Here is a 50634-nt window from a genome sequence, read left to right as displayed (position 1 = left end):
TACGTAAATACCACATTTTTTATATTTGTCTTTTTGTCAAGTACAATTTATACTAAATTAGATGAGCTTACCCTGATTCATCTAGCCGTTGCCAAACTAAATCTTCCGTTTCGATACAGTGATTCTTTTTCAGTCTTAAACAAAAAGATACACCCTTTTCCCTCAGCCAGTTTGCCAAATCGACAGAACAAAATTCACGGTCTCCTAAAACAATGACTTTATATTCAGAAAATAATGGTAAAATAGGCTGTAAATTGGTTGTTTGTGACTCAAAGTTACTGTTTCCCAATTTTGGCAACAGTGACCAGTATAATGGAATTGCTCTTCGCTCCCAAATCAGGCTAACCATAAAGAGATTAATGCGCCCCCATTGACTGCGGTCGATTGCGATTGATAAAGTTTGACCAACACGACAATAAGTAATCAACCAATAAGTAATTAATGGGAACCAAATTAGTGAAATAGTTAAGTGAGGCAAATCGAGAAACCTTTGTAGTTTTCTACGCCGACTTTCTGTTGTAATTGGATAGGGAAATACCCGGGATAGCCGTTCTAATCTCACTTGTTTTTCTGATTGTATCAAGGGTAGCAAGATTTCAATCAGTTTAAATTGAGCTGAACTTAGTTGTTTTTTTAAATGAATGAGGTAGAATGTTGGTATCATTATTTTTGAGATAGGCAAGCTTGTAACAATTATGCTGCCTATCTTTTTTGAGCAGCGGATTGGCTCAATCCTTACAAAGTATGGGTTTCAGGCTGCTTGTTACCCCCCCAGCATGAATTTATACAGTGCTAACTCACTCAAAGTCGAACTCAACCAAAGAGGCTGCCGCCTGACTCCCCAGCGAGAAACTATTTTGAGTGTCTTTCAAAATCTACCGCAAGGCAATCATTTAAGTGCGGAAGAATTATACAGCATTTTGCAGAATAAAGGGGAACGAATTGGCTTGTCTACGGTCTACCGAACGCTGCATTTATTAGCAAGGATAGGAATTTTGCGTGAACTAGAATTAGCAGAAGGACACAAACATTACGAACTGAATTTTCCCGAATTGCACCACCACCACCATCTGGTTTGCATTCAGTGTCACAAAACCTTTGAATTTAGCGATGAATCCATTTTAAAAATTGGCAAAAAGCAAGTTGAAAAAGCTGGGGTAGAACTGCTGGACTGTCAGTTAACGGTGCGAGCGGTTTGTTTGGAAGCACTACGGGAGGGATGGCCTTCTTTGGTACCCAGCAATTGGTTGTGTCCCAGGTATCATTCGCAAATGAAGGAGGAAATTAGTTGAGTTGAATGAAATAAACTTCGGTAATTGGTAATTGGTGGTAATTGGTAGTTTGTGCTTTTTTATTCGTTATGAGCAGTTAGTTATTAGCACCTAAAAATAACCAATGACAACTGACAACTGACTGCTGACTTCTGAATTTACTTTTGCAATCAAGCAACCTCAGAATCGCAACGTTGGTGTTCCATCCGAAATATGTTAGCGTACAAACTAGCAACAATCTGTTTGCCTTCCTGGGTTAACTGCAAGTAACCGAGAGATTCACTGATGTGAGGATAAATGCCGCTCCAGTAAAACTTTGAGTAGCTTTGCAGCAAGTCGCCCGGATGTCGGTAGCCCAAAAGTTTAGTAGCACCGCTTTCTTCCAACTCGTAAAACAGCGCGCCAATTTTCTGCAAATATTGCGGGTTGCTGAGCTGACCTATCAAGTCAGCACCGCGAACTAAACTAGAGTAATTAACTGCATCCTCGTCAGTGTTACCGTCCAGCACCGAGAAACGAGTCTGTTCTATGTTCTGCTTAATTATCTCCGCATTAATTAGCTTGTGGTTGCCGAAGCGCTCGTCAATGAACAATTTAGCTCTGTCAACTCGGTAAGGAGCTAGGCTAGCCGCCGTTGCACCGGGAGCAAGTGCAATTCTCATGCCATCTTTTCCCGTAGCATACAATCCTTCTGATTCTTGGTCTTGCCGGCAAACTCCTTTGACATATCCGATGTCTTGGCACAGCAAAGAAATGATGAAGTGCAGCCAATCTTCGCAGGAAACTCCGCCCTTGCGAATGTGTTTTCCCCGCAATATTTCTTGACCGACTAAGCTAATGCAAATGGCGTGTTCTACATTGTGATAAAGAGCGTCGCTGTTGGCGATGTTTTCTAACGCCATTGCGCCCACCCAGGCAATAATGTCAGCATAGTCTGATTTGTAGCCTCCGTAAGTGCGGCTGTACCCGTTCTGAAGTTGTTCGATGAAAGCCTCGATCAGCAGTTCTGTAGAATTAAACATACCGTGTCCTTTTACCTTAATATTTCCTTTTAACAGCGGTGCATCTATTGGGGAGTCCTCTAATATTATGGATGAGATTTTAGTTCACAACTCATGCACCCCCTGTGCGTTGTGCTCTGTGGGTGGCAAGTGGGTGGAAATCTGAAAACTCATTGAGGCTGCTACGCCGGGGGAGTCACGAAGCAATCTCGCGCCCTGACTCAAAACTCCCAAGCAACTCAGTCCGTCACTGACACCCATCCCCGCCGTACTGCATACAGCAGCCTGCTGAGAATTTTTCGATCGTCTGAACTTTTTAAACTGTGAGAATTAATTGCGTATTGAATTTGCTGGAACACCGTCCGATCGATCTTACCGGATTTCCAAATGTTCAAGTAAAGTTCGGAAATTTTATATTCAGGAATATAAGCTTTGGTTGTCATCTGCCGTCAACTCAATGTATATTTCTTATTGTCCGGCAATTTTAGATAACTTTATGTGATGTAGATCGGCTATAGACTGTGATGCGATCGCAGGCTGGAGTTAATGCGCCTCTCCTCACAATGGTAATTTGAGCGAAAAAGCGCGATATTGCGATCGTCATAAATTTTGCTGACGGCTGTGAAAATCATCATAGTTGCACCTAAATTATAGGATGTCACATACCATTCTCCCGTTGCGCTCGCCCCCTCCCAACTTGCAGCAAGGAAGGAAGTTCGATCGCGGGTCGCGCAAATTTCTTGCCAAAGAAACTCGCGTCGTGTACAATATAGAGTCTGGTATCCTCACTTACCCATAATTATTTTCATTCATCCCGTCCCCCCAGAGGGGAAGGGACTTTCAGTGCGGATACAGCCAAATCACTATATTCAGCAAAAAGCTAGAAATGCCGTAACTCATGCCCACTATTCAGCAACTCATCCGTTCAGCACGGGAACAAACGCAGAAAAAAACCAAATCGCCAGCTCTCAAGAGTTGCCCCCAGCGCCGCGGAGTTTGCACCAGAGTGTACACGACCACCCCGAAAAAACCCAACTCGGCGCTGCGGAAGGTGGCTCGGGTACGGCTGACCTCTGGTTTTGAAGTCACCGCCTACATCCCAGGGATCGGTCACAACTTGCAAGAACACTCGGTAGTAATGATCCGGGGCGGTCGGGTAAAAGATTTGCCCGGAGTTAGATACCACATCATTCGGGGTACATTAGACACCGCTGGGGTGAAAGACCGCAAGCAGGGTCGTTCCAAATACGGGGCCAAGCGTCCTAAAGAGAAAAAATAACACGGAACTCGCCCGATCGTCGGGGTTGGGAAGAAAAAAAAATCTGATCGCGCCGATCAATTGCACGCTCGATCGTCATAGATCGAGATGTGATCCCAAAACCCCAAACTCAATCATTCAAAATCAAAAATCCCAAATAGAACTATGTCTCGCCGCACAGTTATTCAAAAACGTCCAGTTCCACCAGATCCAACCTACAACAGCCGGTTGGTAAGCATGATGGTGAGACGGATCATGCAGCACGGCAAAAAATCCGTTGCCTCCAGCATCGTCTACGACGCCCTCAAAACCATCCAAGAACGCACAGGGGCTGAACCGTTAGACTTGTTTGAAAAAGCCGTCAAAAACGCGACACCCCTGGTAGAAGTCAAAGCCCGCCGGGTAGGTGGTGCCACCTACCAAGTGCCGATGGAAGTGCGTTCCGATCGCGGTACCACCCTCGCCCTCCGCTGGCTGATCAGATTTGCCCGCGCCCGCACCGGCCGCTCGATGGCAGCCAAGCTAGCCAACGAATTGATGGATGCAGCTAATGAAACAGGGAGTGCTATTCGCAAGCGCGAAGAAACTCACCGCATGGCTGAAGCTAACAAGGCTTTTGCTCACTACCGCTACTAACTGCAACATCGGGCAGGGAGAAGAGCGCGATCATGCGGTATAAAAGCATCGGGTGAGAAATTGGAAAGTGTAAGTTTTGAGTGTTGAGATTGCTTCTCTTGGCGCAGTTGCGATTCGTGAAGCAAACTCAAAACTCCCCAAATCAAAATTCACGCACTCAAAATTCACGCACTCTCTGAATCCTCCATGTCGCATCCTTAATATTTTTGTAAACAAATCTTGCAAAAAATATTAAAATGTAACAATAAGCTCCAGAGACTTTTGTAAGTCGCTGGGGAGTGCAAAATAGGGTTACTGTGTAGTATAATAGTATTATAACAGCAACACAAGATTAAGGAGGTAGCTGTGGCACGTACCGTCCCGCTAGAAAAAACTCGCAACATCGGCATCGCAGCCCACATCGACGCGGGCAAAACAACAACAACTGAAAGAATTCTGTTCTATTCAGGCATGGTTCACAAAATGGGTGAAGTGCACGAGGGAACAGCAGTCACTGACTGGATGGAGCAAGAGCGGGAGCGGGGAATTACGATTACTGCCGCTGCTATCACCACCAGTTGGAAAGATTACAAAATCAACATCATCGACACTCCCGGACACGTAGACTTCACGATCGAAGTCGAACGCTCGATGCGAGTGCTCGACGGAGTGATCGCAGTGTTCTGCTCGGTAGGGGGAGTGCAGCCGCAATCCGAAACAGTGTGGCGACAGGCTGATCGGTACAAAGTACCGAGGATCGTGTTCGTCAATAAAATGGATCGGATGGGCGCAAACTTCTACAAAGTCTACGGCCAAATTCGCGATCGAATGAGAGCGAACGCCGTACCCATCCAAATCCCGATCGGCAGTGAAGAAAACTTCCGGGGAATTGTAGACTTAGTGCAAATGAAAGCCTATATCTACAACAACGACACGGGAACCGACATCGAGGAAGTAGAAATCCCCGATGAAGTAAAGGATCTAGCCGTAGAATACCGCACCAAGCTGATCGAGTCGGTAGCAGAAACCAGCGACGCCCTGACGGAGAAATACCTCGAAGGCGAAGAGTTAACGGAAGACGAAATCCGCTTGGCCCTGCGTCACGGCACTGTCGAAGGTACGATCGTCCCCATGTTGTGCGGTTCGGCATTCAAAAACAAAGGCGTTCAGTTGTTGTTGGATGCAGTCATCGACTATCTGCCCTCGCCCTTGGAAGTTCCTCCAATTCAAGGACTCCTGCCCAACGGCGACACCGCAGAGCGGTTTGCCGACGACAACGCCCCGCTGTCAGCTCTGGCATTCAAAATCATGGCTGACCCCTACGGCCGCCTGACCTTTGTTCGCGTCTACTCCGGTATCCTCAAAAAAGGAACCTACGTCCTGAACTCCACCAAAGACAAAAAAGAGCGGGTTTCTCGCCTAATTGTACTAAAAGCGGACGATCGGATAGAAGTTGAGGAACTGCGTGCCGGAGACTTGGGAGCAGCCTTGGGTTTGAAAGACACCTTCACCGGCGACACCCTCTGCGAAGAAGGAGCGCCCGTGATTCTGGAATCTCTGTTTATTCCAGAGCCAGTCATATCGGTGGCTGTCGAACCCAAAACCAAACAAGACATGGAGAAGCTCTCCAAAGCCCTCCAGTCGCTCTCGGAAGAAGACCCCACCTTCCGAGTCAACGTTGACCCTGAAACCAACCAGACAGTCATCGCCGGTATGGGCGAACTGCACCTGGAAATCCTGGTTGACAGAATGCTGCGGGAATTCAAAGTAGAAGCGAACGTGGGTCAGCCACAAGTAGCCTACCGCGAAACCATTCGCAAATCCGTCCGCGCCGAAGGTAAATTTATCCGCCAAAGCGGCGGTAAAGGTCAGTACGGTCACGTCGTGATCGAACTAGAACCCACCGAAGTCGGAAGTGGCTTTGAATTTGTCTCCAAAATTGTTGGTGGCACTGTACCCAAAGAGTACATCGGCCCAGCAGAACAAGGGATGAAAGAAGCGTGCGAATCAGGTATTGTAGCAGGATATCCCGTGATTGACCTCAAAGCTACTATGGTAGACGGGTCTTTCCACGATGTAGACTCCTCAGAAATGGCATTTAAGATCGCCGGTTCAATGGCGATCAAAGAAGCCGTGATGAAGGCGTCGCCAGTGCTGCTAGAGCCTATGATGAAAGTAGAGGTTGAAGTTCCCGAAGATTACATCGGGAACGTCATCGGAGACCTCAACTCGCGTCGGGGTCAGATCGAAGGTCAAGAGACAGATCAGGGGATAGCCAAAGTTTCTGTAAAAGTTCCACTAGCAGAAATGTTTGGTTACGCCACCGACATCCGCTCGAAAACCCAAGGTCGAGGCATCTTCACAATGGAATTCAGCCATTACGAAGAAGTGCCGCGAAATGTGGCTGAAGCCATTATCGCTAAGAACAAAGGGAACTAATGATTTTGGATTTTAGATTTTGGATTTTGGATTGAATCCAAAATCTAAAATCTAAAATCTCAAGTCTAAAATCGCTAAAAAAAACAAGGAACAGATCGAGAATGGCACGCGCAAAATTTGAACGGAATAAACCCCACGTAAACATCGGTACGATCGGTCACGTTGACCACGGCAAAACAACTTTGACCGCCGCGATTACGATGACTCTCTCTGCACTAGGTCAAGCAAAGGCTAAGAACTACGCCGACATCGACGCTGCGCCAGAAGAAAAAGCACGGGGTATTACGATTAATACTGCTCACGTGGAATACGAAACCACAGGTCGGCACTATGCCCACGTAGATTGCCCCGGACACGCTGACTATGTGAAAAACATGATCACCGGTGCAGCTCAAATGGACGGCGGCATCCTAGTAGTGTCAGCGGCAGACGGCCCCATGCCTCAAACTCGCGAACACATCCTGCTAGCTAAGCAAGTTGGCGTTCCCAGCCTGGTTGTCTTCTTGAACAAAGAAGACATGGTGGATGATGCTGAACTGTTGGAATTGGTAGAACTGGAAGTTCGCGAACTTTTGAGCTCTTACGATTTTCCTGGCGATGACATCCCCATCGTCACAGGTTCGGGATTGAAAGCTCTCGAAGCAATGCTTGCTAATCCCAAGACTGTCAAGGGCGAAAATGAGTGGGTTGACAAAATTTACAAGCTGATGGAAGAAGTAGATGCTTACATCCCCACCCCAGAACGCGAAGTGGATAAGCCATTCTTGATGGCAGTTGAAGACGTATTCTCGATTACTGGTCGGGGTACTGTTGCCACTGGCCGGATCGAACGCGGAACCATCAAAGTCGGCGAAACAGTCGAATTGGTGGGTCTTAAGGACACTCGCAGCACTACGGTGACTGGTGTGGAAATGTTCACCAAGTCTCTAGAGGAAGGCATTGCAGGCGACAACGTGGGTCTACTGCTGCGGGGGATTTTAAAGGCGGATATTGAACGCGGAATGGTGATTGCCAAGCCGAAAAGTATCATGCCTCACACTCAGTTTGAATCTGAAGTTTACATCCTCAAGAAGGAAGAAGGCGGTCGGCACACGCCCTTTTTCTCTGGATATCGCCCTCAATTCTACGTCCGTACCACTGACGTGACCGGCACGATCGCACAGTTCACCGCTGATGACGGTACGGAAGCAGAAATGGTGATGCCCGGTGACCGGATCAAAATGACTGTTGAGTTGATTCACCCGATCGCGATCGAACAAGGAATGCGTTTCGCTATCCGCGAAGGCGGCCGCACCGTCGGCGCCGGCGTTGTTTCCAAAATCCTCAAGTAGGACTCCGATAACATCTTAAATAGCAGAAAAGCCACCAAATTAAATCAGGCTTTTCTGCTATTTAGTGATTAGTTATTACTCATGGTTATGCAGTTAGCAGTTAGCCCCAAAACAACTGCAAACAGACAACAAACAAAAAACTGAACCTAGAAAATTCAAGAAACAAAAATGGCAACAATTCAACAGCAAAAAATTCGCATTCGCCTCAAAGCTTTCGATCGCCGGATTCTAGACGCATCCTGCGAAAAGATTGTAGATACAGCAAATCGGACAGCAGCCACAGCGATAGGCCCGATTCCCCTACCGACAAAACGGCGGATTTACTGCTTGCTGCGATCGCCCCACGTAGACAAAGATTCTCGCGAACACTTTGAAACCCGCACGCACCGCCGGATTATCGACATTCACCAGCCATCGGCCAAAACAATTGACGCTTTGATGAAACTGGATTTGCCAGCCGGCGTAGATATCGAAGTCAAGCTGTAGATTAACTTATCGAAAACTCGGAAAGGAGGAACAAAGATTAAATAAATTGTTCCTTCTTTTTGTTGAAATTTTCTTAGTCAATAGTTAGTAGGTATTAGTTATTAGTTAATAATCAGCAATAATTTCTGCTTCAGCACGAACTTAAATAATTATTCTTAATTAAGGCGCGCTCACTACAAAAACACTCCTTTAGCAGTCGCTATTATCGCCTTCGGGAGCACTTAGTTTAGCAAGAAGGTATATTTAACATTTTGACGAAATAACGCCTTTGTCAAGCTGCCAGCACCGGAGATAGCGAGCCGTCGCTCCCGTTACGAGCGAAAAAGCCCGATCGCTCCTGCCCCGGAATTGCCTTGAATCAGTTAAAGTAAGAAAAATAAGCGCAAGTACCGTCACTTTTGAGCGACAATGGCATCCTCTTCCTCTGTAGCAGTTCGCGAACTCCCCTTATTTCCGTTGCCGGAAGTGGTTCTATTTCCAGGTAGGCCACTCCCACTGCAAATCTTCGAGTTTCGCTATCGAATCATGATGAATACGATTCTGGAGGGCGATCGGCGTTTCGGTGTACTCATGTGGGACCCCAACCAAAACAAAGTCTCTGCCGTTGGCTGTTGCGCCGAAGTGATTCACTGTCAGCGCCTGCCCGACGATCGCATGAAAATTATGACTCTCGGCCAGCAGCGGTTCCGAGTGCTCGACGCAGTTCGGGAAAAACCCTATTTAGTCGGTCTAGTAGAATGGATTGAAGACGAACCGCCGCAAAAAGACCTCAGACCTTTGGGAAAAGATGTCGAACAACTGCTGAGAGATGTAGTTCGCCTCTCCAGTAAATTGATGGATCAGCCGATCGACCTGCCGGAAGACATTCCCAGTTTGCCCACCGAATTGTCCTACTGGGTGGCCAGCTACCTTTACGGCGCAGCGACCGAACAGCAAACTCTTTTAGAATTGCAAGATACTGCTGCGAGATTGGAACGCGAAACCGAAATTTTGACTTCTACTCGCAATCACTTGGCAGCGAGGACTGTACTTAAAGATACCCTCAAGTAGCCAATAGGCCTAGGAAAAAGCACGATCGGTTTGACCTGCATTGAAGAAATAATTACCCACAAATCATTCGATTTTCGATTTTCGATTGGGAATGAGTTATTGAACTAAGGGTTTGGAGATGGCCTACAGTTCCATTCTTTTTTGGAACTGGTATCTGTTTAATTCTTAACTTCAAACAGGTTCGGACAGGTTCCTTATAGCAGTAAATGCTTGTGTTAGACAATCACGACCAACCGAAACCATACGATGCAGTTAGAGGCGGTCAACTGCCACCTCCTGTGGGCGGTGTAGTGCTTGGCGGACTAGCAGGAGTTAAACATCGGCTGTCTAGTTCTGTCAACGAACATCGAATTGCCGCCCTGAGAGAGACATTGAATTACGGCGATGCTGGCTTAAAAATAGTCATCAAGATTTGTCAAAGCGAAACAGGGCCAGTGCAGCGGGCGGCCTGCGATTTGCTTCGACAAAGGCTGAATTCGATCGCGCGCGAAAAATTACAGGCCTTTGTAGCTTCAAGTTCAGATTCAGAAGCTGAGGTAGACAGCACGGAAAAAATATTAAAGCACTCATCGGGTGCAGTCTCAGAAAAAAATTACGATCGGCAAATGTCCGAAGCACAGTTAATATTTGAGACAATTACGCAGCAGATGGAACCAAATTTGTTGCTATTAGAAGCACTGGTAGCCTCTATAGAACGGGAAGAATTTACCAGCGAACTGATGAATCTTTGGGAACTATTAATCTTAGAAATTCAGGAACCTCTCAAAGAACTGCGTCAGGCTGTTGGCACCGCGATTTCCGCCCAACTGCGGATTCAGTGGCTGTACAATCAAGCTGAATCTCAAGCCAACCAGTGGCAGCAGCGAGCTTTGCTAGCTCTTCAGACACAGGATGAAAATTCAGTCCGCCTCGCCGTGGTTCGCAAGCAGGTTCAATTCGATCAGGCAGCAGAACTAAAAATTGACTTAGACTACCAAACTGTGCGAGTAGAAAATCTTAACCGCAATTTGCTGGCTTTGGAAAGTAAGATTGCTCAAGCTAATTCCAAGAAAGAGATCCTCAAGATGCAGCTTCATTTTGCTAAGGTACAGCAGCAAATAGACTTCACTTTCAGCCAAGTCAATAGTATATTTTTTAGTCCTTAGTTGTCGGATTCTGCGGTTATACATTGCCTGATATCAGACTTGTCTGACACAAAACCGTATTGCCCCACTTAAAATTGCCTCATCTAGCTTAGCTCCCTGCAGATTAGCACCGCATAAAAATGCCCCGCTCAAATTAGCACCGCTCAAATTAGCACCGCTCAAGTCGGCCCCCTCAAGGTTACTTTCACACAAAAATGCGCCTGTCAAGTTGGCTTTTCTCAAGCTCGCCCCCCGCAGTTTTACCTCGCTTAGATTGGCTTTTTCGAGGTCGGCTTCGTCCAAGCAAGCTTCGATTAAGTTGGCTTCCATGAGGTTTGCCCTATACAGGTTTGCCCCGCTCAAGTTGACACCGATCATTTTAGTGTCCCCCAAGTTTGCGTGTGCTAACTTTGCTTGAATCAGGTCAGCCCCTGTTAATTTCGCACGAGTTAGATTTGCTCGGCTCAAATCAGCCCCATTTAGGTCTGCCAGCAGCAGACAAGCACTATCGAGGTTTGCATCAATTAAGTTAGCCCAACTCAGGTCTGCCGAAGCTAGGTTTATGTCTTTCAAGTTAGCCCAGGCGAGGCAAATATGACTTAGGAAAGCTTCGGAGAGGGAAGCGCCTATCAAATTAGCTGCGGAAAAATTTCTTTCTCCGGCTGCATATCGCTTGAGAAGTTCATCAGCATTCATCTCGCCAGCCTCCTAAGTTTTACTTAATAAAAAATTATACAATACTGACAGTACATTTAGTAGCAACCAAAGATTTTTAAAGTTTCTGTGTGATTTAAAAAAAAAATTAAATAACTGACAGTACATTGTAGCAACCAAAGATTTTTAAAGTTTCTGTGTGATTTTTTAACTCTTCCAGTGCTGAGCGAACAAATGGTTGGCAGGCGTTAGCCTCAAAGTCCATAAAGAAAATATATTCTCCGAGCGATCGTTTAGTCGGTCTAGATTCAATCCGACTTAAATTAATACCGCGACTGGCAAATACTTGCAAAGGTTTTACCAGCGCTCCCGGCATATTGGCAGGTACGCTAAAAGCTAGTGAGGTATGGGTGCAATTAGACGGTGAAGCATCGAGGATCAAATTAGAAGCAGATTGTGTAATGGATTTAGTGGATGAGCGCTCCCCTGGTTCTACGTTGGCGATTTCTCCAAAACTCCTGCTGAGTACCCAAAATCGAGTGTAATTATCGGGATAATCATTAATGGGTTGAGCTAACACTGGCAAATGGTAAAGTTCAGCAGCTCTTGGCGAAGATATCGCTGCTACATTTCTATCTTCCAGATATTGCAATGCTTCCGTGGTAGAATTCGCCGGAATTAATTGAGCTGAGGGAATAAACTGCCCCAACCATATCTGACACTGAGCTAGCGCTTGCGGGTGAGAGTAAACTTTTTGAATCTCGTTAAAATTTTTAGCATTAGACACCAGCGCGTGGGAAATGGGCAAAACTAAGGCGTGTTGAATGCGGAGTTGATCGAGTCGCCACAGTGTATCTAAGGTGACAGTCACGCTGCCTTCGATCGAATTTTCGACGGGCACAACTGAATAGTCAACCTGCCCTACGGCAGATGCCTCGATCGCTTGAGAAATGGTGGAATAAGGACACAGGGTGCATTCCAAGTTAGTTTCTTGGCTCAACCAATTGACATAAGCTAGAGCCGCTGTTTCTGCATTTGTACCAACAGGGCCGAGATGTGCGATCCTCTTCGAGGGCTTCACTAACGAAATTTTCATGTAGAGGCAATTTTAGGTTACAAATGTTTGCTTTACTCTCATCAGCTAGGAAGTATGATGAAAAATTAGCGATGTCTCGAAAGCTTTTATCAGTGATTTCTCGGATGACATTGCTAGGTTCGCGAGTTAGTGCGACTTATGTCACCTTAAAAAAGGTGATAGTTTATTAAGATATGCTTAGGAATCCTATATTTTGATATTTTCTCATGTATATCCGCTTTAATTCTTCCCAATCCGTTGAGATCGCCGTACCAGAGGAACGGGTTCCCATTCAACATTATCTGCGCCAGCCGCGGCGACTTGTGAATGCCCTTGTCGATCAAAGTCGCACAGAACAGCTAAACGATGACTGTTTCCGCCTAAAAATGCGACCGTTACAATTTATGATGCTGAGCATTCAACCCACAGTAGACATGAGGGTGTGGGCTGACTCGGATGGCACAATCAATTTGGAGTCCGTCGCCTGCGAAATTCGTGGCGTGGGTTATATAAACGATCGCTTTGCTCTCAATCTCAAAGGAAAGCTTTGTGTACACCAAAGCAGCGGGGTTGCATACTTAAAGGGAAAAGCGGATTTGGAAGTGCAAGTAGAATTACCGCCGCCGTTTTGGCTGACGCCCAAACCCATTTTAGAAGCAACGGGGAATGCTTTGCTCAAGAGCGTACTGCTGAGCGTCAAACAGCGGTTGATGCACCAGTTGCTCTTAGATTACCGCCGCTGGGCAAGCAGCGAAAGTGAGCTAATATCGATCGATCTCCCCCCAATCTTATCTTTAGAAGGGTGAAATCCTACTAGAGAAGCTGTTAATTAATGTATAGGGATATTTAGGCACAAATCAGGCCACTTACCACAATATTCGTTAGATGCTCGAATTGGGCATCGGTCGCTTTGTGGGAACTAGCCAGCAGGGATAGATAGATAGCTGCCGGTCAATCAAGATCGATTTGAGTCAGCCCTCCAAGTTCATCGTCTTCGATTATTCCCACGCCCCCTGGCCAAGCAGTGGATCGGTCTTTGGAAACTTCGTCCTTTTGGCGGAGTTCGCGCTGCGGTGGCTTGATTATTTTGCCCGGTTGATTCGTTGCGCCCACCCGAAGCCTGATTTTTGGCCCGGAATTGCCCAAGCGAATTGTCATCCCGTCCAAAACTGACACCTGAGCGATCGGTCTATCATCTACATAAGTGCCGTTAGCACCAAAATTAATAATTTCCCAGCCATGGGCGTGATTCCACAGCTCTACGTGGTGGCGGGAAACTACAGCGCTGTAAATAATTACATCATTGTCGTTCGATCGACCGATCCGAACCACCGGTTCGGATTCAAAACACCAACTTTGAACTGGGACAGATTGGATAGGATGTAACAGAGTTAAGGTAATCACGGATGTTTTGACACTCCACCGCCAGACAGAAACGGGGATACTTCTAGAGAGATTTTTTGGGAAAAAACTGCAAAAAATTTGATTTTAAAAGGCGTCGTCAGTTCGCCACTATTCCCTATATCTGCCCTAAAAATCGAACTTTTGGCTGCTTGAGGCATTTGAACAAATTTTTGATGGTTAGCTTTTGGCGCAGGCGCAAATTTTTGCTGTTCTCGGTAACAACCAAACACGATGTTATTAATCAGGTGAACTTCCCAGTGATGGACAGCGGTTTTAACCGCTTGATTAATTTGGTCTGTGAGGGAGCGATTGTGCCGATGGGTGAGCCGCTCAATTCGATCGGCTAAATAATCCTTTTTCCGCTGATGAACGAGAGAATTTAACTCAGACCCGTGCTGGTTGCACCGCTGATGTAAGTTCTCGATCGGCCGACAGTCACTACTTAACGACTCGCTGTTTATAAAGAAAGAAGTTAACCAATTATTAATCCTGGGGTTTCTAGATAAAATACTTGTTGGTTGTCTCGAACAGCATAGGTCTTTTTGATTTGCTAACATTTTCCTTATTGATGCGATACCTTTAAAATACAATGCTTTGAGCAGCACTGGAATTTTGAGCGACAACGCCTCAATCTCTCATAGCGAAAATACCGATCGACCTTCCTCGCGCGCGCGGCCCCAAAATGTGAGCGGCAATTAGTCGCAGGGCGAGCGGGAAGGCCAAACTTCAGCTCAAATCTGACTCGGGCGGCTCCGGGTTCGGCTCTGGCGGGACAGATTCTTGCCTTTGCCGCTTCAACTCTGCAACTTTTTCTTGAGCTACATCCCTGACTTCGAGAGCTTTATCTTGGAATTTTTCCGCCAGACTTTGAGCGCCTCGCTTCACACCTGCCACATTTTTGAGAGTTCTGTCAAAATCTTCATGTAAAAACTCGGCTACCAGACCGACTTTTTTGTGCAGTCCCTCAGCGTACTGCACTGGCTCCGATACAGCAACTTCAGAGACGATCGCCCGCTTGCTGCCGATAGTCGAAATAGCTGCCACAGGTAACAAGTAAATGTCGTCTAAAACACCGCGCCAGCCGCTGGATTTAAATAGGTAGTGGGTGACTGAACCCGTGCGGACATCAAATAGGTAGTCAACCACTGCACCTGCCTGATTCCCAGCGTCCGTGAGCACCTCAAGCCCGATCGGACAAACAGCTTGTTCTGGCTGATGCAATTCCGGCAGTTCCGGGTTAATGGTGACAAAAACATTTTCCCCCACCGTATCAACTTGCGCCCAAGCGAACCAAGTTTTTTTGCTGCCCAAAAGTCCCGACTTGCAAGTAAAGCCGATCGCCCGCTGGGAGTGAGCATCGAGCCAAACCCGATCTACCCTGCCGACCTCTTCCGCCGTTCTGCGGTCGATCGTGCGGCGGTTGAGCAGTTCGCTGCGCCTAACAATCTGTGGTGATGTACTCATAAATAAACTCCTGAGTGCCGCCGAGTGAAAAATGTTGATCGTCCAAAGAAGCCGATTTAATATTCTTCTTCCGAATAATGGCGAGTATTATCTGCCTGGGTTAACTCCTCCTCTTCCCTGGAAGTGCCAACTTCTTTTTGGTCGGGAACAGGAATCGTGCTAATGTGCACGCCGCCCGAGGGAGCGTGAATTTCCTTCGCCTCCCTTGGCTTGACGCTAATTTGTCCTAACTGGACTGAGGACTGATTCGGGCCTACGTTGATTTGAATTTTCGGACCTGAGCGAGCCAAGTGAACGATCAGACCGTCCACAATGGGAACCTTAGCGATCGGCTTACCATCGAGGTAAGTGCCGTTGGTACCTAAATTGATCAGTTCCCAAGTTATGCCGCTGCGCCGCAATTCGATGTGGCGACGAGAAACCACAGCGCTAAAAAGAACGACGTGGTTTTCGGTCGAGCGCCCGATCCGGACGACCTGCTCGTCTTCAAAGATCCAACTGCGGACGGGTATAGACTGGAGTGGATGTAGCAAGGTCAGCTTAATCACATTGGCAGCATTGAGTTTTGGTAGAGCGCCTCAAGATGCGATTTTAGATTTTAGACTTTCGATCGCCCAATCCAAACTCGCTCTAAGAGATTTGAAATAAAAACGTAACCAGGTCTCCTTTGCCCAGAGAGATGCGGTCTCCCGGTCGCAACCGGTGGCGGTTTCCCTTGGGTAGCGGAGTATTGTTGACGTAAGTGCCGTTGGAACTGCCTACATCTTCTAGGTAGCAAGCATCTCCCTCCACCCGGAGATTTGCGTGTACCCGAGAAACTATCTCAGAATTAGCAAATCCCGAAACATCAATATCCGGCGGTACTAAGTCATTTGGCTTGCCTATGTGAACCACAGACAGACTGTGAGGCAATTCCATCGGCGTATTTGTCTGAACGTGTAGCAGGCGCGCCGACTGCTGTTGCAGTTGAGTTTTAGCTACACCTGCTGGCTGTGGACCCGGAACCGGAGGAGAGATATTTACTGGTGTTGCCACCGATTCAGTTGTAACAGCAACCGAGGGCGAAGGCGGGGGATCTGGAATCGTCGGAATGCTGGCGGGAGTTTTTTCCAAGTTGAGACCTTTATTCAGGGTAACTAGAGGTTCCATTGCCATCAGGGGATCGGGTGCCACTAAATCCGGCGCCGGTGACGATACCACTGTCGGGCCTACAGGCGAGGGGGACGGTACTGTTACCTCAACTTCTGGAACTATGGAACCCGGACGCAAGTTAAAGCCACACTGACCGCAAAATGCTGCGTCTGTCTGAACTGCTGCACCGCAGTTCGAGCAACTTGCGGTAACAGGTAAAGGCGTGTAGCAAGCCTCACACTGGCTGGCCCCGTCGGGGTTCTGGTGATTGCAATTGGGACAGACAATCATCGATTTCTCCTTGCTATCGGCCAGATTTTCAAATCAGCCTCATAAAAATACTCGTGTATATGGTCAAATTTTAACTTTAACCGCCACAATTCTTATATTGCTTCGCTAATACTAGCAACTGAGCTGACGCCGTGACGTTAGCTGTGATGGGCAAGATTGAGTTAGTGATAATGCTGACTGTGTTAGCACGCTTGCGGCTCTGTCGGCTATTTCACTGCTTCGCCAGCCGCCGCATCGAGCAGCCACCAAAGTTCGCCTTCTGGTTGAACGAGTCTGGCTGGATAGGTCATTTCGTCGGCTGCGGGGGCAAAAATTTGAGCTAGGGCGGTTTGTTTGCTGGCTCCTGCGACCATGAAGATGACGCACCGGGCCCGGTTGATTAAGGGGACTGTAAAGGTAATGCGGGGTTGACCATCTTTGTTGCCGACAGTTACGAGGGCGTCGCGGACTTCCAAGGCTGCTGTGCCAGGAAATAGAGAGGCTGTGTGGGCGTCGTCTCCTATGCCCAATAAAATGATGTCGAAGGCAGGAAACTCGCTCTCGGATACTTTGAAGAACTGCTGTATTTCGGTTTGGTGCGCCTCCGCATCGGCTGCGGGGTCGCCGGCGCCTGTGGGCATGGGGTGGATGTTGCTGGCGGGGATATTCACTTGATCGAGCCACGCGAGGCGCGCCATTTTTTGATTGCTGTCTGGGTGTTCTGGGGAAACGTAGCGTTCGTCCCCCCAGAAAACGTGAATTTTGTCCCAAGGCAGGTCTTGGGCTGCTATCGCTCTGTAGAGCGGTTCGGGTGTGCTTCCGCCCGCTACGGCCATCGTACAAAGTCCGCGTTCTGCTATGGCTTCTGAGATTTTCGACAGCACAATCTCCAGCGATCGATCTATTAGTTGTTCCCTATTTGCTAATACTTCAACTACTTTTTTCATTAATTTCCTCTCAACTTTCCTTGGGTGTTGTTCTGGGCAATTGCCAATTTTACCTTGACATTTTGGTGTGACATTTTGGTTTGAGGCTGAGCGGCTGACAGACCCGGCAGGTCTGGCACCGCATCCCATAACATTTTATCATCTTATGGCCCTTGATTTAAGGAAAGCAAGACATATTTCTACCAGTGCTTTAGGGATTTTCACCTGTTGCATTGAGCTTTCACAACTTTCAATCAAAAGTTTGATCGTACTCGGAGCATCTCTGCAGAAAGTAAAAAGCGTTTTTTGGGAGTCCGATCCGTCCCGCACAGCAAAGTCTATAAATATAGCGAGCCGGACGATCGCACACCGACAGTAAAAGCCAAACCGAGATGCTCCCGATCGCACTTACCCCGGCATAGCAAAAATAATCAAGATTGATGTGGTAGACTAGGAAAAATAGTTTTAAATCCGCACGCTCGGATGGAAGCAAAACTATGTCAATTATTAAGCGATTTCCTACATCTGTCCGCTATCTAATAGCGCGGTTGCGCCACTGGACCCAACCGGCGGTTTGGGCTCCCCTAGCCGTGCTCTGTGCAGGGGGGTTATTTATCTGGGAGGTCTCTGTAAATCCAGAAAGGTTGAGCATAGATGGCGAAGAAGAACCAGCCTCAAAAACTCCAGCTTCACTATCGGGGCTATCTGCTGAAGATACCGCCATTGCGGCTGAAATCGACAGTTCACCAGTGCTAGTCAATCAGTTTAATGGCTCTACTGCTTCTGAGGTGAACTTGTTAAATTCATCAGTAGTAAAAAGCAAAGGTTTATTCGAGGAACTTCGAGATCGGGGCTTAGAAAATCCGGAGGCATCTTCAGCCCCCAAGCGGGTAGGAAGCAGCGGATTTTTCCCCTTGCCAAATTTAGCAAATCCTGCTGTCGAGGCCGGAAACAATAACCCCCAAAATTCCAGCTTGCCAAGTTCAAACGCAACATCAGCGTTGAGTTTATCTGGCAGTGGGAGACTGACTTCCGGGATAAAAACGATCAAGCCTGAGTCTCGGGGTACAGCGACAGCAACTTTATCGCAGGCGTCGAGTGAGGCTAATTCAGATAAACAAAACGAAAATTCTCTGCCTTTGAGTCCGCTGCAAGCAGCGATGAAAAAATACGTCGTTGCTAACACTTCGGCAACGGCGGCTTCGGCTGAGAAAACTGCCGACTCGGCTACATTGCTCGATCGACCGGCTTCCGATCCGGCTGCAGGAAATGCGACAAATTTGCTCCCAACGACCGCTACAGCTCAAAGTGGAGCAAATCCTGTGAATGTTCCCATAGCACTTCCCCCACTTGTGGCTCCGACAAATACTGTGAGCAAGGAATCTCAAGAATTGTTAAAACCAACAGCTACAGTCCCTGAATCATTGGCGGGGTTAACTTCCCGAGTACCGAGCCTTCCCGAAATTAATGCAGGGGCTGCAACGGTGGCTTTGCCGAAAAATCCCTACCAAACTAATTTATCTGGCTCAGGCTTCGCACCTGAAGTTCAACCTGTGGCACTTCCAGTAGCCATACCTTCGCCAACACCTCTACTTCCAAATGTCGGTGTATCTCCGTTTCCAAGTGAGATTGGGGGAAGCAAGATAATTAGCCCTCAATTCTCTCCCAATGCAGCGAATTCTCAATTTCAAACACCTCCACCGAGTCAGCTTAATTTGCCGGAGCAGCCTAACTTTGGAGTTGTTCCCCAAAACACAAATCAGGGCGTGCAGCCCATTCAACCTCAAACTTTTGCTACACCCCGCTCCCTGGCTCCGGGACGCTACATTGGCGGCGGCGAAATCAATACTTTTGCTAATCCTTAAATGAAGGAAGTTGGGCAACGAAAACGATATTATTATCAATTCCCAATACTTAGGCTAGGCGGTTCATGGTCTTCAATGTCGCTGAGCCTCAGCGTAGTGGAAGGGCAGTACAAGTTCCAAAACCCATTCCCAATGTTAGCGGTAAAACTTACCTAGCGGCGGCCCGCACCAACAACAATCCCCCGATTCCCAAGCCAAAAACGATCGGCAGCCAAGCCGACAGAATCGGAGTCAAAACAGCTTTCACGCCCATAGAACTGGTGATGAAAGAAAATACGTAGTAAGTAAAAATCACAACTACGCTAATACCAAAACTCGTTCCTCGACCGGAGCGGCGCGGTTGAGTTCCCAAAGCTGCTCCCACTAAACCAAATACCATACACACGAAAGGAAAAGCATATTTTTCTTGAATTCGCACCTTTAATTTGCGAATTTGCGGTTCGTCGCCACTGTTTTTAATGATATTCAAACGCTCTAAAGCTTGGGCAATGTTCATTTCCTTGAAATCCCGGGCTCTAGCCGCTAAATCTAAGGGCGTGCGGGGGAGTTGCAATTGCTGGTGTTGAAACCTAACTATATTGCGGTAAGAGCCATCAGGAGCTACTATATAAGCGGTTCCGTTGAAAAAATCCCAGGTATTTTCTGAGGGATTCCAAGTAGCAGATTCTGAAGAAACGATTTGATTGAGGCCTGGGGTGGAGCGATCGATAATTGTTAAACCTTTCATTCGCTGGCCGTCAAATTGTTCTGCATAAAAAAAACGGGCCAGGATTTCGTCGCCGCCTTTTTCGGGTTTGCGAAATTCTGTGTAGATAATATTTCTATCTTGAAATGTCGGTTTTTCTCGCTTCAGGGCTCTGTCTAAAGTCAGAGTAGCTCTGTAGCTGGCGGCGGGTACGACTAACTCTTGCAAAGCAAAGGTGAAGCCTGCAACAATTAAACTCATTATCACAGCAGGCAGTATCAATCGGTAAACGCTAACTCCGCAACTGCGGAGGGCGATGAGTTCGCTGTCGCTGGACATTCGGCTGTAGGCCATTAAGGTTGCTAGCAGCATTGACATGGGGAAAGCCAATACTACGAAGTAGGGAATTTGCAACAGAAAAATCTCTATGGCGGCGCTGTATGGGAGCCCGGATTCTGTGACTCTGCGGACTAATTCAAATAAGGCTCCAACTGTGACGGCGACGGATGTAAAGAGTCCGACGCCAAAGAGAAATGGCCCGATTAGTTCTTTGGTAATGTACCAGTCCATTACTGAAATTCTCGGCAGCCAGTTGATGGGATTCAAAGAATTGGATATTGCTATTTTCATAGTGGCGCGTTATCGCAGATTGCTCCTCAATCTAAAATCTAAAATTCGGCCGTTTGTCGAATGCCTTCAAAAGACTATCGCACGAAGTTGTCACCCAAGTAATACTGACGCACTAAAGGATTGCTGTAGAGTTCTTCTTCAGCCCCGGAGGCTAAAATTTGGCCGTCTCGCATGATGTATGCTCGATCGGTAATTTCGAGGGTTTCTCGGACGTTGTGATCCGTGATGAGGATGCCGATTTTACGATCGCGCAATTTAGCAATAATAGTTTGAATTTCGTCTACGGCGATTGGATCGACGCCTGCAAACGGTTCGTCTAAAAATAGGAACATGGGCCCGTCTCGCCCTGCTGCTAATGCTCTCGCCAGTTCAGTCCGTCGCCTTTCTCCCCCCGATATTTGAATTCCCAAACTAGATGCTATTTTTTCTAAGCGAAATTCTTGCAATAGGAAATCGACTCGATCGCGCCATTCCCAGCGCGGCACTTGAGTTTGTTCTAGGACTAACAAAATGTTGTCGCGCACGCTCATGTTTCGGAAAATGCTTGCTTCTTGAGCGAGATAGCCAATTCCCAAATGCGCTCGCTGGTGCATCGCCAATTTAGTGATGTCTAAATCGTTTAGCCAAACGGTGCCTTGATTTGGTTTTTCTAATCCGGTTGCTATGTAAAATGTTGTTGTTTTGCCGGCACCGTTGGGGCCTAGCAGTCCTACGATTTCTCCTTGGGCTACCGAAAGGTTGACGCGACTGACTACATTGCGTTTTCCGTAGGATTTGTGAATATTTTCGAGTACAATTTTCATTTTCGCTCCCGGCAACCTCTACAAGCTAAATTTCAGACTGCGGCTTTGTGCGATCGACTCTCTAATTTAAAGTTTACCTTTTCAAGTTGGTGACTTTTATAAAGACGAAATTTCGCATCTATCCCAAGTAGTATGTTTTGGCTGAGGCGAAATTTCGCTGCTGCGAGCCACTGTTACCGGGGGGCTGTAGTTGGACGTGGGGAGCCCACTGCATTTTGTGCTGCTGCATCTTGTTCCGGGGCAACCAGATAAACAGATTCTACCTGTCCTGGGTTGTCTGGCAGGGCAATAAACCGCCCTTCGTCGATGAGGTATGTTATGGTTTCGCCGCGCAGGCTGTTGCCCTGCTGCAATACGTAAACATCTCCGCTGAGAATGATCCGGCGCTCGCGGCTGAAATATTGAGCTTGAGCCGCAGTTGCTTGTATTTGGCGGGCTGGATAGTTAATTTGGACGTTGCCGCGGGCTGTCACGATGCCGGTTTTGGAGTCGGCTTCTTGAATGTCCGATCGCACACTGAGAGTGCGGGGCGGCCCGGCTTGCGGGTAAGTGGGAGAGGCAATCGCGCCTGCCAGAGTCAGGGGCAACAGCAGCGATAATCCTTTGAATATTCTGGAATTGAGTAGTTTAGCGGAGGGCATCATAAGCTTGGAGCCTCAATATTTGTGAAATTGCTGAAGGGCATTATCTCCAGTTAGGTATTTTATCTTAACGGCCAGAAAGATTCTTCTGAGGTCGATCGATTGACCCGAGAGTCTCAACCAATTATCCTAGCAAGACAACAGCGAATTTAATTGGCTATTTTGCTGAGTGGCTGCAACTGTCTTACTCAGAAACAGGCACAAAAGCCTGTGAAGCGACACATAAATTCTCTGGGTAGCCCAGCACGATAGCCCGCCCCCTAAGTGTGAGGCAAGGTGTGCTGCACCTCAGACTACAAGCATTTACTTAAAATTGGCGATCATCGCGCAGTATAGCAAGGGCCAAGACGATTAGGACGTTATTAATTGCTCAAACATCAGTTTTTATTGCTTCTGGCTTCTTGCTTCTGCTATAATTCGCGGCAATTGCAAGCCTGCAACTTCTGTACCTGCGAACAACTGTTGAAATTTAGCTACTTCTTCCGGGCCAGCTTGTTGCAAAGCGCTCAAAAGTTTAGCACTTTGTCCGAGCAAGTCTTCAACAGCAATTCCAGCATAACTCGGCTGATAATAACTGAGCCGACTTATTCCTTCTCCCAGCAAGATTACTGCACCGCGCCAGTTGTGATTTCCTAAGTGATAAAGCGCGACCGCAATTTGCAATATTCCCTGATAAAACCTTTTTTCCGGCTCGTCGGCTTCCATCCACAAAGCCTCTAAAGTATCGTGACAAGCGTAAAATTCTTGGCTGTTAAACTGTTCGATACCTTGCCAAAAGTCGAGCGGGATTTCCTCTGTCATTCGATTGGAGATTGGGGATTTTCGATTGCGGATGTGTGTTTGAGTAGGCGGCGATCGATTTTTTTTAGATAGCTAAGTCTTGAAAATAGGAAAAATAACGACCTGTTTTCAAAACTACTGCCATTTCACGACCGCCTACTTAACCGATTACATAGTATCTCTGACAGCTTGAATCTGATCCATTCCTATTTCCTGAGTAGTTCCCGCGAAATCGTTATCTGGCGTCAGAAATAACATACAGTGACACTCTTTGCGCTCGCGCATGGGAATGCAGGGACAGTTCCAGTAGGCGGCTTTTACTTCGGCTTCTTTATCTTCGTAATGGCGACAAGGGCATAAGGGAGCACCTAGTTCATCCTTGTGTTTTGCTAGTCCTTCTATCACGACAGCAGTGACGGAAGGCTCGGAACAAAAGTAAGTTCCCGTGCGCTTGGCGTAGGTTTCGGAGAAATTCTTCATCGCCTCCAAAGTTTTTTCGTTGGAGAGTTTAGATTTTTCTGTTGTGTTCATAGTTTAGGATCGGAGTTGAGGATGCTACGAGCTTTTAACAATTGTAGCGCAGTATGTGATTTTAAACACTTGTATATTTCTGTTTACTTACAAGGAGGAAAACCTTGACAAAGATTGAGTTTTACGGGGTTGGTTTTTTAGGGGTTTGTGTCTATCCCGGAGGGTGCGGGAAACTGGTGGCAGACCCGGTTTTTGAAGCAGCCAAAAGATTTGGGCGATCGATCGACCTCAACAATCATCCCCCAAAGGGGATAAAAATCGGATAAGATAGCACAGCCCTGTCCCCGTTAGTGGCATCTGATGGCAACTTCCCCGAACCGCACCCGCACCCGCGATCGAAAATCTCTTCCGTCTGGGTTGATTTGGCCGGCTGACACCGAGTTAGTCGGATTAGTGTTTGAATTGACTCCCGGCGCTGCTAGCTATCTGTACGCGCAGTATGCTATAGGTTTGCACGCTTGGTTTTTAGGTCAAGTACAGGAAACTGACCCGGATTTATCGAAACTTTTGCACGATGAACAGTCAGAAAAAGCCTTTACTATTTCGGGATTGGAAGGTGATTTGCTCCCGGGCGGCAAAGAATTTCAGCTTTTGGGCGATCGAATTTATCGCTGGTACGTAACAGGACTTTCAAAGCCAATAGTGCAGTGGCTGAGTCAGTGGCTGCAAAATTTGCCCGAAGAGATAGATTTGCGAAATGCTCCGCTGCTAATTCGCTCTTGGGATATTGCTTTTGCTCCCACAACTTACCAGCAATTATTAACAGCAGAACCTCCATTTTCGCCAACCATCAAACTTAGTTTTGTGACTCCTACAAGCTTTCGCAGCAAAGGCCATCACTTCCCTTTGCCAGTTCCCGAAAATGTTTTTCACAGTTATCTGCGCCGCTGGAATAACTTTTCGGGGGTAAATTTTGACCAAGCAGAATTTTTGAATTGGATTGATGAAAATGCAATTATTAGCCGCCACAAATTGGAGTCGCAAAAGGTAGCGGCGGGCAAAAAAGGCATGGTAACGGGATTCACTGGGGCTGTGGAATTTGGGCTAGGGCGATCGGCTCACAATCGCCCTGATTTTGTACAATTATTTTATGCTTTGGGGCGGTTAGCGCCTTATTGCGGCACTGGCCACAAAACAACTTTTGGATTGGGACAAACGCGCGCACAATGGTTGGCAGAAGCGCTACCTGAAGTGTCGATACAAAGCGTATTGGCGGCGCGAATAGATGAATTGACACAGAAGTTTATGGCGCACAGAAAGCGTACAGGTGGAAGTCGCGCTGCTGAGATTGCTGAAACTTGGGCGACGATTTTGGCGCGCCGGGAATTGGGGGAATCTTTGTTTGATATTGCTGCTGATTTGGAAATGCCTTATGAAACTGTGAAAACTTACGTGAAGTTGGCAAGAAGGGCTTTGAAAGTGGAGGATTAGCGCGAATTTGTTGACTGTTACTGGTTCCCAGGCTCTGCCTGGTAACACACATCCGGAGGCTCTGCCTCCAATTTTCCTCCGCCAGCGAGGCAGAGCCTCTAGACATCGATTCCCAGGCAGAGCCTGGGAACCAGTTAAACTTGTTGAGTGTTGACTGTTGACTGTTGACTGTTGACTGTTGAATGATGACTACTGACTACTGACTAATGACTGATGACTGCTGACTAATGACTCTTAGTAAATAGGTATATGTCGTCTCGCTGATATTTTAGTTGAAATTGAGGGGTATTTTTGAGTTTAGTTACTAGGTTTTTAACAAATTCTCGATCGCTCATCCAGCCCGGATATCTGAGGTTCAGCAATACATAATCAAATTCTGCGAGATTTGCAGGCGGCGCGTCAGCGTGAGTTAATTTTACTACAGGGCGGTGCGCTAAGTGCGGAGCAATCTGAGCAGTTGTTAAAACACTGCCTTTGGTTTCAACAAGAGAAATTGCCTCTTTGGTAGCTGGCAAAGTGTCGATCCCATTTAAATAAATAGTCCAAAAATACCCGTATTTCGCTAAAGCTAAGAAGGCAATCAACGACCAAATTACAATGACTCTAGGCAATGGATAGTTAGGAAGTGGCAATCTATCAAATATTGTCTTTCCCTTTTGCTGATTGCTATATGCTAAACTGGAAATTACGGCTACCAACAAAAACGGCAATATCGGCACAGAATATTGATGAATTAAATCCCGCTGAGCGGGGATATCGGAAAGAATATTCATCGCCAACATCGGCACCGCACTAATTAAAGATGACAGATGACGCGGGGACAGCCACCAAATTACTGGTAATAGCAATAACGCTAAATATTCAAAAGTCTCTAAAGAAAACAAACGCTCTAAAACTAGATTTGGTTTCACTATTAAATTAATAGCAATTTCAAAAACCGAGTTTCCCAAATATTGATATCGCCCGATTCCCGCGTGTTCTCTTCCCTGATTAAAATACGGTATAACTGCCTGAGTAGCTACCAGGAACCAACCCGCGCCTAGAAATAAAGCTATGAGCCCACAATTGCGTTTTTTGTCAAAACACAACAGCCACAAACCCATCGCAGCCACAGTTAAAGATAGCACGGCTTTGCAGCTCAAAACTAATACAATAGCAGCACAAAACCACAAGGTTTTATTCAGCCTCGCGGCTAAGATTGCTGCTAGCAGTGCTGGTAAAGCAATTACTTCTGGGTGGAAGTCGAAGAGATTGACATTGAATATTAATGGATACAGCAGGTAAATACAGGCGATCGCCCAAGATATGCTATTATTTAATCCGGCTTGACGTGCCAAACTCCAACTCGGCCAAGCACCTAAAGCTAGGGAAACAGCTTGCACTAATAAAAGCCAGTGAACATCTGGATATATTTTGTAAAGTAAAGCTAGTGGATAGAAAATAAAAGCCGCGTGATCGCCCCAAATATTTATTGCCATTAAAGAGGAAAATGGCGTTTGATTTTGGGAGATTAAATAAATTGCTTGGTCAAAAATTGCTAAGTCGAATGCAGTTGACTGAAACAAAGCGTGCCGCGCGCTGCTGGCGGTAAATAAGACTATCGTTGCCACGACAATCATTAAAAATACTGGATGATATTTTAGGGATTTTAAAGTTAGCATTTTATTGTTTTAATCAGCCTTTCGTTTAAATAGCAGAACTTCGTTTTTTTGAAAAGTTAAGTTAAAATCGGGAGAGTTTTTAAGTTGATTTGCTAAAGTAGCACCAAGTTTTTCAGTATCAGGCCAGGGATGGCGTAGGTTTAATAATATGTATTGAAATTCAGCTAAATTTGTTTGCGGCGAAATTTGTGACAGCAATTTTACTATTGGGCGGTGGGCAAAGTGAGGGGCAAGTCTATTATCTGTTAAAATACTGCTTTGCGGTTGAACTTGGGCGACTGCTTCCCGTGTAGCTTGCCAAGTATCTAGTCTATTGATGTACAGATAAAAATCTTTATATTCGCCCACCCATAGTAAAATTAATAACGACCACATTATCATGATTCTCGGCAATTGAATTCTTCGCCAAAGTTGAGTAATTCGGAAGTTTTTAAATTGTGACCGATTGAGCCATGTTAAAAACGGTTGCTTATTTGCTTTATCCTCTTCCTTGTTGCCTTTTATTTCTTCCCGGTTCCTTGTTTCTTCCTTCGCGATAAGTGCTAAAAATAAAAAGGGAATTACAGGCACTGAATACTGATAGGCTAAGCTGCGTTGAAATGGCAAGTCAGAGAGGATATTGATCAGCAGGGTAGGGAGGGCAGGAATTAGCGCTGTTAAATATTGTAGCCGTAGTTTGCCCGAGAATGGCAAGAGCAGCCAAATCACAGGTAAGGTGAGGAGAAATAAATATTTGAATGTATCGAAGGAAAGGATTTTTCCTAATACTAACTGTGGTTTTAAGATGAGATTGATGATGATTTCTAGTACGGATTTGCCTAAATAGCTGTAACGCCCGACTCCAGCGACTTCGCTGCCGCTAAAGAAGGGGATGATTTTCTGGGAAGCTATCAAAAACCAAGCTGCACCGAGCAAAAGTGCGATCGCCCCGCACCGTTGCTTTTTTTCGCAAAAAAACAGCCAGAGCCCCATAGCAACAACGGTTAAAGACAAAACCGCTTTGCAGCTCAAAATTAACAGAATAGCGGTACAAAACCACACAATTTTATTTAAACGCGCCGCCAAAATTGCTGCAAAAAGTGCGGGTAAAGCGATTACTTCCGGGTGAAAATCAAATAAATTGATGTTAAATACCACCGGATAGAGCAAATAAATCAATGCGATCGCACGGGATTGTTCTTGATTCAAACCTGCCAAACGCGCTAAACTCCAGGTAGGCCAAGCCCCCAGGGATAATGCAACTGCTTGTACCAACAGCAGCCAATGCACATCCGGGTAAATTTTGTACAGCCAAGCTAGCGGATAATAGATTACCGCTGCGTGATCGCCCAAAATATGAATCCCCATTAAAGAAGAAAAAGGCGTTTGGTTTTGGCTGATTAAGTAAATTGCTTGGTCAAAAATTCCCAAATCGAAACCAGTTGATTGGAATAAAGCGTGCCGTAAACTGCTACACAAAAAGAAAATTGCTGCAGCAGTAGCGATCGCCCCAACCAAACTCGACGGTAGTTGCGATCGACCTTCCTCTCTATTTTCGGCGATCGAGACACTGATGTCCTCAGGGTCATCAGCAACATTTTCCCTATTCTGCATGAAATCTGGCACTAGGTGGTCACTCAAAATATGATTCCATCGAATGTGCTTTCCACGCAATAGTTAACCACTAATTTTTATCCCCGCAATCGTAATATTAGAATAATCCACAAAACATTAAAAAATTGTGAAAGCAATAACTCTTCTCGGTTCCACAGGCTCCATCGGCACTCAGACTTTGGATATAGTAGCTCAATACCCCGATCAATTTCGGATTGTCGGGTTAACCGCCGGACGAAATGTAACGTTGCTGGCCCAGCAAATTCGCCAGTTTCGACCGGAAATTGTTGCGATTTGCGACGAAGATAAATTATTGGAATTGAAGGAGGCGATCGCAGATATCGACCCTCAACCTATTTTACTTGCTGGCGAGTCAGGCGTTGTCGAAGTTGCCCAATACGGCGACGCTCAAGCCGTCGTCACCGGCATAGTTGGCTGTGCTGGTTTGCTGCCAACAATTGCGGCTATCAAAGCAGGCAAAGATATTGCCTTAGCCAATAAAGAAACATTAATCGCAGGGGGCCCCGTTGTCAACCCCTTAATCGAAAAATACGGCGTTAAAATATTGCCGGCTGACTCGGAACATTCAGCAATTTTTCAGTGCCTCCAAGGTGTTATGGTTGGCGGGTTGCGGCGAATTATTCTCACGGCTTCGGGGGGGTCTTTTCGAGATTTGCCGATCGACAAATTAGCAGGAGTAACAGTAACCGATGCTTTGAAACATCCGAATTGGTCGATGGGGCAGAAAATCACGATCGATTCTGCTACTTTGATGAATAAAGGATTAGAAGTCATCGAGGCTCATTACTTATTCGGAATGGATTATGATGACATTGATATTGTCATCCATCCCCAAAGCATAATTCACTCGTTAATTGAGCTGCAAGATACCTCTGTTTTGGCGCAATTGGGATGGCCAGATATGCGCTTGCCCCTGCTTTACGCTTTGTCTTGGCCGGAGCGAATTCATACAGATTGGGAACGGTTGGATTTGGTAAAAGCTGGGGATTTGACTTTCCGAGAACCCGACCACGAAAAGTATCCTTGTATGCAGTTGGCTTATGCGGCGGGACGTGCGGGCGGTTCGATGCCTGCGGTGCTGAATGCGGCAAATGAACAGGCGGTAGCGCTATTTTTGCAGGAGAAGATTCAGTTTTTGGATATTCCAAAGTTGATTGAGAAGGCGTGCGACAAACATCAAACCGATAACTGTGAAAGCCCTGCTTTAGAGGATATTTTGGGGGCGGATAGGTGGGCGCGGCAGGAAGTTTTGGCAGATAGTATGGAATTGGGCGATCGGATTCTTTCGGTTCGCTAATGGTATCAGCAGACTTGCACTTACTCACAAGCCCGCCGGGGAATAAATTCCCCGTCTCATAGCTAAAGTCGGTTGAAACCGACTGCCCAAACTTGATAAATATCCAGTCCTCTTTCAGAGGACTTTAGCTATGAGACAGGGGTTTTTAACCCCTGGCGGACTATGCCAAAAAGTGCAAGATCTCGGCAAAAACCTATAAAAAATTGACCTGATTTTAGTCTTTTATTGACTAACTCGCAACTCTCGCTGCCAAATCAGCCGCACTCATCTTTTCGTACATTTCAAAAGGTTGGTGAATCCAAGGATTGTCAGCCAAATAATCTACATAATAATCCGGCTTCGCCACAGAACAAGCCTTGTACCAGAGTACAGCAGTCCGAATTTCCTGAATATCCTCGCCGTAGCGACTGTTGAGCCAAGCGATACCTTGCTCTAAACTAATTCCCGAATCCACCAAATCGTCAACCAGGAGAATGCGGCTGCCCAAATTATCGCCCACCATTGTCAAATCGCGGGCAAACTCGATCGCACCCCGGACATTTCCCTCGGTCCCACCATAGGACGAGGCAGCTAAAATCGCCAAAGGTTTGTCGAAAATCCGCGACAGAGTATCCCCAACCCGCAGCCCTCCCCTCGCCAGACAGACAATTCGATCGAATTTCCACTGAGATTCCTCAATTTTTACAGCCAAATCCTCAATTTTCCGATGGTACTCAGGCCAAGAAACGTAAAGGTCACTCATTCCTAATATTATTGAAATATCAAAGGTATTATTAATTATTTTGGGGAAAATGACATGGATGCAGATGAACTTCTCAAACGGTATGCAGCCGGAGAACGGGTTTTTCACAAAGTAGACCTGAGCGGTGCCCATATGTCAAGGACAAATTTGCGCGATATTGACCTGAGTCACGCTAATTTAAAAGGTGCAAATTCGATCGGTCTCACCCTCTACAGAGCTAATCTGTATCAAGCAGATATCAGCCAAGCCAACCTCTCCCAAGCCAACCTCATGTCCGCTAATTTTGGCGAATGCGAGGCGGTGGGAACGAACTTGAGCGGAGCCATCTTGCGGAGTGTCGTCTTCAGCGGCGCCGATTTAACGGGGGCGAGTCTCAGGGGTGCAGATATGAGAGATGCAAACCTTCAGGGGGCAATTTTGATTCAAGTTTATGCAGTTAACGCTAACTTGCAAGGTGCAAATTTGACAGAAGTAAAGCTTTGCGGAATCAACCTGAGCAAAGCAAATTTAACCGATGCTAACTTAACACAAGCTGACCTCAGCCGTGCTAACTTAACTCAAGCAAATCTGAGTTGGGCAAATTTGACGGAAGCAAATCTGGAAAAAGCGGATTTGAAGGGAGCAGATTTGAGCGGAGCTAACTTGAGCTGTGCAAATCTCCATCAAGCAGATTTGAGCGGAGTTTCCCTTAAGGGAGCAAATCTCCGGGGAGCAAACTTGCATCAAGCTTCTTTGCGCGGGACAAATTTGGATGAAGCGAATCTGAGAGAGGCCATGATGCCCGACGGCACAATCTCTGACTAAATAAGCTGACAAAATAGAAATTAAAACCGCAGGGTGCTTGTGGCGCACCCTACCTTTAGGCTAATGCCTGATTTTTTTAAGGAGATTTAATTCTGCCTTCAAGTGACAGTGAATTTAAAGAGTAGTGGCAAAAAATTTAGAACCGAGTTTAATCTACAACTTTCAGCCAGCCCCGGCGAACGGCGTGGAGCAAGCGGTTGATGGCTATTTGATCTTCTTCGGTAAGACAGTCATTTAACAGGGCTGTCTTGAGCTGTTGTCGGTGAGTGGGAGTCAGCAGACCGGAGTGATATACCTGAAAGACTAGTTCTGCAATAGTAAATTGAGGTAAAAGTGTTTGGGTGGTCATCATGTGTTTTTTTCTTGAACTCACTCTTGACAGTATTGACTGATTTTTCCAAAATTTATGTGATTCAACTACGGGAGTAAATGTGATCGATTGGCTCTTGATGAGTGATTTGTGTCAGCCGAACTTGGGGATCGGATATTTCCTGGATAGCCCCGCAACTTGAAACACCAACCCCGTCCCGATTCCTCGCTTTTGGCAACTCCGAAATCTCTACTTTTTGTCAAGAGACGGTGACAAATTTCGGAATATTTATCTATTAATAGATTACTAATGACTGCTCGCTAAATCGCATGGCTTAATTCAACGTAAAACTTTTACGGTGTTTATAAACCCGCTTTTACCTACATTTACCTAGTTTCTTGGTAGGGTCTTTGTTCCGTGGATATACTTAATAACCCGCCCAAAAACCGATACAAGTTTCCGACACCAGCGGCCATCTGCCCCAAATTTTAGACTCTTGTTCATGCTCCCAGATTGATCTGTGAAGTCAATCTAAAATCTAAAATCTAAAATCTAAAATCGGCTGACTGCTTCAAATCAAAAATCCCGGCTTCTTCAAGAAACCGGGTTCGAGTTTTTCGATCGCAGTAATTTTTTTTTGGAGAGGGTTAATGGAGCGACCTACTCACTTCAATCTTATTGTTGGTAAAGCTTGACAGGAGAGAAAGTAGAAATACTCATCTCAACTTCTTGTGTGAGGGGACTAATCGGAAATCCTGACCCATCCGCGGCGGATGGCGTGCAGCAGGCGGTTGGCTGCATCTCGGGCGTCTTCGCTGAGAGCGCTTTGGCAGAGTTCGCGCAATCCGTGGCTTTCAGTGCGAGTCAGATTGCCTGAATGGGTGACTTGATAGAACAGTTCAGCGATCGCGCGATCAGATTTTAAAGTCAGAGCTTGCATGAAATCTCGTTGAACTCGACTATTATAATATCGAGCATTTGACAAAAGAGTAGGGTGATTGCAGTCGGGTAAGCTGTGTGATCGTTCTTGGCTCGATTTGTGACCGAAGTCTGCCAGTATACGTGATTTAAATCACAGAAAACCCAATACCTCGATCGCATAAGCTATGATTGGGGTGGTAGCCTCAAGGTTTGACAAAACCTCGAAAAGCCCTGAACGCAAGGCTTTTAGTTCCCAATACCGCGGCGCAGCGGGAGTAAGTCTGCTCAACATCGCAGGCTATGGACTTGGATAGCTGTGAAACTTTTGGTTTTAGACACTAGGAGCTTGCAGCTCAGGGCATAAAGTTGCGATCGGCGAGCCACACCCTGAGATACAATAATTATAAATACTTCTCTCTCATCTATAGGCAGGCAGGCAGGTAAAAAAATGATAATGATTAGCTACTTTTTGATTGCCTTAATCGTTTTTCTTGTTTGGTTCAAAAGTTTTTGGAATGATACTGCGACATCTAAAAAAGACGTGATATCTTGGATAGCCTTAATAATCGGGCCTCTGTTTTGGCCTGTTGTTCTGCCCCTATCTCTTTTGCAAATTACTAGCAAGAAGTCTGTTGTAAAAACCGCTCAATGCGAGCAAGAATTATAATAAATTGTGGAAGTAACTGGCTTCAACACAGTCGGTGCTTTCGTCCTAAATTATGCGGCGTGCATCGCTCCTGGCAGCGAGTAAGTTATCTTGTTTCATTGTAAGAAAAAATGCAGCTAGAAGGTAGAATCCCAGAAAAATTCTGAATTCTAAAACAGTATTTTTTTACCCATATCCAATTCTGCCTTCTGCTTTTTGAACCCGCCCAAAAACGGATACAATTTTCCGGCAGGAGTTGGCAGTCGCCCAAAATTTTAGGCTTTTGTTCAAGCTCTTAGATTCATCTGTCAAATAAATCTCAAATCTCAAATCGTTCAACTAAGCGAGATTGACGGAGCGCTAGCCGAACGTCTCACGCCGAAGTATCCAATCAACTGATGCCTAAATTTTCTTCTGTCACACCGTGATTTAATGGTGCGGCTGAGTCAAAATTGTTCAGGCAAAATTGTCAGACTCAAATTATCGGACAGCGATTACAAAATTTTTTACCCAAAAATTATCGACCACCTCAACCAAGCTCAAAACTAATATGTAATTTAACATGGCTTGTTGCTTGCAAAAATATAACTTCAGACATATTTCCGCCTGCCGCTGACCAACTTAAGAATTTTTATACTTCCGGCTGCTACCTACCATTAATAGAATGTGGGAAAATCCTGGCTAGGTGTTGAAAAACAGCTAGGCTCTTTGCTCTGTAAGCTTTCCCAGCTCTCTTTATTCAAATCGTAGCAGCTCTAAACAGTAAATTGTAGAGTTCGTTGGCACCCAAAATGCCTAACTCTTACCGTAGTTAGATAGACAATTCAAGGCAGAGACTGCAATATGAAATAGGCAACAAAAGCTGTTTCAAATCTCAAGTACGACTTATTTTAGGCGATCGGGCATCAGGAGTGTATAACGGGAGTCAGCTAAATTTTTAGAGGTGCGAGATGTTTGGGAACTTCTAAAAAAAAGTGCCGTCACGGTATCCAAATTCGTTATTTGCATAAAACGTAGGAGTCAAAATGAACGAAGTATCTGAGAAACCAATTTATAGAGTTCTTCATCTATTGTCGCTGCTAGCGCTGGCATACTATGGAGCTACTTCCATCAATTATATTTTCGAGAGTGACTCTCAGGTTCACATCTACAACTACGACAGTCAGAGCAATTCCAACGCGTCACCAGCGCAACTAGCAGCACACCGCTAGGAATAAATAGTAGAGATTTTCTCTGAATGAAAGCGGAAAAAATTTTCCGGAAAATTGCTAATCGTTAATGATCAGCTCGAAGTTAACAACAATTGGCTAAAAACTTAATATTTTCACTCACAGGTATTAGCCATCGAATGTACCACAAAAATTGACTATTTAACTTTTTTATCAAAAGAGACCAGAGTGATGAAAGGATAGCCAAGCATTTTCATCAGTAAGAGCATTAATAGCTTTAGTAATCGCTTCATCAAGAACATTTGAAGGTGGATCTCCTTGAGAACGGAAAATCGCTTTGATTTTTGCCCGCTACAACTCGATGGGAGATAAATCCGGCGAGTATCGAGGTAAGAATTTTACATTGGCTTCGATAGATGCCATCAAAAAATTGACCGAAAGCATCCAGGATACAAGCCCCCGGATTCATCCGTCCAGAAATAAAAAACCTGTATCCGATGAAACTTGCCCCCCGAATTTATCCGTGGGGTCAATGCTTCAATTCTCAAATCTCCAATCTCCAATCTCCAATCTCCAATCGATTGACGGCTTCAGCATTATGAAAAGGTAAATTATCCCTAACTACAATTGCGCCAACCCATAACTGCGATTCATCTCTGGAGTAAATCTAAAATCTAAAATCTAAAATCAAGTGACAGTACCGTCACCAATCTACCGGCCCACTATTCATCCCAACTTCACCAAAAGACGAGCGCTGCATTGTCTGATTGTCCGGATGGATGTGGATCACGGTGGAAATGACGGATTGGGGTTGAAAAACTGGGTTTTTTAGCCAAAATCCTGCGTTGAGCGTGAGGGATTTGGCTGGAAACATCCAGGTGATGAGGCTCAAAAGCCCGTCCGGGACTGCGTTGGGACGCACTTTTGATTAAAGACGGCCTCCAGCGTGCGCCGGCTTGCTTTCAAATGGATCTAAAAAATTTTGATTTCTGGGGAACTATTGGCGAAAATCAAAAGTCTGGTCAACTACAGTGTAATTAAAAGAAATCGCAGCTCAGTTCCAGCCCCATTGCGGGCGCTCGAACTCTCCGGCGATCGACAGTGCCAAGGGCCCGGTGCAACTTCTCAATCTTGAGAGCATACTCCCATTAAAAATGGTCTCTGTGTATCTTCCGGGTATTGTTTTAATAATGACTAGCCACACTGACGGTCATTATGGTAAACTCGCAAACGTTTAACTGGAATATTTTCGTGTTAGAGGAGGCAGTGGTGGAGTCGAGAGTCAAAAGCAGGAAACAACCGAGATTTGCTGCTCAACGAATACAGGATTCAACTCGCGCTCTCAGGCTCGCTGCTGACCATTTAAATTACATGACAGCTTATAGCAGCCGGGTCAATTAGGGTCTCAACCGATGTCCGGTTTCATTTATTGAATCCCTTTGGAGGGAAAAGTGTATTGTAGAAAAATGATTGATCTTTTAGGAGGAGTGTAAATGACACAGGTAACGAATCCAACACAACCAGCAAGTTCACTACCAGGTGGTATAGGTGGCAGTGGCTCAACCGTTATCGGCACCACCGGCGACAACAGGTTGAACGGCGGCCCCGGCAACGATATCATCCTGACTTTTGGGGGCAATGATGTCGTCGCTGGTGGCGGTGGCAACGAGCTGATTATTACCGGAGGCGGCAATGACAGTATCGGCGGCGGCGACGGCAACGATACCATCTTTTCAGGCAGTGGCGCCGATGTGGTCGCTGGTGGCACCGGCGATGACTTCATCTTTGGCGGTAAAGGTGATGACCTGGTAGACGGCGGTGATGGCAATGACGTAATTTCTGGTGACAAAGGTAACGACACCGTACTCGGCGGATCGGGGAGCGATACAGTCTTTGGCGGCATGGGCAACGATGTTGTCGGCGGCGGGGACGGCAACGACAGCCTGTTCGGCGGTAAAGACAACGATACTGTCAATGGCGGTGCTGGCAATGACTTTATCTCTGGCGACAGAGGCAGCGATGTCCTGACGGGCGGTGCGGGCAGCGATACATTCTACTTCTTCTCCAGCGGTGGCGATTATGGCGTAGACACGATCACTGACTTTACCCCAGGCGAAGATAAGATCCGCTTGAAGCAGGGCGGTGTGTTCGCTGGTTTGGGCAGCACCTTCGAGGCGAGCGAGTTTGTCGTCGTTTCTGGTTTCAACACAGCTACTCCGGGAACAGCCACGACGAACAAGTTGGTCTACGATCCAACAAGCGGTGCGTTGTACTTCAACGGCAGCAACGGAGTGCTAACTATTGCTCAGTTGCAGCCTGGCCTGACAATTACCTCGAACAACTTCGAGTTGTTCTAAAACAACTGGCTGTTGTGGGGCAGCACCGGATAAGATTCGGGGCTGTTCTCACAAAGCCGGTAGTTTTAAAGGATTTCAACCTCACTCTGCCACAAGCAGGGTGAGGTTGAAATATTCAATGCAGGAACTAAAGCAGGGGCAGTTAAAAAAAATTGATCGACAGTTATTGATAAAATTAATCGATCGCCCGATGGGGCCAAATATAAATACAAAGTTTTTAAATTAGAATTTCTAGGTTTTACTGAAGCGGTAAAGAAACCGCAACTGCTGGCTAGCAATGAGCACTGAAGAATATATCCGGCAAGCCCAAATTTATTTGAACCGGGGGAAGTTAACTGAGGCGATCGAGTTTTGCAAAAAGGCGATCGAACTTCAACCATTTTCGCCCTCGGCTTACACGACTTTAGGCGAAATTCTCGAAGCTCAAGGCGATCCGACGGCGGCAAGAGACGCTTTTGTGCAAGCTTTGGAGATTTCGCCGCAGTTTTTTCTGGCTCATGCTTATTTGGGTCAACTTTACAGCGAGTATTGCTGGCTGGATGAGGCGGTTTTTCACTACCGACAAGCTCTGGATTTGAAACCAGACTGGGCGCAAGTTCATTATAACTTGGGAAATGTTTTTCACAAGCAGGGTAATTTGTTGGGGGCGATCGACTGTTACCGAAATGCGATCGCAAAAAAACCCGATTATCTCGATGCTTTCTACAATCTGGCTGTGGTTTTAGATGAAAATAGTCAGCTCGAAGCGGCAATGGATACCTACCAACAGGTGATTGCTCTGAAGCCGGATTACGTGGAAGCTTACAGCAATCTGGGTGTGATTTTGCTCAAGGAGGATCGGGCTGCTGAGGCGATCGAAGTTTACCAGCGGGCGATGGAGATTAAGCCGGATTGGGCAACGCTGCACAATAATTTGGGTCAAGCCTTGCTGGACAAAAGTCCGGAAAGGGCGATCGCATCTTACCTCACAGCTATTGAGTTGGAGCCCGACATGGTTTTGGCTCACTACAATTTGGGGAAAGCGTGGCAATTACAGGGGGAACATTCGGCGGCGGTTGCTTGTTTCGATCGCGCGATCGAGATTAATTCCGACTATATTTCAGGCTATACAGACGCCGGGTTTTCTTTGATGGTTTTGGGCAAAATTGCTGAATCCATGCCTTATTTTGAGCTGGCAATAGCTCTGAAGCCTGATTTTGTTGAGGCTTACTGCCGCTTGGGAGACAGGCGCAGAGTGGGGGCGGTAGAAGATGATGAATTGTCAAGGGCGATCGCTGCGTGCGATCGATTTCTCACAGCATTGATGGGAAGTTCGACAAGGGATGTCACGAATTTAAGGGATTTAAAACTAAATAAAAAAGAGGGTGCGGTTAGAGATTTGTCAAGTGGCGCTCGCGAATTACCAATTGCTGAAATTTGCGATAATTTAGCCGAAATCTACTTGCATTTGGGAAATGCTTTAACAGAGTACGGCGGACACGAATCTGCCGCCGCTTATTATCAAAAAGCTTTGCAAATTCAGCCACAGAATGCAGAGATTTACTGGCGGCTAGGAAATTCCTTAGCCCAGCAAAAGCGGTTGAGTGCAGCAATTGCAGTTTACCGGATGGCTGTGACGATTAAACCTGCTTTACCGCAGGTTTATTTTGAGTTGGCAAAACTGCTGGAAAAACAGGGGCGCTGGGAACGGGCGATTGATTATTATCAAAAGGTTTTAGATCTGCAATTGCACGGGTATGGGGAGCAGAAACAGTGGAAAAAAGAGAGTTTTATCTCGCCCGCTCACAATTCTCTAAAACCTCCTCAGGGTATTTATTTATCGAGTTGGGATTGGCTGGTTAATGCTAAGTTGGATGCTGACAATTATGTGGAAATATTTTGGAAATCTGCACCAAAAGCAAGCGCAGAAAATATTCCGAATTCCCAATTTGCGATCGCCCCTTCCAAATTGGCAAATTCCGAGTGTGGCGGTTTAACTTGCGGGCTGTGTTTGCAGCGACTTTCTAAGTGGTTCGATCCAGTGCATTTGGGTTGGGGAGTTTGCCGTTTGTCCAACTCGCAACCGATACCTGTGCAGTCGCCCAAGACTTTTGTGGCTGCAATTCCCAACGGCCGAGTTTGGATTGTTCCCCAGGAAAATTATTGGCTGATTTGCAAGGCGATCGCTGTAATTACTCCTGACAATTATTTGTTGGCTGATGTGTCGAGAGATTATCCGGGGTTTTTGCCTGGATGTGAAAAGCATGATGTTAGAAAACACAGCGTTTTTAAGTTAGAATCATTTCCAAATTTAAAGCAAATTGATGGCAGCGTGGCGGTGCTTTCTGGTTTGTCGGGAAATGTCTATTTTCACTGGATGGTTGATGTTTTGCCGAGGATAGAATTGCTGCGGCACAGCGGTAGGGATTTGGCGGAAATTGATTGGTTTTTGGTGAATAGTTGTCAGCACCAATTTCAGCGGGAAAGTCTAAGAATTTTGGGCATTCCCGAAGAGAAAGTCTTGGAGAGCGATCGCTTGCCCCACATACAAGCAACCGAGTTGATTGTACCTTCTTTTGCGGGATATTTGGGCTGGCCTTCTGGGTGGGCGATGGATTTTTTGAGACGGGAGTTTCTCAAGGAAATTATATCTAGTTCGAGCTATCCAAAACGGATTTATATCAGTCGCAGAAAAGCAAGATACCGACGAGTTTTGAACGAGGAAGATGTGGTTGAGGTTTTGGAGAAATTTGGCTTTGTTTCTATTTTGCCTGAGTCGATGTCTTTGGCAGAGCAAATTGCTCATTTTTACCACGCTGAGGTGATAGTAGCTGCCCACGGCAGTGGCTTGACAAATACGATTTTTAGTCGCCAGGGAACTAAAGTAATTGAGTTGGTGTCGCCTCACTATATCAGCCATTATTACTGGGGAATCAGTCAATATTTGCAGTTGGAACATTACTTTTTAACGGGCGAGGCTTTTGAATGCTATCCTATTAGACAGTTAATGTATCAGAATTCCCTGACTGAGGATATTTTAGTGAACTTGAGTTCGCTGAAAAAGATGGTTGAAGTGGTGGGTTTGGGTTAGTTGGCGTCTGGAGTAAGTTTAATTATGCCCTCGATTGAGAAGATGGAAAAGGCAGCGGTTGATTTGAGTCGGCAAGCAGAAGTTTATTTAGCCGAAGGAAAGTTGAATGAGGCAGTTGCTGCTTGCGAGTCAGCGTTGAAAATTGAACCGAATTTGGCGACAGCTTGCCAGACGCTGGGAAAGGTGATGCAGGTTCGAGGTGAAATCGAGCAAGCTAAGCAGTGGTATGAATCGGCAATTGATCGCAATCCAAATTTGCCGGAAGTTTATGCTAATCTCGGCATTTTGTATTCTCAGGCGAAACAGTGGGAAAAGGCGATCGCCAATTGTGAAAAAGCAATTTCGCTAGCGCCGAATTTTGCTGCGGTTTATCGGCAGTTGGCGAAAATTTGGACGCAGTTAGAGAAGCGAGAAGAGGCGGCCGACTGTTGGTATCAAGCTTTTAATATTGAGCCGAATTGGGCAACTGCTGAGGAACAAGTCACTCTGGGAAATAGTTTGGTTGAATTGGGAAAGTTCGATCGCGCTATTGAATGTTATTCGCGGGCAATTGGGTTAAACCCGAAGCTGGCAATAGCTTATCACAATTTGGGGGAAATGCTGGTTGGTCAGAAGCGGTGGGATGAGGCGCTCGCCAATTACCGACAAGCCATTGCCATCAATCCAAATTCGTTTGAATCTTACCACAGTTTGGGTAAAACTTGGGCGGAGCGAGGAGAATTAGATCGGGCGATCGCCTGTTACAACAAAAGCATCGAACTCAATCCCAAATACGCTCGGGCTTACGTGGGTTTAGGTAATGTTTTCGCGCAAAAACGCGATTTTGATGCAGCCATTAAATGTTACCGTCAAACTCTGGAAATTAATGAGAATTCTTACTGGGCATACAATTGCTTAGGGGACGCTTTGGCTCAAAAACAACTGTGGTCCGAAGCTATTAGTTGCTACCGCAAAGCTATTGAAATAAATCCCAATATTCCTTGGTTTTATGTCAATTTGGGAATTGCCTTAACCTGCGAACAATCCTGGGATGAAGCTGTTAGCGCTTACCTGCACGCGGTTCAGATTGAGCCGAATTTGACGGGAATTAATCAGCGGTTGGGATATGTTTTGCGGAAGCGCAGCGAATCGGGTTTAGACAGCACAATCGAAACTTATTGTCAAGGTGTAGAGGTACTTTCCAGCGGGAAAATTTACCACAATTTGCTGGAAATTGAGTTAGATGGAGCAAAGTTTTATATAAATTTAGGAAATAGTTTAGCGAAACAGAAGCAGTTGGAAGGTGCGATCGTATTTTATAGTATGGCACTGCAAATTGAACCCAATGCTGCGGAAGTTGTTGTAAAACTCCTGGAGGTTCGGGCGAAACAACAGGAGTTATACGAACAAATTGCCACTTACCGCCACCAAATAGAAATCGAGCCGACAAATTCTAAGCCTTACAACGATTTAGGAAATATTTTACCCCAATTAGGGGAATTAGAAGAAGCAATTATTTGCCACCAAAAAGCGAGCGAATTGAGGGGTTGGCCTGAGTGTGCGGCAAAAGATTATCAATTTACCCAAGATTGGTTTACCCACAATATTCCTATTTGGCAACGGCATTTGCAGGAATTTACCGGAATGGCGGATTTTCAAGTTGTGGAAATCGGCAGTTTTCAGGGAATGTCGGCTTGCTGGCTGCTGGATAATATTTTAACTCATCCGACGGCAAAGATTACTTGTATTGATTTGTATTTTCAACAACATTTTAAGGGCAATATTGTTAAAACGGGAGCAGCAGATCGGGTAATTGAATTAGAAGGTTACTCTCAAGATTTGTTAGTGAATTTGAATTCGGAATATTACGAGGTTGCTTACATTGACGGCTGTCACAAACCCACCAGTGCTCTGCAAGATGCGATTTTATCTTGGAGGTTGGTGAAAGTTGGGGGATTGATGATTTTTGACGATTACGAGTTTACGTTTCCCGACAGCCCGGAGCAAGATACTAAAATTGGGATAGATGTTTTTTTGGAGATGTTTGGAAGTCAATTAGAATTAGTACACAAAGGCTATCAACTGATTGTTAAAAAAATCGGCAATCAAAGTTTGGGCGAAGAGCAAAATCTGTTGTCTCTGGGTTGGGAAAAGTTGGGGGATATTGCAGCGAATTCCGGTTATTTGGATGAGGCGAACGCTCGCTATCAAACAGCTATTAAAATCAAGTCGAACAACTACTTAACTTACCACAAGTTGGGTAAAACTCTGCAAGAGAAAGAACTGTTTGACGAAGCTCGGGCCGCTTACCAACGGGCGATCGCACTAAACCCTAATTTTAGTTGGTCTTACCACTTTTTGGGGGAAACTTTGCAGGCGACTGAGGAACACGACGACGCCGCTGCTGCTTACCGCAAAGCTATTGAGTTAAATCCCGATTTTTGTTGGACTTACAACAATTTAGGCGATGTGCTGATGGAGCTTTCTGAGTGGGAGGAAGCTACTGTTGCTTACCGCAAGTTAGTTGAACTAAATCCCGATTTTTGTTGGTCTTACGAGAGATTAGGTAAGGCTTTGGTTGCACTGGAAAATTGGGAGGACGCGGGGGGGGCTTACCGCAAAGCTATTGAATTAAATCCCGATGATTGTTGGTTGTACAATAGTTTGGGGGAAGTTCTGGAATTACAAGAAAATTGGCCCGAAGCAGCAGTGGCTTTTGGTCGTGCTATTGAGCTAGAATCTGAGCATAGTTGGCTGTACAAAAAGTTGGGTGATGCCCTGCGGAATCAAGGGGAATTGGAAAGGGCGATCGCCATTTTTGAAAAAGGTATCAATCTCGATCCAAAATCCTGCTGGTGTTACGAAGGATTGGGTTTGAGTTTAATTGCCAAACAGCAGTGGGAACCTGCAATCACTAATTTAGTTCAAGCCCTGCAAATTAAACCAGATTTGTTTGAAGCTTACGATAATATAGGTTATGCTCTGGAACAACAAGGAGAAGCCAATGAGAGCGATCGGGCAAAATGCAGTAATCAAAATTTACCCTTAAGTATTCTCGAAAAATACTGTGGGTTTACAGAAGATTTGACCGTTCCAGCAGAATCCAATCCGCACCTCACCTGCATTGACATCCATCCTGCGAGTCAAATCAATTTATCTGATTCCAAAACAATCGACAGCAGCCGCAGGTTTTGGGAACATCAAAGTCATTCCAGAAAAGCTTTTGTTGCCGTATTGCCAAACGGACGAGCTTGGGCAGATGTTGTGACTACCGCTGTGATTACTTCAGACAATAAACTTGTTGCTGATATTTCAATGGGCTGTTCTGAATTGGTAATCACTTCCGACAAATTGCCTCCCGCTGAACACGTCGATGGAAATGTGGCTTTTTTATCGGCTCGCTGGGGTGGAGCTGCTTATTTTCATTGGATGTTTGATGTGATTACGCGATTTGACCTTTTGCAGCGGAGCGGATTGATAGAAACTATAGATAAGTTTGTTGTCAATGCCTCGGATTCTTCCTATCAAGCAGAAACTTTAGAGATTTTAGGAATTCCTCAAGATAAACTTTTAGAAAGTCGCTGCAATTTACACATTACCGCCGATAAATTAATAGTTCCATCAATATCATATGACGGAGCGGGGGCGGTTTCAAAATGGAAGTGTGAATTTCTCAAACAGACATTTTTAAATGAACAACACCCACTAAAAACAGAATATTCAGAGCGAATTTATATCAGCCGCCAACAAGCATCCTATCGGCGAATCGTCAACGATGAAGAGGTAATTAAATACTTAGAAAAATTGGGGTTTCGCAGTGTCAAGTTGGAAACGATGTCAGTAGCGGAACAAGCAGCGTGTTTGGCTGCTGCTAAAGTGGTTGTCGCACCTCACGGAGGGGGGTTGACTAATCTAGTTTTTTGCAATCCGGGAACTAAGGTAATTGAAATTTTTTCTCCTCTTTACGTTCCGCATTGTTATTGGATGATTAGCAATTTGTGCGGTTTGGAACATTACTATATAATTGGCGATTTGGTTGATGATGGAACTCCTACAAAACCGTTACATAAAGATATGCGGTTGGATTTGAACTCTCTAGAAAAATTAATGTCTCTTGCAGGAGTGTTGCATGGATAATGACTACCACAATGTGGGGAATTCCCTGCAAGAAAGCGGTCGATTTGATGAGGCTGTTGCTGCTTACAAAAAAGCTATTGAATTAAATCCCAATTTTTCGTGGTCTTATCACAGTTTTGGCGATGTTTTGCTGAAACTTGAAAAATGGGAGGAAGCTGTCGCTGCTTACAAAAAAGCGGTTGAGTTAAATCCCAATTTTTCCTGGTCTTATCACAATTTGGGCGATGCTTTGCTGAAACTTCAGCAATGGGAAGAGGCTGCTGTTGCTTACCGCTGCGAGATTGCACTCAACTCTGATTTTGCTTGGTCTTTTTGCAATTTAGGCGACGCTTTAACTAAACTAAAACAGTGGGATGAAGCTATCGCTACGTATTTAAAAGCTGTTGAAATTGACAGAGATTTGCCGGGAATTTACGAGAAGTTGGGATACGCTCTCGGACAAACAGAGTCGGATTTAAATTTAGTGTTAGAACAATCTCAATTGCAAATTACACCGGAAAATTGGGAGTTTTATTTGCAGTTAGGACAGAATTTAGCCAAGTACGATCGCCCAAAAAGCGCAATTATTTTTTACCAAGCTCTCTTGACAGCTATGCCGACTTGTGGTAATTTCTCAGCGGAATTAGAGGAGTTGTTGCAGCAGCAAGAAAAGTGCGTAAGCGTTGCCCTCGAAGAGGATCGCGCATTAGCCTCATCTCGCGCAACTGTCGCCCAAAAACCCGATGATTGCTGGTCTTATTACAATTTAGGTGCTGTTTTGAGCCACCAAAAATATTGGGAGGAAGCGGCGGCGGCATTTTTCCAAGCAATAGAAATAAATCCCGATATTCCTTGGTGGTTTTATTACAATTTGTGGGAAGTTTTTGTTATGCAAAACAAGCTGGATGAAGTTGAGAACTTGTACCGCGAAGTTGTTGCAGCTAAACCGGAGGCTTTTTGGCCTTATCTGAATTTGGGAGAAGCCTTGACGAGGCAAGGTAAAATTGCCGAGGCGATTGATTTTTATCGAACTGTCAGTTTTAAACAAAGTTTTGCATCTATTATAAGTAATAGAACAGGCAAGATGCCAGTTCTACAAGCAGATACAGGCAAGATGCCAGTTCTACAAAATTGGAACTTAAAACCAGTCCAATTTCCTAACTTTATAATTATTGGTTCTCAGCGGTGCGGCACAACTTCTCTTTATACTTATTTAGCCCAACACCCGCAAATTTTGACTCCGATTAAAAAGGAGATGGATTTTTTCTCGTGGCACTTTGACAGAGGGATTGATTGGTATTTGGCTCATTTCGCGCCAATGCCTCCGGGAGAGCAATTTTTGACGGGTGAAGCAAGTCCGAGCTATTTTGACTCTCGGGAAGCACCGGAACGTCTCTACAGCCTGTTTCCAGAGGTGAAACTGATTGTACTTTTGCGAAATCCGGTCGATCGGGCGATTTCTCAATTTTACCGCTTGACTGACTTAAATTGGGAAGCGCGATCGCTCGATCGAGCAATTAGCGATGAAGTTGAACGGTTGAATCAAAATCCAGAATACATCATCGGCGAAGAACCGGGGAATTATTTAGCTCGCGGTAGGTACATAGAATTTATAAAAAACTGGCGGACTTTCTTTCCCCGAGAACAGTTGTTAATTTTGAAAAGCGAAGATTTTTATGCAGGTGCAGCGACAACACTCAAGCAAGTTTTAGAATTCTTAGATTTGCCGGAACATCAATTGTCTGAATACCCAAATGCTAATCCCGGTTCTTACCCGCCGGTCAATCAATCAATTCGCGATTGGTTGAGGGATTATTTTCGACCTTACAATCAGCAGCTAGAGGAGTATTTGGGGAGGAAGTTTGATTGGTAATAAACTCTCTTTTTGCTACTTTCAGGACTTAAGCACGGGTGGTCAGAAACCGGGTTTTTAACCGAATCTGGGGGTAACAACGAAATATTTTTGGGCAAAAACCCGGTTTCTTGGGTCGGAGGGGGTTCATGATTGCCTCTGTGGCGCGGATGAAGTCGGACTTACCGGGCAGGAAATGGAGCACCAAGGGAGATTTTTGACTCTCGCGCGCCCAAGTCCGAGCAAAAGACCTGCCTCCCCTTGACAAGTCATACTCGTTATGAGTACGCTAAAGTAAGCAAAAGAATTGAACCCAAGTACCCAAAAATTTAAAATCATGCTGACGAACCAAGAAGGTCAAAGAGTACCCAAAGTCACCTTTCGCACTCGCAAAGACAACCAGTGGGTGGATGTCACCACCGATGATATATTTGCAGGTAAAACCGTAGTAGTCTTCTCGCTGCCGGGAGCTTTTACTCCCACTTGTTCGTCAACGCACCTCCCCGGTTACAACGAATTTGCCAAAGTTTTCAAAGAAAACGGCGTAGATGAAATCGTTTGTATTTCGGTCAACGACGCCTTTGTGATGAACGAATGGGCAAAAGACCAAGAATCAGAAAATGTGACGTTAATTCCAGATGGTAACGGCGAATTTACTCAAGGCATGGGAATGCTGGTAGACAAAACAGATTTAGGCTTTGGGAAGCGGTCTTGGCGTTATTCGATGCTGGTAAAAGATGGTTTGGTTGAAAAAATGTTTATTGAGCCTGATGAACCGGGAGACCCTTTCAAAGTGTCCGATGCCGAGACGATGCTCAACTACATCAACTCCGCAGCAGCCAAGCCGAAGGTAGTTTCGCTGTTTACAAAAATGGGCTGTCCCTTCTGCGCTAAGGCTAAGGCAATGCTGAGTCAAAAGGGCTTGGATTATGAAGAAATTGTCTTGGGCCGGGATATCACAACTCGATCGCTCCGGGCTGTGACTGGGGCTACAACTGTGCCACAAGTATTTATCGACGGCAAGTTGATCGGTGGTTCCGAAGCCCTAGAGTCTTATTTGGCAGTTGCTTAGTTAAACAACAATACTTAGCCTGCAGGTGCACAGTGCACACCTTACTCCTTGTACGGTGCGTACTGTGCGCCTTTGCCGTATTTGGCGGTATTTAGCTTCAGCAAGCTTCGGTGTCAAAAGTTCGATCGGTCTATTGATCCATTCTCGTGCCACAATTACTGGGGAAGTAATATTAAAAACGCAAAAAATGGGAGTGAACGATCGTGGATTTGAGTTTAGTCGCGTCAAATATCTTAAATCCACCCATATTAGCTTTTTTCATGGGAATGCTGGCAATTTTTCTCAAATCTGATTTAGAAATTCCAGCGCCCATCCCCAAACTGTTTTCGCTATACCTGCTGTTTGCGATCGGATTTAAAGGCGGCGTCGAACTGTCCAAAAGCGGAATTGACCAGCAAGTTGCCCTGACAATTTTGGCAGCGATGCTGATGTCAATGCTAGTACCCATTTATACTTTTTTCATACTGAGGATAAAACTCGACTCCTACAATGCCGCCGCGATCGCCGCCACCTACGGTTCCATCAGCGCCGTCACATTTATCACCGCAACATCCTTCCTCACAGCACAGGGGATCGACTTTGACGGTTACATGGTAGCCGCGCTAGCATTAATGGAATCCCCAGCAATTATAGTCGGGCTAATCCTTGTGAGTGTATTCGGCGGGGAAGAAGGAAAACGGGAAATAGTTTGGTCAGAAGTGTTGCAAGAAGCATTCCTAAACAGTTCAGTTTTTCTACTGATTGGCAGCCTAATTATGGGCATAATGACAGGAGAACACGGTTGGGAAGTTATGAGTCCGTTTACTCAAGACTTGTTTTACGGGGTTCTGACTTTTTTCTTGCTAGACATGGGGCTGGTTGCGGCTAGCAGAATTAAAGATTTGCAAGAAGCAGGAGTTTTTCTGATCGGCTTTGCAATCCTAATTCCCATAGTCAACGCAGTAATTGCTTTGCTAATAGCGAAATTAATCGGAATGCCGCAGGGAGACACTTTGCTGTTTGCCGTATTGTGCGCGAGTGCTTCTTATATAGCAGTACCAGCAGCCATGCGCCTAACTGTGCCCGAAGCGAACCCAAGTCTTTACATTTCAACTGCCTTAGCAGTGACATTTCCATTTAATATCATTGTAGGCATTCCCCTGTATCTATACGGAATCAATATGTTTTGGAGGTGAGATGATGGAGTCAGTCAAAAGAGTAGAAATCATAGCCCACTCAGTAGAACTAGGCAAGATTTTAGACGGTTTAGACAAAGCTGGCGTACCCGGTTATTCGGTGATTCGTGATGTCGCGGGAAAAAGCACCAGGGATCACGTTTCTCGCCATTCATCAATGACGGCGCTGGATAACATTTATGTGCTTGCTTTTTGTTCGCCAGCTCAAGTTTCAGCAGTTGCAGAAAACATTAGACCCGTGCTCAATAAATTTGGTGGGTCATGTTTTATTTCAGATGCGGTGGAATTGCTAATTACTAGGTGCGTCGGGTAGTTATTAGTCCTTAGTGATTATACCAATTCGGAAAATTTGAGCTACACATAGATTCTACGCCATATGTTTAGGGACACGGCAATGCCGTGTCCTTGAGCGGATATGCGACTTTCATCCTAGGCTTTGGTTCCGACAATCGCCACTGGTGAGAATGCCAATCCGTTTCGCCTTTTGGATAAGTTTTTTATTATTACTTTAGCCTGATTTAAAAAAGGCAATTTTGAAAATAATTTCTGTCTATTTCAATCATTTTTATAAGTTTACAATATCAGCCATTAGCCATTAGTCAGCCGTCATTTCAGGATTAATTGCCCTTCGCAGCCGACGCAGAATTCAGAATTATTAAGATATAGAAAAGAATCAGTTGCCAAAATCGGTTAGCGTGGTAAATTCTAAGCCACAACAGGCGATCCTCTTCGTTGGCGTAGCCCCCGTAGGGGCGGGCTTCCCTAACGCCCGATCGACTAACGATATTTTCAATAGGAGTTTAAACATGGCTGCATTAAAAGTCGGCATCAACGGATTTGGTCGCATCGGACGGCTAGTCATGCGTGCCGGCATCAAAAACCCCAACATCGAATTTGTCGGCATTAACGACTTAGTTTCGCCAGACAACCTGGCTTATCTTTTCAAATACGACTCCACCCACGGCATTTACGACGGCGAAGTTGAAAGCAAACCAGACGGGATTGTCGTTGACGGAAATTTTATCCCCTGCACAGCGATTAGAAATCCGGCAGAATTGCCCTGGGGTAAATCCGGTGCAGATTATGTTGTAGAATCTACGGGATTGTTTACAGATTTTGAAGGCGCATCAAAACATTTGACGGCAGGAGCAAAACGAGTAATACTTTCAGCACCAACAAAAGACCCGGAAAAAGTTCCCACTTTTCTAGTCGGCGTCAACCACCACAAATTTGACCCCGCCAAAGATACTGTTGTTTCTAATGCTAGCTGTACGACGAATTGTTTAGCACCAATTGCCAAAGTTATCAACGATCACTTCGGATTGGAAGAAGGTTTAATGACGACTGTTCACGCAATGACAGCTACTCAACCAACTGTAGACGGGCCCAGCCAAAAAGATTGGCGGGGAGGACGCGGGGCGGCTCAAAATATTATTCCATCTTCGACCGGTGCAGCAAAAGCTGTTACTTTGGTGTTGCCAGAATTGAAAGGAAAGTTGACTGGAATGGCTTTGCGCGTGCCAACTCCCGACGTGTCTGTAGTTGACCTTACTTTCAAAACGGCGAAGGAAACTAGCTATAAAGAAATTTGCGAGGCAATGAAAAAAGCTTCGGAGGGCGAACTCAAAGGCATTCTTGGATATACTGAGGATGCGGTGGTTTCGACAGATTTTCAGGGCGACGCGCGATCGAGCATTTTCGATGCAGGTGCGGGAATCGAACTGAATTCTAAGTTTTTCAAAGTTGTTTCCTGGTACGACAACGAGTGGGGTTATTCTAACCGCGTGATTGATTTGATGCTGTCTATGGCCGAGAAAGACGGAATTTTGAATAATTAATTTTTTGGGGTGGCATTTTGAGCGGGATCGCGTGTCCACCCCACAAACAAATTCCTATGATTTTTTGTGGAACGGGCATCTTGCCCGTTCCTGATAATTTTATCTAATGTGAGTTAAACTTTTTTTATTTCCGATTCGATCGCGCTCATGTCTGAATTACCACCGCTCAATAACGAAACTATTTGGGCTATTCTCAACGAAGAAATCGACGATGCTGCTGTCAATCAGCTAGTTTGGCAGTATCTGGGCTACCGCTGGGAGGCCGAGACTGGCAAGTGGAACAGTGCAGGTGTTGCAGCCGAGTGGCGTCAAGAGTACCCGGAACCGCCGGATTTTATCGATTCTAGGCCGGCGACGGTGAAATTGACTCGATCGACTCCTCCAGAAAAAAAGCAGTTGCTGAAGGAAAAATTAGGCTTTAAAGGCTATAAAATTGGGGAATTCGGGCCCAGACAGACTCGCAGGGCGACGATGGCTAATTGGTTGATGGGTTTTATGGAATCTGGGGGGTAAGAGGAATTTTGGATGGCTGTGCGGTTGTGGCCACCTTTAGAGTACAGAGATATGAGATTTTTTGGCAGGAAAACCCCTAAACCCCTATAAAGGATTGAAACCTTGATTAAACTCTTCCTTTCTTTCTCTGTGTCCTCTGCGTCCTCTGCGGTTAATTAACCAAAATTAAGCCTGTTGAAAGTCAAAAAACACTAAAACCAGCCAATTCCAACCTCCTCACCCCCAACCCTGACATCGGGCTGTTCCGTAAAGTATCCTAGAGTCGGCACAAAACAATTGTGAGGAAACCTTTATGAAAACAACCACTATATCTCGCTTAACCAGCATTTCCCTCGCTACCCTAATGCTAGCCGGCGTTTCAGTCAACGCGATCGCCACACCAGCCACCACCCAACCCCCAACCCAACTCGCCCAAGCGACTGCCAAAAAGCGCCTCGTCGTCATGGATTTCGACTACGGCACCACCAACAGCTATTACACTTCCTACAGGGGAGTCGGCGCCGCCAAAGGCATCAGCGAACTGCTAATCAACGAACTCGTCAACAATGGCACTTATACAGTAAGTAGTCAAACAAAATTAATTACACAAACAACTAATATGATATAATAAAAAATATCAAGTTGTGTTCAAAG

At 45.7% G+C, this 50634-nt stretch carries 47 protein-coding genes; 26 read left to right on the top strand and 21 right to left on the bottom strand.

What is annotated here, in order from left to right; genetic code table 11:
- Positions 1-67: 67 nt before the first annotated feature.
- Positions 68-664, bottom strand: a complete 597-nt coding sequence (locus QUA04_RS13100) for a transposase (RefSeq protein ID WP_333257709.1) — start codon at positions 662-664, stop codon at positions 68-70.
- Between the two features lie 112 nt (positions 665-776).
- Here QUA04_RS13100 and QUA04_RS13095 point away from each other — a divergent pair, with 112 nt between their 5' ends.
- Positions 777-1292 (top strand): transcriptional repressor, encoded by a 516-nt coding sequence (locus tag QUA04_RS13095; RefSeq protein WP_333257717.1) that lies wholly within the window; start codon positions 777-779, stop codon positions 1290-1292.
- Positions 1293-1441: 149 nt separating this feature from the next.
- Here QUA04_RS13095 and QUA04_RS13090 read toward each other — a convergent pair whose 3' ends face one another.
- Together QUA04_RS13090 and QUA04_RS13085 are read right to left on the bottom strand one after the other, a co-directional pair.
- Positions 1442-2293, bottom strand: coding sequence for an Npun_R2479 family HD domain-containing metalloprotein (locus QUA04_RS13090; RefSeq protein WP_333044556.1), 852 nt, complete (start codon positions 2291-2293; stop codon positions 1442-1444).
- 218 nt (positions 2294-2511) lie between these two features.
- Entirely contained in the window at positions 2512-2715 is a 204-nt protein-coding gene (locus QUA04_RS13085) for a hypothetical protein (protein WP_333257708.1), read from the bottom strand.
- Between the two features lie 212 nt (positions 2716-2927).
- Here QUA04_RS13085 and QUA04_RS13080 point away from each other — a divergent pair, with 212 nt between their 5' ends.
- From QUA04_RS13080 to QUA04_RS13045, 8 genes are all read left to right on the top strand, one after another.
- Entirely contained in the window at positions 2928-3071 is a 144-nt protein-coding gene (locus QUA04_RS13080) for a hypothetical protein (protein ID WP_333257706.1), read from the top strand.
- 99 nt (positions 3072-3170) lie between these two features.
- The gene (rpsL, locus tag QUA04_RS13075) at positions 3171-3551 is read left to right on the top strand and encodes a 30S ribosomal protein S12 (protein WP_006632197.1); all 381 of its coding nucleotides are present in this window, start codon (positions 3171-3173) and stop codon (positions 3549-3551) included.
- A gap of 144 nt (positions 3552-3695) precedes the next feature.
- On the top strand, positions 3696-4166 hold the full coding sequence (rpsG, locus tag QUA04_RS13070; RefSeq protein WP_006632196.1) for a 30S ribosomal protein S7: 471 nt from the start codon (positions 3696-3698) through the stop codon (positions 4164-4166).
- A gap of 345 nt (positions 4167-4511) precedes the next feature.
- Complete coding sequence (fusA, locus tag QUA04_RS13065) at positions 4512-6584, top strand: elongation factor G (RefSeq protein WP_333081253.1); 2073 nt, start codon at positions 4512-4514, stop codon at positions 6582-6584.
- Positions 6585-6685: 101 nt separating this feature from the next.
- Positions 6686-7915, top strand: coding sequence for an elongation factor Tu (gene tuf / locus QUA04_RS13060; protein WP_333257703.1), 1230 nt, complete (start codon positions 6686-6688; stop codon positions 7913-7915).
- 168 nt (positions 7916-8083) lie between these two features.
- A complete protein-coding gene (rpsJ, locus tag QUA04_RS13055) occupies positions 8084-8401 on the top strand; it encodes a 30S ribosomal protein S10 (RefSeq protein ID WP_006632193.1) in 318 nt (105 codons plus the stop codon).
- Between the two features lie 408 nt (positions 8402-8809).
- Complete coding sequence (locus tag QUA04_RS13050; protein ID WP_006632192.1) at positions 8810-9451, top strand: LON peptidase substrate-binding domain-containing protein; 642 nt, start codon at positions 8810-8812, stop codon at positions 9449-9451.
- A 206-nt stretch (positions 9452-9657) separates the two neighbouring features.
- Positions 9658-10596 carry a PspA/IM30 family protein gene (locus QUA04_RS13045; RefSeq protein WP_333257699.1) on the top strand — a complete coding sequence of 313 codons (939 nt, stop codon included), beginning with the start codon at positions 9658-9660 and terminating at the stop codon, positions 10594-10596.
- A gap of 33 nt (positions 10597-10629) precedes the next feature.
- On the opposite strand, the gene QUA04_RS13040 is transcribed toward QUA04_RS13045, so the two are convergent.
- Positions 10630-11271, bottom strand: coding sequence for a pentapeptide repeat-containing protein (locus QUA04_RS13040; RefSeq protein ID WP_333257696.1), 642 nt, complete (start codon positions 11269-11271; stop codon positions 10630-10632).
- Positions 11272-11377: 106 nt separating this feature from the next.
- Positions 11378-12325 (bottom strand): prephenate dehydratase, encoded by a 948-nt coding sequence (pheA, locus tag QUA04_RS13035; protein ID WP_333257693.1) that lies wholly within the window; start codon positions 12323-12325, stop codon positions 11378-11380.
- A gap of 206 nt (positions 12326-12531) precedes the next feature.
- Between pheA and QUA04_RS13030 the strand changes: the two genes are divergently transcribed.
- Positions 12532-13110, top strand: a complete 579-nt coding sequence (locus QUA04_RS13030) for a DUF1997 domain-containing protein (RefSeq protein ID WP_333257690.1) — start codon at positions 12532-12534, stop codon at positions 13108-13110.
- 145 nt (positions 13111-13255) lie between these two features.
- On the opposite strand, the gene QUA04_RS13025 is transcribed toward QUA04_RS13030, so the two are convergent.
- The 6 genes from QUA04_RS13025 to pgl all read right to left on the bottom strand — a co-directional run bounded on the left by QUA04_RS13025 (position 13256) and on the right by pgl (position 17520).
- Positions 13256-13708: an FHA domain-containing protein gene (locus QUA04_RS13025; protein WP_333257686.1), complete on the bottom strand. Its 453-nt coding sequence runs from the start codon at positions 13706-13708 to the stop codon at positions 13256-13258.
- Positions 13705-14265 carry a hypothetical protein gene (locus QUA04_RS13020; protein ID WP_333257684.1) on the bottom strand — a complete coding sequence of 187 codons (561 nt, stop codon included), beginning with the start codon at positions 14263-14265 and terminating at the stop codon, positions 13705-13707. The genes QUA04_RS13025 and QUA04_RS13020 overlap by 4 nt, the downstream gene beginning before the upstream one ends.
- 169 nt (positions 14266-14434) lie before the next feature.
- Positions 14435-15172, bottom strand: coding sequence for a PRC-barrel domain-containing protein (locus tag QUA04_RS13015; protein ID WP_333257681.1), 738 nt, complete (start codon positions 15170-15172; stop codon positions 14435-14437).
- A gap of 56 nt (positions 15173-15228) precedes the next feature.
- Positions 15229-15705, bottom strand: coding sequence for an FHA domain-containing protein (locus QUA04_RS13010; protein WP_445242320.1), 477 nt, complete (start codon positions 15703-15705; stop codon positions 15229-15231).
- A gap of 97 nt (positions 15706-15802) precedes the next feature.
- On the bottom strand, positions 15803-16594 hold the full coding sequence (locus tag QUA04_RS13005) for an FHA domain-containing protein (protein ID WP_333257674.1): 792 nt from the start codon (positions 16592-16594) through the stop codon (positions 15803-15805).
- A 206-nt stretch (positions 16595-16800) separates the two neighbouring features.
- Positions 16801-17520 carry a 6-phosphogluconolactonase gene (pgl, locus tag QUA04_RS13000; protein ID WP_333257671.1) on the bottom strand — a complete coding sequence of 240 codons (720 nt, stop codon included), beginning with the start codon at positions 17518-17520 and terminating at the stop codon, positions 16801-16803.
- A gap of 476 nt (positions 17521-17996) precedes the next feature.
- Between pgl and QUA04_RS12995 the strand changes: the two genes are divergently transcribed.
- Complete coding sequence (locus QUA04_RS12995; RefSeq protein ID WP_333257668.1) at positions 17997-19364, top strand: hypothetical protein; 1368 nt, start codon at positions 17997-17999, stop codon at positions 19362-19364.
- A gap of 148 nt (positions 19365-19512) precedes the next feature.
- Here the strand turns inward: QUA04_RS12995 and QUA04_RS12990 are convergent, their stop codons facing one another.
- From QUA04_RS12990 to QUA04_RS12970, 5 genes are all read right to left on the bottom strand, one after another.
- Positions 19513-20679, bottom strand: a complete 1167-nt coding sequence (locus QUA04_RS12990) for an LptF/LptG family permease (protein ID WP_333257666.1) — start codon at positions 20677-20679, stop codon at positions 19513-19515.
- Positions 20680-20753: 74 nt separating this feature from the next.
- A complete protein-coding gene (lptB, locus tag QUA04_RS12985; RefSeq protein WP_333124735.1) occupies positions 20754-21482 on the bottom strand; it encodes an LPS export ABC transporter ATP-binding protein in 729 nt (242 codons plus the stop codon).
- A gap of 173 nt (positions 21483-21655) precedes the next feature.
- On the bottom strand, positions 21656-22126 hold the full coding sequence (locus QUA04_RS12980) for an LptA/OstA family protein (protein ID WP_172186331.1): 471 nt from the start codon (positions 22124-22126) through the stop codon (positions 21656-21658).
- 381 nt (positions 22127-22507) lie between these two features.
- Positions 22508-22924, bottom strand: a complete 417-nt coding sequence (locus tag QUA04_RS12975; protein ID WP_333257663.1) for a DUF309 domain-containing protein — start codon at positions 22922-22924, stop codon at positions 22508-22510.
- A gap of 147 nt (positions 22925-23071) precedes the next feature.
- Positions 23072-23434, bottom strand: a complete 363-nt coding sequence (locus QUA04_RS12970) for a ferredoxin thioredoxin reductase catalytic beta subunit (RefSeq protein ID WP_333068224.1) — start codon at positions 23432-23434, stop codon at positions 23072-23074.
- 104 nt (positions 23435-23538) lie between these two features.
- Between QUA04_RS12970 and QUA04_RS12965 the strand changes: the two genes are divergently transcribed.
- Both QUA04_RS12965 and cas6 read left to right on the top strand, forming a co-directional pair.
- Positions 23539-23700, top strand: coding sequence for a hypothetical protein (locus tag QUA04_RS12965; RefSeq protein WP_333257660.1), 162 nt, complete (start codon positions 23539-23541; stop codon positions 23698-23700).
- A 34-nt stretch (positions 23701-23734) separates the two neighbouring features.
- A complete protein-coding gene (gene cas6, locus QUA04_RS12960; protein ID WP_333257658.1) occupies positions 23735-24865 on the top strand; it encodes a CRISPR-associated endoribonuclease Cas6 in 1131 nt (376 codons plus the stop codon).
- Positions 24866-25089: 224 nt separating this feature from the next.
- Here the strand turns inward: cas6 and QUA04_RS12955 are convergent, their stop codons facing one another.
- Both QUA04_RS12955 and QUA04_RS12950 read right to left on the bottom strand, forming a co-directional pair.
- A complete protein-coding gene (locus tag QUA04_RS12955) occupies positions 25090-26526 on the bottom strand; it encodes a DUF2079 domain-containing protein (RefSeq protein ID WP_333257655.1) in 1437 nt (478 codons plus the stop codon).
- 9 nt (positions 26527-26535) lie between these two features.
- Positions 26536-28119 (bottom strand): DUF2079 domain-containing protein, encoded by a 1584-nt coding sequence (locus tag QUA04_RS12950; RefSeq protein WP_333257715.1) that lies wholly within the window; start codon positions 28117-28119, stop codon positions 26536-26538.
- A gap of 127 nt (positions 28120-28246) precedes the next feature.
- Here QUA04_RS12950 and dxr point away from each other — a divergent pair, with 127 nt between their 5' ends.
- The gene (gene dxr, locus QUA04_RS12945) at positions 28247-29437 is read left to right on the top strand and encodes a 1-deoxy-D-xylulose-5-phosphate reductoisomerase (RefSeq protein WP_333257653.1); all 1191 of its coding nucleotides are present in this window, start codon (positions 28247-28249) and stop codon (positions 29435-29437) included.
- Between the two features lie 229 nt (positions 29438-29666).
- Here dxr and QUA04_RS12940 read toward each other — a convergent pair whose 3' ends face one another.
- Entirely contained in the window at positions 29667-30179 is a 513-nt protein-coding gene (locus tag QUA04_RS12940; protein WP_333257650.1) for a phosphoribosyltransferase family protein, read from the bottom strand.
- A 54-nt stretch (positions 30180-30233) separates the two neighbouring features.
- Here QUA04_RS12940 and QUA04_RS12935 point away from each other — a divergent pair, with 54 nt between their 5' ends.
- Positions 30234-30983, top strand: coding sequence for a pentapeptide repeat-containing protein (locus QUA04_RS12935; RefSeq protein WP_333257648.1), 750 nt, complete (start codon positions 30234-30236; stop codon positions 30981-30983).
- A 148-nt stretch (positions 30984-31131) separates the two neighbouring features.
- Here QUA04_RS12935 and QUA04_RS12930 read toward each other — a convergent pair whose 3' ends face one another.
- Both QUA04_RS12930 and QUA04_RS12925 read right to left on the bottom strand, forming a co-directional pair.
- Entirely contained in the window at positions 31132-31332 is a 201-nt protein-coding gene (locus QUA04_RS12930) for a hypothetical protein (protein ID WP_333257713.1), read from the bottom strand.
- Positions 31333-32035: 703 nt separating this feature from the next.
- Complete coding sequence (locus QUA04_RS12925; protein WP_333257647.1) at positions 32036-32233, bottom strand: hypothetical protein; 198 nt, start codon at positions 32231-32233, stop codon at positions 32036-32038.
- A gap of 1652 nt (positions 32234-33885) precedes the next feature.
- Here QUA04_RS12925 and QUA04_RS12920 point away from each other — a divergent pair.
- From QUA04_RS12920 to QUA04_RS12870, 11 genes are all read left to right on the top strand, one after another.
- Complete coding sequence (locus QUA04_RS12920) at positions 33886-34071, top strand: hypothetical protein (RefSeq protein ID WP_333257644.1); 186 nt, start codon at positions 33886-33888, stop codon at positions 34069-34071.
- 1451 nt (positions 34072-35522) lie between these two features.
- Positions 35523-36386 (top strand): calcium-binding protein, encoded by an 864-nt coding sequence (locus QUA04_RS12915; RefSeq protein WP_333257641.1) that lies wholly within the window; start codon positions 35523-35525, stop codon positions 36384-36386.
- Between the two features lie 277 nt (positions 36387-36663).
- Positions 36664-39456 carry a tetratricopeptide repeat protein gene (locus QUA04_RS12910; protein ID WP_333257639.1) on the top strand — a complete coding sequence of 931 codons (2793 nt, stop codon included), beginning with the start codon at positions 36664-36666 and terminating at the stop codon, positions 39454-39456.
- Positions 39457-39480: 24 nt separating this feature from the next.
- Entirely contained in the window at positions 39481-43572 is a 4092-nt protein-coding gene (locus tag QUA04_RS12905) for a tetratricopeptide repeat protein (RefSeq protein ID WP_333257636.1), read from the top strand.
- Positions 43565-45424: a tetratricopeptide repeat protein gene (locus QUA04_RS12900; RefSeq protein WP_333257633.1), complete on the top strand. Its 1860-nt coding sequence runs from the start codon at positions 43565-43567 to the stop codon at positions 45422-45424. Before QUA04_RS12905 ends, QUA04_RS12900 begins: the two co-directional genes overlap by 8 nt.
- A gap of 316 nt (positions 45425-45740) precedes the next feature.
- Positions 45741-46475, top strand: a complete 735-nt coding sequence (locus QUA04_RS12895) for a glutathione peroxidase (RefSeq protein ID WP_333257630.1) — start codon at positions 45741-45743, stop codon at positions 46473-46475.
- A 203-nt stretch (positions 46476-46678) separates the two neighbouring features.
- A complete protein-coding gene (locus tag QUA04_RS12890) occupies positions 46679-47650 on the top strand; it encodes a sodium-dependent bicarbonate transport family permease (RefSeq protein ID WP_333257628.1) in 972 nt (323 codons plus the stop codon).
- Position 47651: 1 nt separating this feature from the next.
- On the top strand, positions 47652-47963 hold the full coding sequence (locus QUA04_RS12885) for a P-II family nitrogen regulator (RefSeq protein ID WP_333257625.1): 312 nt from the start codon (positions 47652-47654) through the stop codon (positions 47961-47963).
- A 493-nt stretch (positions 47964-48456) separates the two neighbouring features.
- Positions 48457-49488, top strand: coding sequence for a type I glyceraldehyde-3-phosphate dehydrogenase (gap, locus tag QUA04_RS12880; protein WP_333257712.1), 1032 nt, complete (start codon positions 48457-48459; stop codon positions 49486-49488).
- Positions 49489-49635: 147 nt separating this feature from the next.
- The gene (locus tag QUA04_RS12875; RefSeq protein WP_333257622.1) at positions 49636-50001 is read left to right on the top strand and encodes a DUF1823 family protein; all 366 of its coding nucleotides are present in this window, start codon (positions 49636-49638) and stop codon (positions 49999-50001) included.
- Positions 50002-50293: 292 nt separating this feature from the next.
- The gene (locus QUA04_RS12870) at positions 50294-50608 is read left to right on the top strand and encodes a hypothetical protein (protein ID WP_333257618.1); all 315 of its coding nucleotides are present in this window, start codon (positions 50294-50296) and stop codon (positions 50606-50608) included.
- The last annotated feature ends 26 nt before the right edge of the window (positions 50609-50634 follow it).

The organism is Microcoleus sp. S13_C5 (assembly GCF_036700845.1).
Taxonomy (GTDB): domain Bacteria; phylum Cyanobacteriota; class Cyanobacteriia; order Cyanobacteriales; family Microcoleaceae; genus Microcoleus.
The sequence above is the reverse complement of the archived record's forward strand: the minus strand, read 5'-3'. Positions and strand labels throughout refer to the sequence as shown.

What these genes read in the sequence shown, in the direction of transcription:
- QUA04_RS12950 (WP_333257715.1), bottom strand. Translation starts at nt 28,119, where the DNA reads ATGCAGAATAGGGAAAATGTTGCTGATGACCCTGAGGACATCAGTGTC.
- QUA04_RS12885 (WP_333257625.1), top strand. Translation starts at nt 47,652, where the DNA reads ATGATGGAGTCAGTCAAAAGAGTAGAAATCATAGCCCACTCAGTAGAA.
- rpsG (WP_006632196.1), top strand. Translation starts at nt 3,696, where the DNA reads ATGTCTCGCCGCACAGTTATTCAAAAACGTCCAGTTCCACCAGATCCA.
- QUA04_RS13040 (WP_333257696.1), bottom strand. Translation starts at nt 11,271, where the DNA reads ATGAATGCTGATGAACTTCTCAAGCGATATGCAGCCGGAGAAAGAAAT.
- QUA04_RS12915 (WP_333257641.1), top strand. Translation starts at nt 35,523, where the DNA reads ATGACACAGGTAACGAATCCAACACAACCAGCAAGTTCACTACCAGGT.
- QUA04_RS12970 (WP_333068224.1), bottom strand. Translation starts at nt 23,434, where the DNA reads ATGAACACAACAGAAAAATCTAAACTCTCCAACGAAAAAACTTTGGAG.
- QUA04_RS12870 (WP_333257618.1), top strand. Translation starts at nt 50,294, where the DNA reads ATGAAAACAACCACTATATCTCGCTTAACCAGCATTTCCCTCGCTACC.
- QUA04_RS12900 (WP_333257633.1), top strand. Translation starts at nt 43,565, where the DNA reads ATGGATAATGACTACCACAATGTGGGGAATTCCCTGCAAGAAAGCGGT.
- QUA04_RS12920 (WP_333257644.1), top strand. Translation starts at nt 33,886, where the DNA reads ATGAACGAAGTATCTGAGAAACCAATTTATAGAGTTCTTCATCTATTG.
- QUA04_RS13050 (WP_006632192.1), top strand. Translation starts at nt 8,810, where the DNA reads ATGGCATCCTCTTCCTCTGTAGCAGTTCGCGAACTCCCCTTATTTCCG.
- QUA04_RS13080 (WP_333257706.1), top strand. Translation starts at nt 2,928, where the DNA reads ATGTCACATACCATTCTCCCGTTGCGCTCGCCCCCTCCCAACTTGCAG.
- QUA04_RS12975 (WP_333257663.1), bottom strand. Translation starts at nt 22,924, where the DNA reads ATGACAGAGGAAATCCCGCTCGACTTTTGGCAAGGTATCGAACAGTTT.
- QUA04_RS13095 (WP_333257717.1), top strand. Translation starts at nt 777, where the DNA reads ATGAATTTATACAGTGCTAACTCACTCAAAGTCGAACTCAACCAAAGA.
- QUA04_RS12905 (WP_333257636.1), top strand. Translation starts at nt 39,481, where the DNA reads ATGCCCTCGATTGAGAAGATGGAAAAGGCAGCGGTTGATTTGAGTCGG.
- QUA04_RS12995 (WP_333257668.1), top strand. Translation starts at nt 17,997, where the DNA reads ATGTCAATTATTAAGCGATTTCCTACATCTGTCCGCTATCTAATAGCG.
- rpsL (WP_006632197.1), top strand. Translation starts at nt 3,171, where the DNA reads ATGCCCACTATTCAGCAACTCATCCGTTCAGCACGGGAACAAACGCAG.
- tuf (WP_333257703.1), top strand. Translation starts at nt 6,686, where the DNA reads ATGGCACGCGCAAAATTTGAACGGAATAAACCCCACGTAAACATCGGT.
- rpsJ (WP_006632193.1), top strand. Translation starts at nt 8,084, where the DNA reads ATGGCAACAATTCAACAGCAAAAAATTCGCATTCGCCTCAAAGCTTTC.
- QUA04_RS12935 (WP_333257648.1), top strand. Translation starts at nt 30,234, where the DNA reads ATGGATGCAGATGAACTTCTCAAACGGTATGCAGCCGGAGAACGGGTT.
- pgl (WP_333257671.1), bottom strand. Translation starts at nt 17,520, where the DNA reads ATGAAAAAAGTAGTTGAAGTATTAGCAAATAGGGAACAACTAATAGAT.
- QUA04_RS12955 (WP_333257655.1), bottom strand. Translation starts at nt 26,526, where the DNA reads ATGCTAACTTTAAAATCCCTAAAATATCATCCAGTATTTTTAATGATT.
- QUA04_RS13015 (WP_333257681.1), bottom strand. Translation starts at nt 15,172, where the DNA reads ATGAGTACATCACCACAGATTGTTAGGCGCAGCGAACTGCTCAACCGC.
- QUA04_RS12990 (WP_333257666.1), bottom strand. Translation starts at nt 20,679, where the DNA reads ATGAAAATAGCAATATCCAATTCTTTGAATCCCATCAACTGGCTGCCG.
- QUA04_RS13030 (WP_333257690.1), top strand. Translation starts at nt 12,532, where the DNA reads ATGTATATCCGCTTTAATTCTTCCCAATCCGTTGAGATCGCCGTACCA.
- QUA04_RS12940 (WP_333257650.1), bottom strand. Translation starts at nt 30,179, where the DNA reads ATGAGTGACCTTTACGTTTCTTGGCCTGAGTACCATCGGAAAATTGAG.
- QUA04_RS13085 (WP_333257708.1), bottom strand. Translation starts at nt 2,715, where the DNA reads ATGACAACCAAAGCTTATATTCCTGAATATAAAATTTCCGAACTTTAC.
- QUA04_RS12875 (WP_333257622.1), top strand. Translation starts at nt 49,636, where the DNA reads ATGTCTGAATTACCACCGCTCAATAACGAAACTATTTGGGCTATTCTC.
- pheA (WP_333257693.1), bottom strand. Translation starts at nt 12,325, where the DNA reads ATGAAAATTTCGTTAGTGAAGCCCTCGAAGAGGATCGCACATCTCGGC.
- QUA04_RS12930 (WP_333257713.1), bottom strand. Translation starts at nt 31,332, where the DNA reads ATGACCACCCAAACACTTTTACCTCAATTTACTATTGCAGAACTAGTC.
- lptB (WP_333124735.1), bottom strand. Translation starts at nt 21,482, where the DNA reads ATGAAAATTGTACTCGAAAATATTCACAAATCCTACGGAAAACGCAAT.
- QUA04_RS13005 (WP_333257674.1), bottom strand. Translation starts at nt 16,594, where the DNA reads ATGATTGTCTGTCCCAATTGCAATCACCAGAACCCCGACGGGGCCAGC.
- QUA04_RS13045 (WP_333257699.1), top strand. Translation starts at nt 9,658, where the DNA reads ATGCTTGTGTTAGACAATCACGACCAACCGAAACCATACGATGCAGTT.
- QUA04_RS12925 (WP_333257647.1), bottom strand. Translation starts at nt 32,233, where the DNA reads ATGCAAGCTCTGACTTTAAAATCTGATCGCGCGATCGCTGAACTGTTC.
- gap (WP_333257712.1), top strand. Translation starts at nt 48,457, where the DNA reads ATGGCTGCATTAAAAGTCGGCATCAACGGATTTGGTCGCATCGGACGG.
- QUA04_RS13090 (WP_333044556.1), bottom strand. Translation starts at nt 2,293, where the DNA reads ATGTTTAATTCTACAGAACTGCTGATCGAGGCTTTCATCGAACAACTT.
- QUA04_RS12980 (WP_172186331.1), bottom strand. Translation starts at nt 22,126, where the DNA reads ATGATGCCCTCCGCTAAACTACTCAATTCCAGAATATTCAAAGGATTA.
- QUA04_RS12910 (WP_333257639.1), top strand. Translation starts at nt 36,664, where the DNA reads ATGAGCACTGAAGAATATATCCGGCAAGCCCAAATTTATTTGAACCGG.
- QUA04_RS13020 (WP_333257684.1), bottom strand. Translation starts at nt 14,265, where the DNA reads ATGTTAGCAAATCAAAAAGACCTATGCTGTTCGAGACAACCAACAAGT.
- QUA04_RS12895 (WP_333257630.1), top strand. Translation starts at nt 45,741, where the DNA reads ATGCTGACGAACCAAGAAGGTCAAAGAGTACCCAAAGTCACCTTTCGC.
- QUA04_RS13100 (WP_333257709.1), bottom strand. Translation starts at nt 664, where the DNA reads ATGATACCAACATTCTACCTCATTCATTTAAAAAAACAACTAAGTTCA.
- cas6 (WP_333257658.1), top strand. Translation starts at nt 23,735, where the DNA reads ATGGCAACTTCCCCGAACCGCACCCGCACCCGCGATCGAAAATCTCTT.